This is a genomic window from Enterobacter sp. BIDMC 29 (genome assembly GCF_019378755.1).
In the GTDB taxonomy this organism is placed as follows: Bacteria; Pseudomonadota; Gammaproteobacteria; order Enterobacterales; family Enterobacteriaceae; genus Enterobacter; species Enterobacter ludwigii.
The window spans coordinates 1,776,532-1,833,964 of the sequence record NZ_CP080000.1 but is presented as its reverse complement, the minus strand read 5'-3'; the positions used below and the strand labels follow the sequence as shown (position 1 = coordinate 1,833,964).

At 54.2% G+C, this 57,433-nt stretch carries 52 protein-coding genes and 2 tRNA genes; 32 read left to right on the top strand and 22 right to left on the bottom strand.

The genetic code is table 11. From position 1 onward, the window contains the following. Window positions 1-207 precede the first annotated feature (207 nt). Window positions 208-438, top strand: a complete 231-nt coding sequence (gene chaB, locus JTA15_RS08185; RefSeq protein WP_032680829.1) for a putative cation transport regulator ChaB — start codon at window positions 208-210, stop codon at window positions 436-438. Window positions 439-615: 177 nt separating this feature from the next. Then, window positions 616-1,311 (top strand): gamma-glutamylcyclotransferase, encoded by a 696-nt coding sequence (locus JTA15_RS08180; protein WP_020882351.1) that lies wholly within the window; start codon window positions 616-618, stop codon window positions 1,309-1,311. Between the two features lie 40 nt (window positions 1,312-1,351). On the opposite strand, the gene JTA15_RS08175 is transcribed toward JTA15_RS08180, so the two are convergent. From JTA15_RS08175 to JTA15_RS08165, 3 genes are all read right to left on the bottom strand, one after another. Then, window positions 1,352-1,591, bottom strand: coding sequence for a DUF1883 domain-containing protein (locus JTA15_RS08175; RefSeq protein ID WP_014170489.1), 240 nt, complete (start codon window positions 1,589-1,591; stop codon window positions 1,352-1,354). Between the two features lie 211 nt (window positions 1,592-1,802). Continuing rightward, on the bottom strand, window positions 1,803-3,587 hold the full coding sequence (locus tag JTA15_RS08170; protein ID WP_014170487.1) for a methyl-accepting chemotaxis protein: 1,785 nt from the start codon (window positions 3,585-3,587) through the stop codon (window positions 1,803-1,805). A 106-nt stretch (window positions 3,588-3,693) separates the two neighbouring features. Beyond that, window positions 3,694-4,047 (bottom strand): DsrE/DsrF/TusD sulfur relay family protein, encoded by a 354-nt coding sequence (locus JTA15_RS08165; RefSeq protein WP_160890445.1) that lies wholly within the window; start codon window positions 4,045-4,047, stop codon window positions 3,694-3,696. 72 nt (window positions 4,048-4,119) lie between these two features. Between JTA15_RS08165 and nasR the strand changes: the two genes are divergently transcribed. From nasR to JTA15_RS08130, 7 genes are all read left to right on the top strand, one after another. Next, entirely contained in the window at window positions 4,120-5,304 is a 1,185-nt protein-coding gene (gene nasR, locus JTA15_RS08160) for a nitrate regulatory protein NasR (protein WP_149376404.1), read from the top strand. A gap of 228 nt (window positions 5,305-5,532) precedes the next feature. Beyond that, complete coding sequence (locus JTA15_RS08155) at window positions 5,533-6,780, top strand: CmpA/NrtA family ABC transporter substrate-binding protein (RefSeq protein ID WP_181240466.1); 1,248 nt, start codon at window positions 5,533-5,535, stop codon at window positions 6,778-6,780. Between the two features lie 2 nt (window positions 6,781-6,782). Continuing rightward, window positions 6,783-7,664: a nitrate ABC transporter permease gene (gene ntrB, locus JTA15_RS08150; RefSeq protein ID WP_014170482.1), complete on the top strand. Its 882-nt coding sequence runs from the start codon at window positions 6,783-6,785 to the stop codon at window positions 7,662-7,664. A gap of 9 nt (window positions 7,665-7,673) precedes the next feature. After that, a complete protein-coding gene (locus JTA15_RS08145; protein WP_014170481.1) occupies window positions 7,674-8,462 on the top strand; it encodes an ABC transporter ATP-binding protein in 789 nt (262 codons plus the stop codon). 11 nt (window positions 8,463-8,473) lie between these two features. After that, entirely contained in the window at window positions 8,474-12,460 is a 3,987-nt protein-coding gene (gene nirB, locus JTA15_RS08140) for a nitrite reductase large subunit NirB (protein ID WP_219373093.1), read from the top strand. Then, entirely contained in the window at window positions 12,457-14,955 is a 2,499-nt protein-coding gene (locus tag JTA15_RS08135) for a nitrate reductase (RefSeq protein WP_219373092.1), read from the top strand. Before nirB ends, JTA15_RS08135 begins: the two co-directional genes overlap by 4 nt. Window positions 14,956-15,030: 75 nt before the next feature. Further along, window positions 15,031-16,437, top strand: coding sequence for a YchO/YchP family invasin (locus JTA15_RS08130; RefSeq protein WP_219373091.1), 1,407 nt, complete (start codon window positions 15,031-15,033; stop codon window positions 16,435-16,437). 3 nt (window positions 16,438-16,440) lie between these two features. Here JTA15_RS08130 and narL read toward each other — a convergent pair whose 3' ends face one another. Beyond that, a complete protein-coding gene (gene narL, locus JTA15_RS08125; protein ID WP_003856701.1) occupies window positions 16,441-17,091 on the bottom strand; it encodes a two-component system response regulator NarL in 651 nt (216 codons plus the stop codon). Beyond that, the gene (narX, locus tag JTA15_RS08120) at window positions 17,084-18,880 is read right to left on the bottom strand and encodes a nitrate/nitrite two-component system sensor histidine kinase NarX (RefSeq protein WP_025203922.1); all 1,797 of its coding nucleotides are present in this window, start codon (window positions 18,878-18,880) and stop codon (window positions 17,084-17,086) included. The genes narL and narX overlap by 8 nt, the downstream gene beginning before the upstream one ends. 309 nt (window positions 18,881-19,189) lie before the next feature. Here narX and JTA15_RS08115 point away from each other — a divergent pair, with 309 nt between their 5' ends. The 5 genes from JTA15_RS08115 to narI all read left to right on the top strand — a co-directional run bounded on the left by JTA15_RS08115 (window position 19,190) and on the right by narI (window position 27,628). After that, window positions 19,190-20,587 (top strand): NarK family nitrate/nitrite MFS transporter, encoded by a 1,398-nt coding sequence (locus JTA15_RS08115; protein WP_020882361.1) that lies wholly within the window; start codon window positions 19,190-19,192, stop codon window positions 20,585-20,587. Window positions 20,588-20,968: 381 nt separating this feature from the next. Then, window positions 20,969-24,712, top strand: a complete 3,744-nt coding sequence (locus tag JTA15_RS08110; protein WP_020882362.1) for a nitrate reductase subunit alpha — start codon at window positions 20,969-20,971, stop codon at window positions 24,710-24,712. Continuing rightward, window positions 24,709-26,244 (top strand): nitrate reductase subunit beta, encoded by a 1,536-nt coding sequence (narH, locus tag JTA15_RS08105; protein WP_014170471.1) that lies wholly within the window; start codon window positions 24,709-24,711, stop codon window positions 26,242-26,244. Before JTA15_RS08110 ends, narH begins: the two co-directional genes overlap by 4 nt. After that, a complete protein-coding gene (gene narJ, locus JTA15_RS08100; RefSeq protein WP_040017698.1) occupies window positions 26,241-26,951 on the top strand; it encodes a nitrate reductase molybdenum cofactor assembly chaperone in 711 nt (236 codons plus the stop codon). The genes narH and narJ overlap by 4 nt, the downstream gene beginning before the upstream one ends. Further along, window positions 26,951-27,628: a respiratory nitrate reductase subunit gamma gene (gene narI / locus JTA15_RS08095; protein ID WP_014170469.1), complete on the top strand. Its 678-nt coding sequence runs from the start codon at window positions 26,951-26,953 to the stop codon at window positions 27,626-27,628. The genes narJ and narI overlap by 1 nt, the downstream gene beginning before the upstream one ends. Here the strand turns inward: narI and JTA15_RS08090 are convergent. After that, entirely contained in the window at window positions 27,625-28,521 is an 897-nt protein-coding gene (locus JTA15_RS08090) for a DMT family transporter (protein ID WP_219373090.1), read from the bottom strand. The two genes, narI and JTA15_RS08090, sit on opposite strands and share 4 nt — an antisense overlap. 107 nt (window positions 28,522-28,628) lie before the next feature. Here JTA15_RS08090 and JTA15_RS08085 point away from each other — a divergent pair, with 107 nt between their 5' ends. After that, window positions 28,629-29,072 carry an Lrp/AsnC family transcriptional regulator gene (locus tag JTA15_RS08085; protein WP_014170457.1) on the top strand — a complete coding sequence of 148 codons (444 nt, stop codon included), beginning with the start codon at window positions 28,629-28,631 and terminating at the stop codon, window positions 29,070-29,072. A gap of 61 nt (window positions 29,073-29,133) precedes the next feature. Here JTA15_RS08085 and JTA15_RS08080 read toward each other — a convergent pair. The 4 genes from JTA15_RS08080 to JTA15_RS08065 all read right to left on the bottom strand — a co-directional run bounded on the left by JTA15_RS08080 (window position 29,134) and on the right by JTA15_RS08065 (window position 30,845). After that, a tRNA-Tyr gene (locus JTA15_RS08080) sits at window positions 29,134-29,218 on the bottom strand. Between the two features lie 35 nt (window positions 29,219-29,253). Next, window positions 29,254-29,338, bottom strand: a tRNA-Tyr gene (locus JTA15_RS08075). 157 nt (window positions 29,339-29,495) lie between these two features. Further along, window positions 29,496-30,338 (bottom strand): formyltetrahydrofolate deformylase, encoded by an 843-nt coding sequence (purU, locus tag JTA15_RS08070; RefSeq protein ID WP_219373089.1) that lies wholly within the window; start codon window positions 30,336-30,338, stop codon window positions 29,496-29,498. Window positions 30,339-30,386: 48 nt separating this feature from the next. Next, window positions 30,387-30,845: a YchJ family protein gene (locus JTA15_RS08065; RefSeq protein ID WP_219373088.1), complete on the bottom strand. Its 459-nt coding sequence runs from the start codon at window positions 30,843-30,845 to the stop codon at window positions 30,387-30,389. 114 nt (window positions 30,846-30,959) lie between these two features. On the opposite strand from JTA15_RS08065, the gene rssA reads away from it, so the two are divergent. The 3 genes from rssA to galU all read left to right on the top strand — a co-directional run bounded on the left by rssA (window position 30,960) and on the right by galU (window position 34,076). Next, window positions 30,960-31,862, top strand: a complete 903-nt coding sequence (gene rssA, locus JTA15_RS08060; protein WP_032669742.1) for a patatin-like phospholipase RssA — start codon at window positions 30,960-30,962, stop codon at window positions 31,860-31,862. A gap of 91 nt (window positions 31,863-31,953) precedes the next feature. After that, window positions 31,954-32,967: a two-component system response regulator RssB gene (gene rssB / locus JTA15_RS08055; protein WP_014170453.1), complete on the top strand. Its 1,014-nt coding sequence runs from the start codon at window positions 31,954-31,956 to the stop codon at window positions 32,965-32,967. A gap of 200 nt (window positions 32,968-33,167) precedes the next feature. Beyond that, window positions 33,168-34,076 carry a UTP--glucose-1-phosphate uridylyltransferase GalU gene (galU, locus tag JTA15_RS08050; RefSeq protein WP_014170452.1) on the top strand — a complete coding sequence of 303 codons (909 nt, stop codon included), beginning with the start codon at window positions 33,168-33,170 and terminating at the stop codon, window positions 34,074-34,076. Between the two features lie 199 nt (window positions 34,077-34,275). Here galU and hns read toward each other — a convergent pair whose 3' ends face one another. Next, complete coding sequence (gene hns / locus JTA15_RS08045) at window positions 34,276-34,689, bottom strand: histone-like nucleoid-structuring protein H-NS (RefSeq protein ID WP_008502781.1); 414 nt, start codon at window positions 34,687-34,689, stop codon at window positions 34,276-34,278. Window positions 34,690-35,238: 549 nt separating this feature from the next. Here hns and tdk point away from each other — a divergent pair. Next, window positions 35,239-35,853 (top strand): thymidine kinase, encoded by a 615-nt coding sequence (gene tdk / locus JTA15_RS08040; RefSeq protein ID WP_032669745.1) that lies wholly within the window; start codon window positions 35,239-35,241, stop codon window positions 35,851-35,853. 65 nt (window positions 35,854-35,918) lie between these two features. Here tdk and adhE read toward each other — a convergent pair whose 3' ends face one another. Beyond that, window positions 35,919-38,597, bottom strand: coding sequence for a bifunctional acetaldehyde-CoA/alcohol dehydrogenase (gene adhE, locus JTA15_RS08035; RefSeq protein WP_219373087.1), 2,679 nt, complete (start codon window positions 38,595-38,597; stop codon window positions 35,919-35,921). 479 nt (window positions 38,598-39,076) lie between these two features. Between adhE and JTA15_RS08030 the strand changes: the two genes are divergently transcribed. The 7 genes from JTA15_RS08030 to JTA15_RS08000 all read left to right on the top strand — a co-directional run bounded on the left by JTA15_RS08030 (window position 39,077) and on the right by JTA15_RS08000 (window position 46,965). Continuing rightward, window positions 39,077-39,724 (top strand): YchE family NAAT transporter, encoded by a 648-nt coding sequence (locus tag JTA15_RS08030; RefSeq protein ID WP_014170449.1) that lies wholly within the window; start codon window positions 39,077-39,079, stop codon window positions 39,722-39,724. Between the two features lie 772 nt (window positions 39,725-40,496). Further along, window positions 40,497-42,128: an oligopeptide ABC transporter substrate-binding protein OppA gene (oppA, locus tag JTA15_RS08025; protein ID WP_020882381.1), complete on the top strand. Its 1,632-nt coding sequence runs from the start codon at window positions 40,497-40,499 to the stop codon at window positions 42,126-42,128. An 83-nt stretch (window positions 42,129-42,211) separates the two neighbouring features. Beyond that, window positions 42,212-43,132 (top strand): oligopeptide ABC transporter permease OppB, encoded by a 921-nt coding sequence (gene oppB / locus JTA15_RS08020; protein WP_014170447.1) that lies wholly within the window; start codon window positions 42,212-42,214, stop codon window positions 43,130-43,132. A 14-nt stretch (window positions 43,133-43,146) separates the two neighbouring features. After that, entirely contained in the window at window positions 43,147-44,055 is a 909-nt protein-coding gene (gene oppC / locus JTA15_RS08015; RefSeq protein ID WP_014170446.1) for an oligopeptide ABC transporter permease OppC, read from the top strand. 11 nt (window positions 44,056-44,066) lie between these two features. Beyond that, complete coding sequence (locus JTA15_RS08010) at window positions 44,067-45,080, top strand: ABC transporter ATP-binding protein (RefSeq protein ID WP_014170445.1); 1,014 nt, start codon at window positions 44,067-44,069, stop codon at window positions 45,078-45,080. Beyond that, window positions 45,077-46,081, top strand: coding sequence for a murein tripeptide/oligopeptide ABC transporter ATP-binding protein OppF (gene oppF, locus JTA15_RS08005; RefSeq protein ID WP_014170444.1), 1,005 nt, complete (start codon window positions 45,077-45,079; stop codon window positions 46,079-46,081). The genes JTA15_RS08010 and oppF overlap by 4 nt, the downstream gene beginning before the upstream one ends. 14 nt (window positions 46,082-46,095) lie before the next feature. Continuing rightward, window positions 46,096-46,965, top strand: a complete 870-nt coding sequence (locus tag JTA15_RS08000) for an ion transporter (protein ID WP_219373086.1) — start codon at window positions 46,096-46,098, stop codon at window positions 46,963-46,965. A 31-nt stretch (window positions 46,966-46,996) separates the two neighbouring features. On the opposite strand, the gene JTA15_RS07995 is transcribed toward JTA15_RS08000, so the two are convergent. Beyond that, window positions 46,997-47,326 carry an HI1450 family dsDNA-mimic protein gene (locus JTA15_RS07995; protein ID WP_006810881.1) on the bottom strand — a complete coding sequence of 110 codons (330 nt, stop codon included), beginning with the start codon at window positions 47,324-47,326 and terminating at the stop codon, window positions 46,997-46,999. A 33-nt stretch (window positions 47,327-47,359) separates the two neighbouring features. After that, window positions 47,360-48,820 carry a cardiolipin synthase gene (gene cls / locus JTA15_RS07990; protein ID WP_014170441.1) on the bottom strand — a complete coding sequence of 487 codons (1,461 nt, stop codon included), beginning with the start codon at window positions 48,818-48,820 and terminating at the stop codon, window positions 47,360-47,362. Between the two features lie 144 nt (window positions 48,821-48,964). Here cls and JTA15_RS07985 point away from each other — a divergent pair, with 144 nt between their 5' ends. The 4 genes from JTA15_RS07985 to leuE all read left to right on the top strand — a co-directional run bounded on the left by JTA15_RS07985 (window position 48,965) and on the right by leuE (window position 50,509). Further along, complete coding sequence (locus JTA15_RS07985; protein ID WP_086463573.1) at window positions 48,965-49,138, top strand: YciY family protein; 174 nt, start codon at window positions 48,965-48,967, stop codon at window positions 49,136-49,138. A gap of 116 nt (window positions 49,139-49,254) precedes the next feature. Next, window positions 49,255-49,383 (top strand): hypothetical protein, encoded by a 129-nt coding sequence (locus tag JTA15_RS21905; RefSeq protein ID WP_014170440.1) that lies wholly within the window; start codon window positions 49,255-49,257, stop codon window positions 49,381-49,383. A 12-nt stretch (window positions 49,384-49,395) separates the two neighbouring features. After that, a complete protein-coding gene (locus JTA15_RS07975; RefSeq protein WP_044857496.1) occupies window positions 49,396-49,806 on the top strand; it encodes an Exc2 family lipoprotein in 411 nt (136 codons plus the stop codon). Between the two features lie 67 nt (window positions 49,807-49,873). Beyond that, window positions 49,874-50,509, top strand: a complete 636-nt coding sequence (leuE, locus tag JTA15_RS07970) for a leucine efflux protein LeuE (RefSeq protein ID WP_014170438.1) — start codon at window positions 49,874-49,876, stop codon at window positions 50,507-50,509. A 35-nt stretch (window positions 50,510-50,544) separates the two neighbouring features. On the opposite strand, the gene JTA15_RS07965 is transcribed toward leuE, so the two are convergent. Continuing rightward, the gene (locus tag JTA15_RS07965; protein ID WP_047744771.1) at window positions 50,545-50,841 is read right to left on the bottom strand and encodes a YciI family protein; all 297 of its coding nucleotides are present in this window, start codon (window positions 50,839-50,841) and stop codon (window positions 50,545-50,547) included. 221 nt (window positions 50,842-51,062) lie between these two features. Between JTA15_RS07965 and tonB the strand changes: the two genes are divergently transcribed. Next, window positions 51,063-51,785, top strand: coding sequence for a TonB system transport protein TonB (gene tonB, locus JTA15_RS07960; protein WP_025203933.1), 723 nt, complete (start codon window positions 51,063-51,065; stop codon window positions 51,783-51,785). A 37-nt stretch (window positions 51,786-51,822) separates the two neighbouring features. Here the strand turns inward: tonB and yciA are convergent, their stop codons facing one another. The 4 genes from yciA to JTA15_RS07940 all read right to left on the bottom strand — a co-directional run bounded on the left by yciA (window position 51,823) and on the right by JTA15_RS07940 (window position 54,088). Then, window positions 51,823-52,218: an acyl-CoA thioester hydrolase YciA gene (gene yciA / locus JTA15_RS07955; RefSeq protein ID WP_014170435.1), complete on the bottom strand. Its 396-nt coding sequence runs from the start codon at window positions 52,216-52,218 to the stop codon at window positions 51,823-51,825. A gap of 104 nt (window positions 52,219-52,322) precedes the next feature. Next, complete coding sequence (locus JTA15_RS07950) at window positions 52,323-52,862, bottom strand: septation protein A (RefSeq protein ID WP_020882387.1); 540 nt, start codon at window positions 52,860-52,862, stop codon at window positions 52,323-52,325. 52 nt (window positions 52,863-52,914) lie between these two features. Continuing rightward, entirely contained in the window at window positions 52,915-53,658 is a 744-nt protein-coding gene (locus JTA15_RS07945) for a YciC family protein (protein WP_020882388.1), read from the bottom strand. Window positions 53,659-53,683: 25 nt separating this feature from the next. Then, window positions 53,684-54,088 (bottom strand): YkgJ family cysteine cluster protein, encoded by a 405-nt coding sequence (locus JTA15_RS07940; RefSeq protein WP_032678333.1) that lies wholly within the window; start codon window positions 54,086-54,088, stop codon window positions 53,684-53,686. A 282-nt stretch (window positions 54,089-54,370) separates the two neighbouring features. On the opposite strand from JTA15_RS07940, the gene ompW reads away from it, so the two are divergent. Next, complete coding sequence (ompW, locus tag JTA15_RS07935; protein WP_014170432.1) at window positions 54,371-55,003, top strand: outer membrane protein OmpW; 633 nt, start codon at window positions 54,371-54,373, stop codon at window positions 55,001-55,003. 334 nt (window positions 55,004-55,337) lie between these two features. Here the strand turns inward: ompW and uspF are convergent, their stop codons facing one another. From uspF to yedE, 3 genes are all read right to left on the bottom strand, one after another. Continuing rightward, window positions 55,338-55,772, bottom strand: a complete 435-nt coding sequence (gene uspF / locus JTA15_RS07930; protein ID WP_025203936.1) for a universal stress protein UspF — start codon at window positions 55,770-55,772, stop codon at window positions 55,338-55,340. Window positions 55,773-55,914: 142 nt separating this feature from the next. Beyond that, window positions 55,915-56,148, bottom strand: coding sequence for a sulfurtransferase-like selenium metabolism protein YedF (yedF, locus tag JTA15_RS07925; protein WP_014170428.1), 234 nt, complete (start codon window positions 56,146-56,148; stop codon window positions 55,915-55,917). Continuing rightward, window positions 56,145-57,356 (bottom strand): selenium metabolism membrane protein YedE/FdhT, encoded by a 1,212-nt coding sequence (gene yedE / locus JTA15_RS07920; protein ID WP_014170427.1) that lies wholly within the window; start codon window positions 57,354-57,356, stop codon window positions 56,145-56,147. The genes yedF and yedE overlap by 4 nt, the downstream gene beginning before the upstream one ends. Window positions 57,357-57,433: the final 77 nt, after the last annotated feature.

Here is a 57,433-nt window from a genome sequence, read left to right as displayed (position 1 = left end):
AGATCTCTGTTAAATACCCTTGATTTTTTACTCAATTTTACTGTTTGTAGTGTTTTTGGTTTGGGGTGTCGATAATGGCGCGTGTTCTGTAATTAATCCTTTAATAACATAATATTAAACTTATCATTTACGCATAATTCTTAATTGACTGGCACCATGCCGTATCGTCGTCCACACTTATCTTTTTAACCAAAAGAGGGGTTAGCGATGCCATATAAAACGAAACGCGAATTACCAGACAGCGTGCAACACGTATTGCCCGCGCACGCGCAGGATATCTACAAAGAGGCCTTTAACAGCGCCTGGGATCAGTACAAAGATAAAGAAGATCGACGTGATGATGCCAGCCGTGAAGAGACCGCGCATAAAGTCGCCTGGGCCGCAGTAAAACATGAATATGAGAAAGGAGACGACGATAAATGGCATAAAAAGAAATAGCCGTGAAATCATTCGCTGCCTTCGTTTTGACTTTTCAGGCGGTTGAACTTCCGTTGTATTGCAACTGGCCCGTGAATTGCTTATCGTTACTCAACTGCTGGCAAAATGACCAGCACACAATGCCGGGAAGGCGGATTACAGATGTCGCAAGGAAGCATGCAGTGGCGGAGGTGGAAAGTGTTAACGCGTGATTTCTTAATGAAGGCAGATTGTAAGACGGCATTTGGTGCTATTGAGGAATCGCTTCTCTGGTCAGCTGAACAACGTGCGGCGTCGCTTGCTGCCACGCTGGCGTGCCGCCCGGATGATGGCCCGGTATGGATTTTTGGCTACGGTTCGCTGATGTGGAACCCGGCTCTCGAATTTGTCGAATCGGCAACAGGCACACTTCCTGGCTGGCATCGCGCATTTTGTTTGCGCCTGACGGCCGGTCGAGGTAGCGCGTGTCAGCCTGGACGCATGCTTGCACTAAAAGAGGGCGGACGCACCACGGGGGTGGCTTACCGCCTGCCGGATGCAACGCTGGAAGACGAACTGACGCTGCTGTGGAAGCGCGAGATGATCACCGGCTGCTATATGCCGAGCTGGTGCAAGCTGGAACTCGATGACGGACGTACCGTTAACGCGCTGGTGTTTATTATGGATCCGCGCCATCCGCTGTATGAAGCGGATACCCGCACGCAGGTTATTGCCCCGTTGATCGCTGCCGCCAGTGGGCCGCTGGGCACCAACGCGCAGTATCTCTTTTCGCTCGACCAGGAGCTGACCCGCCTCGGCATGAAGGACGATTGTCTGAATGAGCTGGTGGTGAAGGTGAAAGCGCTGCTGGAAGGGAACCCGCTGAATAATACGCTGCGTCCCGGTTTTGCCTGAGAATGCGCCCGGCTGCGTGAGCAGACCGGGCGTTTGTCTCTTATGCAGCAACGTAGCTTACGGAATGCTCCAGTGACTGACTATGGCTGTCAATCAGAACATCCCACGTGCCGGTGTACGGCACGGTAAGCCATGCCTTGTCATCCTGCACGGTCAGGATATCCGCCTGCGAGTGTTGTTGTGCTTTCGAACTCATCAAATGAATGCGGCAGCGCTCAGAACACCGCACCACGACCGTATCCCCGCCAAACAATTTCAAACTTGTTTTTACCAGTGCCATTTTTTACCCCGTAGTCTTAAACAACGCTCTCCCTGCTGCCATATCCGAGCGTGATATTGTTCACAATTCACTCATGGCATAACACCAAAGGGGGAGGGTGAGGATGCTGACTTTGATCAAAAAATGGCGTAACGATTAAACAAAAATGACAAAATTCCTGAAAATTTATCCTGGCGCGCGTTTTGCCCGGTGAACGCGCGCCACCCTAACATTAAATGCGGAAATGCCCGGCAGTTTCAGCAAGGTCGCCCGCCTGGCTCTGCAGCGCGCCGGCTGCAGCCGCAGATTGCACCACCAGTTCGGCGTTCTGCTGAACCATTCTGTCCAGATGGGTCACCGCATGGTTAATCTCCTGGATGCCTTTCATCTGCTCGCTGGTGGCGATGGAGATTTCACGCATGATGCCCGACACGCTACCGATGCTGGAGCGGATTTCGTTCATGCTTTCCCCGGCCAGATGAACGTAGCGGGAGCCGGTGGCCACGCTGTTGGTGGTGGAATCGATAAGCGTTTTAATCTCTTTCGCCGCCTGCGCGCTGCGGCTGGCCAGATTACGCACCTCGCCGGCCACCACGGCAAACCCACGGCCTTGCTCTCCGGCGCGTGCGGCTTCCACCGAGGCATTCAGCGCCAGGATATTGGTCTGGAAGGCAATCCCGTCAATCACGCTGGTGATGTCGCCAATCTTCGCGGAAGCCACTTCAATGGACTGCATGGTGCTGATGGCCTGAGATACCACCTCGCCGCCGCGAGCCGCCGCCGCAGAGGCCTTACTCGCCTGGTCATTGGCTTCAGCCGCAGACTCGTTCGACTGGGTTACTGACGCGGTGATCTCTTCCACGGCGCTGGCCGTTTCGCGAAGGCTGGAGGCGGCCTGCTCGGTACGCCCTGAGAGGTCTTGGTTACCTGCCGCAATTTCCCGCGCGGCGTTTTTCACCGATGCGCTGGCATCCCGCAGTTGTACCATCACCACCGAGAGCTTGTCGCTGAAGGCGTTAAACGCCTGCGCTATCTGCGCCACTTCGTCATCGCCGCTGTCCGGCAGGCGTTGCGACAGATCGTTAGTGCCGTTCGCAATGTTATGCATCGCATCGCGAATGTCAGACAGGCGCTTCAGCAGACGCGCAATCAGGAAGTGAACAATGGCGCCGCTGAGTAAGGCCAGGATCACCAGCGAGATGGCCGAGGCTTTCAGCAGCGAGCGCATTCCGGAGGTGGCATCGCCTGTGTCCAGGGCAACAACCAGCATCCAGTTCGTACCCGGCACGGCGGTTGCCACGAAGGTTTTTTCGGCGCCATTGAAGGTCCCGTTTACCGGGTTTCCGCTTTTCAGCGCCGCAAAGTCGATGCCTTTGAGGGTTTCGGCGAACGGTTTAAGCGTCAGGGCAGGGTCGCTGGCGGCAATGACGGTGCCATCGCTATTCAGCAGCAGCCCGCTGCTTGCCGGGGTTGGGTGGATCCCGCGCACGTTAGCTACCACGCTGTCCATCGCCACATCGCCAGCCACCACGGCTTTCAGAGTACCGTTTTCTTTCACCGGCACGGCAAACGTCACCACCAGTTTTCCGCTACCGGCGTCAACGTAAGGCGCGGTCACGACCGGGCTATCCTGGCTTACGACCTGCTGATACCAGGGACGGATCGTGGGGTCATAATCCGCCGGTACGCCCGCTGGTTCAGAGAATTTCGCCGTTTTGCTGGCATAGCCAACGTATACGTTAGTGAACCCACCCGCCTGGGCAAGCTGTTTAAAGACCGGAACCGGATCGTCACTGAGCGCAACGGTTTGTGCGGAGGCGATAACCGTCATTTTGCTCTTCACCCAGTCGGCAATCGCCATGTTATGGCTGGCGCTGGTGCTGGTCAGGATGTCGCGCTGTGACTGCTGGTTATCCTGGCGTGTGACCTGAAAATTGATGACAGTATTAAGAAGAAGGGCGACGACCAGACAACCTGTCGTCGCGGCAATGATGCGTGCACGAATGGATCTGAACATAAGTGAAATACCTGCTGTGTTGTTTCCATGCCTATCGGCAACCCTGCAGGTAAACTTGATGCTGAAACCGCGTCCATAAGAAAATAATATTTTTACGGGTTTATTATTAAAAAGTTAATACTTTATCGGCGCGCAGAGTCCACTCGGCCAGTTCAACGAGCGTGCCGATTTCCACACCTTCAATCAGCGGTAATCCGGTGATGCCGCGCCCGTCGGCGCAGGTCTTGCACAGTTTGACCGGAACGTTTTGCGCGGTCAGGATCTCCAGCATCTGCTGGATGTTGTAACCTTCTGCCGGTTTTTGTCCCTTCAGCCCGGCGGTGACCGCATCCGACATTAAAAAGAGCCGTAACTCCAGTTCACTCTCTTTATCACGTAGCGCGATCGCCAGACGCAGGCTGTTAAAAAGGGATTCGCTGCCGTAAGCCGCACCGTTGGCGACGATAACAATCTTCTGCATGTTGACTCCTGTTCTTTTAAAGGCACGAATATTGCTTAGCTATCCAGGGTTTCGCTGTCCGGGAGAGTAAGCATGACATTAATGGCTGGCATTTCGCCAGGTGCGACCGAATGGCTCCAGCGTGCAAGGTCGATGCGCCGGGAGCAACTGAGCAGGCTGGCACAGCTTGGCGTGCTGGTTAATGCCATCAGCCTGCTGGTGCATATGCTGCAGTGCGAGCGTGGAGCCTCTAACGTCTGGCTCTGCTCACAGGGTAAGCTGTACGCTGCCGAATGCAAAGCGAGCCGGGCGCTGGTGAATGAGAACCTCACTGCGCTTTATGACGTTCTGGATAATCACTCCCCGTTCCAGGGCAGCGGCGTGTGCGAACGTATAGCCGCCGCGCTGCTCAGTCTGGATAACCTGTCAGCCCTTCGTGACGGCGTTATTCAGCAAACCATTACGGCCCCGCAGGCGATGGATCACTATTGTCGCATCCTGCGTCATCTGCTCAGTATCGTACCGCAGCTTAATGACAGCATTGACGATCCGCAAATCGCAGGTCGCTTTGTCGCACTTTATAGCCTGATGCAGGGTAAAGAGCTGGCGGGACAAGAGCGGGCGCTGGGCGCCATTGGCTTTACGCAGGGCTATTTTGACGATGGCATCCGTCAGCGGCTGGTGGACCGGATTGACGGACAGCAGGCCTGCTTCGAGATTTTCATGACCCACAGCACGGCGGATGTGCAAACCACCTTTTCCCAGAATTGCCAGCCTGACCGTGAGACGGAGCAACTGAGGCGCGTGGCCTGTACCCGCCAGCCAGCCGCTGACAATGGCCATACCGCACTGGCCTGGTTTGCTCTGCAAACGGCACGCCTTGAGCATCTGCGCACCCTGGAGGAGATGGTTATCGCCGATCTGATGATCGCGGTGGACGAACGTATCCATCGACAGGAGGACTACACGCTCCCGGCTGAGGAGCAGGACGATCCGCTGGCCTCTTATCCGGATAAGCCCTTGTTAACCCTGGTTCGCCAACAGGCGCGCGAGATAGAACAGCTTTCCCGTCAGCTTGCGTCACTGCGCGATACGCTCGAAGAGCGCAAAACCATCGATAAAGCGAAAAGTGTACTGATGACCCATCAAAAGATGAGTGAGGAACAGGCATGGACGGCGCTGCGTAAAATGGCGATGGACAAAAATCAGCGCATGGTGGATATCGCCCGCGCGCTGCTCACCGTGAAGAGCTTGTGGCAGGTAACCCCTAAGGAGTAGCTGCACAATCAGTGGGCATTTAGTGCCTGATTGAGGTGCGCAGTCGTGGGGAATTCCCGGTAAACGCCCGGAAAACAGGGCAGTAAAACCTGGCATTCCCTTTGCATTATCTGATTAACCATTTTTGACGGTGCGCCAACGGCGGTGCATCTGTCTTCGGGATAAAGGCGTCCAGCGGTGCTTCGGCACGGGTGGGCGCTTTTTTTTGTCTTTTTTTCAGGAGTGGTCATGGCGGATTTGTCGAGACGGCGGTTTTTACAGGCCAGCATGCTGGCGAGCGGCGCCATGTTGTTACCGGGCGTCATGCAGGCCGCGTGGGCGGCAGGCTCGGATAAACCGGAGCAGGAGACGGTGCGCATCGGGTTTATACCGTTAACCGACTGCGCGCCGGTGGTTATCGCGGCGCTGAAGGGGTTTGATAAAAAATATGGCATCACCATCGTGCCAACCAAAGAGGCAAGCTGGGCAGCCGTGCGCGATAAGCTGGTGGCCGGCGAACTGGACGCCGCCCACGTTCTTTACGGCCTGCTGTACGGGCTGGAGCTGGGGCTTGCCGGTAAGCCACAGCAGATGGCAAACCTGATGACCCTGAATCAGAACGGTCAGGCCATCACGCTCTCCAGCGATCTGGCAGAGAAGGGCGTTCGCGATCTCGACGGGCTGAAAACGCTGATTGGGCAGCAGGCACCCGGCACTTATACCTTCGCACATACCTTCCCGACCGGTACGCATGCGATGTGGTTGTACTACTGGCTGGCCAGCGCGGGCATTAATCCGTTCGATGACGTTCGGACCGTGGTTGTGCCGCCGCCGCAAATGGTGATGAACATGCGGATTGGCAACATGGTCGGCTTTTGCGTTGGTGAGCCGTGGAATGCGCGCGCCATTAACGACCGCATCGGGTTTACCGCCGCAACGTCCCAGTCGATCTGGGCCGATCATCCGGAAAAAATTCTTGGCACACGCCGCGACTGGGTGGAGAAAAACCCGAACACCGCGCGGGCGCTGGTGAGTGCGGTACTGGAAGCCGCACGCTGGATCGATGCATCACCAGACAACAAACGTGAGACCGCCCAAATCCTCTCTCGCCGGGCGTGGCTGAACACCAAAGAGCAGTATCTCACCGGACGGATGCTGGGAGAGTACGACAACGGGCTTGGCCAGCGCTGGCAGGATGCGCATCCGATCCGTTTCTTCAACGAGGGTGCCGTCAGCTATCCGTACCTCTCCGACGGGATGTGGTTTTTAACCCAGTTCCGCCGCTGGGGCTTGCTCAAATCGGCGCCGGATTATGCCGCCATCGCGCAGCGCATTAACCAGACCTCGGTCTGGCAGGATGCCGCCACGGCGGTGGGAGGCATATCCACCCCGTCATCACCGTATCGCAGCAGCACCCTGATGGACGGTACCGTCTGGAACGGTACCGATCCGGACGGTTACGCCAACCGCTTCGCTATTCACCGTAAAGGGGCCTGATTATGCAGCATCTGCACAGCACGAAATCGAAAGACGAGACGCCGGCGAGCGGGGAAGTGATTACCCTCCCTCCGGTACAGGTTCGCCGCCGCGCACCGACGTTCACGCGACGGATGAATGACCTTCTGCAGCGCGTGATCCCGGCGCTGCTGGGGCTCGGGTTACTGGTGTTGCTCTGGCAGCTGGCCGCGATCAACAGCAAAGGGTTCCCGACGCCGCTCAGCACGCTGGATTCCGCATTAACGCTCTTCGCTGACCCGTTTTACCGCGACGGGCCAAACGATATGGGTATCGGCTGGAACGTGCTCGCTTCGCTGCAGCGCGTGGCGGTGGGCTTTGGTCTGGCGGCGCTCGCGGGGATCCCGCTCGGTTTCCTGATCGGTCGCTTCACCTTTTGCTCGCGCATGTTCAGCCCGTTGATTGCACTGTTACGCCCGGTCAGTCCTTTAGCCTGGCTGCCTATCGGCCTGCTGCTGTTCCAGAAAGCGGAACCCGCCTCCAGCTGGACCATTTTTATCTGTTCAATATGGCCAATGGTGATTAACACCGCCGAAGGGGTACGTCGTATTCCGCAGGATTACCTCAACGTTGCCCGCGTGCTGCAGCTCTCCGAGTGGACCATCATGCGGCGGATCCTCTTCCCGGCCGTGCTGCCCGCGGTGCTGACCGGGGTTCGCCTCTCGATTGGCATCGCCTGGCTGGTCATTGTCGCCGCCGAGATGCTCACCGGTGGGCTGGGGATCGGCTTCTGGATCTGGAATGAGTGGAACAACCTCAACGTCGAAAACATTCTCATCGCCATCGTCATCATTGGCGTGGTCGGGTTGCTGCTGGAGCAGGGGCTGATGCTGATCGCCCGTCGCTTTAGCTGGCAGGAAAAATAAGGAGCGAAGATGAAACCATTAATTCAGGTCCAGGCTGTGAGCCAGCGTTTTTCTACCGCCAGCGGCGAGTTTCTGGCGCTACAGAACGTCTCTTTTGATATTCACGAAGGCGAAACCGTCAGCCTGATTGGCCACTCCGGGTGCGGCAAATCGACGTTGCTCAATCTGATTGCCGGGATCACCCTGCCGACCGAAGGTGGGCTGATTTGCGATAACCGCGAAATCGCCGGGCCAGGACCGGAGCGTGCGGTGGTGTTTCAGAACCATTCTCTGCTGCCGTGGCTCACCTGCTTCGACAACGTTGCGCTGGCGGTGGATCAGGTCTTTCGCCGCACCATGAGCAAGGCGGAGCGCAAGGAGTGGATTGAACACAACCTCGATCGCGTCCAGATGGGGCATGCCCTGCATAAACGGCCTTCGGAAATCTCCGGCGGCATGAAACAGCGCGTTGGCATTGCCCGTGCGCTGGCGATGAAGCCGAAGGTCCTGCTGATGGATGAACCGTTTGGCGCGCTGGATGCGCTCACACGCGCGCATCTGCAAGACTCGGTGATGCAAATCCAGCAGGCGCTGAACACCACCATCGTGCTTATCACCCACGATGTGGACGAGGCTGTGCTGCTTTCTGACCGGGTACTGATGATGACTAACGGCCCGGCGGCCACCGTCGGCGAGGTGCTGCACGTTGACCTGCCTCGCCCGCGCAATCGGGTTCAACTGGCGGACGATAGCCGCTATCACCATATGCGTCAGCAGATCCTCCATTTCCTCTATGAAAAACAGCCTAAAGCGGCGTAACGGAGGCGGTGATGCGACTGATCGTTATCGGTAATGGGATGGCCGCAACACGGCTGATTGCCTCGCTGACCGAGCGTGCGCCCGGTCGCTTCACGATCACCGTGTTTGGCGAGGAGTCGGAACACGCTTACAACCGCATCATGCTCTCGCCGGTACTGGGCGGGGAAAAACAGGCGCAGCAGATCCGCCTGCAGGACGACGCCTGGTATCACGCACGGGGTGTGACGGTACGACGGGGCGAAAAGGTGCTCTCCGTGGATGTTGAGAAACGCGAGGTTCGTACCACAGCAACCACGCTGGCCTGGGACGAACTGGTCTTTGCCACCGGGTCGACGCCTTTTGTACCCCCCATTCCGGGCGGTGACGCTCCGCATGTCTTCACCTTTCGTACGCTGGCCGATATCCGCGCGATTCAGGAGAACCCGGGGCCAGCTGTAGTGCTGGGCGGTGGGGTGCTCGGCGTCGAAGTCGCTGCGGCACTGGCCCGGTCTTGTGACAACGTCACGCTGGTGCATCGTGGTGCGTGGCTGATGGAACAGCAGCTTGATCGGCAGGCAGGCGTTTTGCTTGAAGAGGCGCTGGCGGAGCGCGGCGTTCGCTGCGAACTGTCATCGGGAATGACCGCCATTGCGGCGGATGCCGTGACGTTACACAACGGACGCAAGATTAACGCCTCTCGCGTGGTGCTGGCGACCGGCGTGCAGCCCAATGTCGCACTGGCAAAAGGCAGCGGCATTCACTGTGCCCGCGGCATTGTGGTTAACCACCAGATGCAGACCTCAGTCCCGGCGATCAGCGCCATTGGTGAGTGCTGTGAAATCGACGGCCAGACGTTCGGCCTGGTTGCACCTTGCCTGGCGCAGGCGGATATCCTCGCCGCCCGGCTGGCTGGGGAGGCTAGCACGCCATTTGCCCTGACCGACAGCGGCATGCGCCTCAAAGTGCCCGGTGTGGAGCTGTTCAGCGCCGGGCGAGCAGAGGTTCTGCCGGACGATGTGGTCTGGAGCGCCTGGGATCCGCTGACCCGTCACTATCGCCGTTTGTTACTGCATCGCGGTGCGCTTGCTGGCGTGCTGCTGATGGGGGATTGCCGCAACGCGGCAACATTCACCGATTTACTGGCAACGGCTGCGCCCGCCCACGCGGACTGGCTGTTCAATCGATTCACTACGCAACCGCAGGTTGCAGGACAAAACGCTATGACAAAACCTACGCTGGTGGTGGTTGGACACGGTATGGTCGGCCATCATTTTCTCGAAGACTGTGTGAAGCGCAATTTGCACCGGCAGTACCAGATTATCGTTTTTGGCGAAGAGCGCTATGCCGCCTACGATCGTGTGCATTTGTCAGAGTATTTTGGCGGACGAAGCGCAGAATCGCTCTCGCTGGTGGACGGTGATTTCTTTGCTGAACACGGCATTGAGCTTCGCCTCTCGCAGCAAATTGTGAGTATCGATCGCGACGCACACGTCGTGCGTACCGCCAGTGGGCATGAAACCCACTGGGACAAACTGGTGCTGGCGACCGGCTCGTACCCGTTTGTGCCTCCGGTACCGGGCAGCACGCTGCCGGGCTGCTTTGTTTACCGTACGCTGGACGACCTGGATAACATCGCCGCGCAGGCAAAGCAATCCCGTCGCGGGGTGGTCATTGGCGGTGGCCTGCTGGGACTGGAAGCCGCGAATGCCCTGAAACAGCTGGGCCTGGAAACGCACGTCGTGGAGTTTGCGCCACACCTGATGGCGGTACAACTCGACAACGACGGCGCGGCCATGCTGCGCAAAAAGATCGAAGCGCTTGGCGTGGGCGTTCACACCAGCAAAGCCACCACCGACATCGTCTCTGCGAACGGCGGGCTGGTGATGCGCTTTGCGGACGGTGAACAGCTGGAAACTGATATCGTGGTCTTCTCTGCAGGTATTCGCCCGCAGGATGCACTGGGGCGCAGCAGTGGCCTGGCGACCGGAGAGCGCGGCGGGATTTGCATTGATAACCAGTGCCAGACTTCCGATAAAGACGTGTTCGCTATCGGCGAATGTGCACTGTGGGAGGGTAAAATTTTTGGCCTGGTCGCCCCGGGTTATCAGATGGCGCGGGTGGCATCGGCCACGCTGGCGGGAGAGGCGAGCGCCTTTACCGGGGCTGACATGAGCACCAAACTGAAGCTGCTGGGGGTAGATGTGGCCTCGTTTGGCGATGCCCATGGAAGAACACCCGGCGCGCTAAGCTATCAATGGACGCATGGTCCGCAGCAAATCTATAAAAAGATCGTGGTCAGTGAGGACAATAAAACCCTGTTGGGCGGCGTACTGGTGGGGGATGCCAGCGAATATGCGACCCTGGTGCAGATGATGCTCAACGGCATAGCGCTACCCAAAGAGCCTGAAACGCTGATTTTACCTTCCTTCGCCGGGAGCGCGCCAAAAGCCCTCGGCGTGGCGGCACTGCCTGACAGTGCGCAGATCTGCTCCTGCCATAACGTCAGCAAAGGTGATATCTGTCAGGCGGTAAGTGCCGGTGCCGCGGATATTGGAGCCATAAAACAGTGCACCAAAGCCGCGACCGGTTGCGGAGGATGCAGCGCGCTGGTGAAACAGGTGATGGAGTACCAGCTTGCGGAGCAGGGCGTGGAGGTGAAAAAGGACATCTGCGAACACTTTCCGTGGTCGCGTCAGGAAATCTATCACCTGGTGCGCGTCAATCATATTCGTACCTTCGACCAGCTTATCAGCCGTTACGGGCAGGGGCACGGTTGCGAAATCTGTAAACCGCTGGTGGGGTCAGTGCTCGCCTCCTGCTGGAATGAGTACCTGCTGAAACCGGCACATCTGCCGCTGCAGGACACCAACGACCGTTACTTTGCCAATATTCAGAAAGACGGGACGTACTCCATTGTGCCCCGGATGCCTGCAGGGGAAGTGTCGGCCGACGGCTTGATAGCTATCGGCCAGATCGCCAAACGCTACCAGCTGTACAGCAAAATCACGGGTGGGCAGCGTATCGACCTCTTTGGCGCCACGCTCGACCAGCTGCCGGCGATCTGGCAGGCGCTGGTGGAGGCCGGATTTGAGACCGGTCACGCGTACGGTAAATCCCTGCGCACGGTGAAATCCTGCGTCGGGTCGACCTGGTGCCGCTATGGCGTGCAAGATTCCACGCGTCTCGCGGTCACGCTTGAGCACCGCTATAAAGGCTTACGCGCGCCGCACAAAATTAAAATGGCCGTGTCCGGTTGTACCCGTGAATGTGCGGAGGCTCAGAGCAAGGACGTGGGCGTCATTGCGACCGACAAAGGCTGGAACCTTTATCTCTGCGGTAACGGCGGCATGAAACCGCGCCATGCGGATCTCTTTGCCAGCGATCTGGATGACGAGACGCTGATCCGTACCGTCGACCGCTTCCTGATGTTCTACATCCGCACGGCGGATCGCCTGCAGCGTACCAGTACGTGGATGGACAATCTGGAAGGGGGGATCGACTACCTGCGCGAGGTGATTCTTCACGACAGCCTGGGCATTGCGCACGAGCTGGAACAGGAGATGGCCCGCGTGGTGGAAACCTACCAGTGTGAATGGCAGACCACGCTTAACGATCCGAGCCGTCTGGCGTTGTTCCGTACCGAAGTGAACCGTCAGCCGGTAGAAGAGAATAAACGCTGGCAAGCGGTCTGCGCTATCGATGAGATCCCTGAGCAGGCGGGGATCGGCGCCCGGCTGGGGCGAAAACCGATTGCGCTTTTCCGCTTTGGTCAATCTGTCTATGCCCTCGACGACCTCGAGCCGGGCAGCACAGCAAACGTGCTTTCACGCGGCATTCTCGGCGATGCTGCCGGCGAGCCGGTGGTCATCTCTCCGCTCTATAAGCAGCGTATCCGTCTGCGCGACGGCTGTCAGGCCGATAACGGGGAACCTGCGGTGCGCGCCTGGCCGGTGAAAATAGAAAACGGTCAGGTGTGGGTCGGGAACGACGCGCAGATCATGCGTGCGGAGGCGTCATGAATGAAACCCGAACGACGTGCCCCTACTGCGGGGTGGGCTGCGGCGTGATCGCAACGGTAGAGGGCGAGAAGGTCACCGTGCGCGGAGATGAACGCCATCCCGCCAGTTTTGGACGCCTGTGCGTTAAAGGCTCGGCATTAGGCGAAACGACCGGTCTGCAGGGGCGACTGCTGCACCCGGTGGTCGACGGGCAGGCGGTGGAATGGTCCCGGGCGCTGGCGGCGGCAGGTGAACGGCTGCAGACCATCATCGACACCTGGGGACCACAGGCGGTGGCGTTTTACGCCTCCGGCCAGCTGTTGACTGAGGACTATTACGCCGCCAATAAGCTGATGAAAGGGTTTATCGGTGCGGCAAACATAGATACCAACTCGCGGCTCTGTATGTCGTCCGCGGTGGCAGGCTACAAGCGCGCGTTTGGTGAAGATGTGGTGCCGTGCAGCTATGAGGATGTGGAAAACAGCGATCTGGTGGTGCTGGTCGGGTCGAATGCGGCATGGACCCATCCGGTGCTGTATCAGCGGCTGGTACAGGCGCGCCAGAACAACCCTGCGATGAAAGTTGTGGTTATCGACCCACGCAAAACGGCCACCTGCGATATTGCTGACCTGCATCTGGCGCTTACGCCCGGCAGTGACGCCGGGCTGTTTGTCGGTTTACTCAATCTGATTCAGGGAACCGACGCGTGGCCCATCGCCCGGGTGGCTGAGTTTTGTGGGCTCTCAACCGAGGACGTGGGGACCTTCTACGACTGGTTTGTGACTGCGCCGCGGGCCATCACGCTCTACACCATGGGCATTAATCAGTCCTCAAGCGGCAGCGACAAGTGTAATGCCATCATCAACGTTCATCTGGCCAGCGGAAAATTCGCCCGTCAGGGTTGCGGACCGTTTTCGCTGACCGGACAGCCTAACGCGATGGGGGGGCGGGAGGTGGGTGGGCTGGCGAACCAGCTTGCCGCTCACATGAATTTCGAGCCGGAGTCTCTTTCGCGGGTGGCGCGTTTTTGGGGTACAGAAAGACTGGCCCAGACGCCGGGCCTGATGGCGGTGGAGTTGTTTGATGCGATCGCCCGCGGCGAAGTGAAAGCGGTGTGGATCATGGGCACCAATCCTGCCGTCTCGCTGCCGGACAGCCACGCGGTGTGTCAGGCGCTGGAACATTGCCCGCTGGTGATTGTCTCCGAGGTGATGCAGGAGACCGACACCAGCCGCTATGCCCATATCCGTTTCCCGGTACAGGCGTGGGGGGAGAAAGACGGTACGGTAACCAATTCCGAGCGGCGTATTTCGCGCCAGCGCGCCTTTCTGCCGGCACCGGGCGAGACCAAACCGGACTGGTGGGTCATCGCCCGGGTGGCACAGGCGCTGGGCTATGGTGAAGCCTTCGCCTGGGAACATCCGCAGCAAATTTTTTGTGAGCATGCAGCGCTCTCGGCCTTTGAAAATGACGGCGCGCGGGCGTTTAACCTTCATGAACTGGCGTCACTTACCCGTGAGGAATGGAACCGGCTTAAGCCTTATCAGTGGCCAGCGGGGTCCTTTGCGCGCCGGGAAATTGTGCCGGTAGAGCCTCAGCCACACGGTGCGGCAATAAACGCGCTATACCCGCTGATTCTCAATACCGGGCGTATCCGCGATCAGTGGCACACCATGACCCGGACGGGGTACGTCCCGAAACTGATGCAGCATAGTGCTGAGCCGTGTGTTGAGATCGGCGCCGCAGATGCCATGCGCTTCTCACTGTGCGACGGACAGCTGGCGCGCATCAGTTCTCCGCGTGGGGTGATGCTGGCAAGAGTGCGTATCACTGACGGGCAGCGAGAAGGTGAGCTGTTTGTGCCAATGCACTGGAATGCCCAGTTTGCCCGCCAGGGGAAGGTGAATGCGCTGGTGGAGGGGCGTTGTGACCCGCTGTCCGGTCAGCCCGAGAGTAAACAGACGGCCGTCAGGATTATGCCCTGGCAGCCGGGCTGGCAGGGTGAGCTTTATGCCCGTGAACTGCCGGAGCTCCCACCCTCTGTCTGCTGGTGGCGTAAAGTCTCACGTCTGACGGTGGCGGGGGATAAGCCGTTGCTGGCGTGGGTTATGCAGTATGCCAGTGAACGGGGCTGGCAGCTGCAGGTCGCGCAGACCAGCGAGCGCAGCAGCGTGCTGGCCTGGCATGACGGACAACTGATGCTCGGGTTCTGGGAAGGCACTGCGTTACCGACACTGGCGCACGCGGTAATTGAAGCCGCGTTCCGTTCACCTCCCGTGACGCTTGCTGAGCGCCACGTATTGTTGAATGGACAGGGAACAGGGGACAGTGTCGATCCGGGCCGGATCATCTGCAGCTGTTTCAGCGTGGGGGAAAACGTCATACGCGAGGCGATTGGGGGAGGGTGTGGTTCCGTCGCGGCGCTGGGTGCCAGGCTGCGCTGCGGAACGAACTGCGGCTCCTGTGTGCCTGAACTAAAAACAATGTTTCAGGATATTCCGGAAAATTCCTCTTAAGGCTGCAAAACGTGAGGAATAACGGTAAGGTACCCGGTGTTCTCACGTAAGCATCGGGTATTTCTTACGACGTTAATGGCTGTTTCATCTCATCTTCGTTTGCTTGCTTTACTCCCCCTCATTCCGGTCGGAGCCGTTCACGGTGCGCCGAATTCCTTTGTGCAACAGGCACAGAACCCCTTTGATAACAACGGGGATAATCTGCCCGATCTCGGCATGGCGGCGCCCACGACCGAGGGCGAAAAACATCTGGCAGAAATGGCGAAAGCGTTTGGCGAAGCCAGTATGACCGATAACGGCCTGACGACAGGCGAGCAGGCGCGTCAGTTTGCCTTTGGCAAGGTGCGTGACGCGGTGAGCGGCGAAGTGAACCAGCATATTGAATCCTGGCTTTCGCCGTGGGGGAACGCCAGCGTGAACTTGCTGGTGGATGACGACGGCAAATTTAACGGCAGCAGCGGCAGCTGGTTTATTCCGTGGAACGATAACAACCGTTATCTGAGCTGGAGCCAGTTTGGCCTGACGCAGCAGACTGACGGTCTGGTGAGCAATGCCGGCATTGGGCAGCGCTGGGTTGCCGGAAAATGGTTGCTCGGCTACAACACCTTTTACGACAACCTGCTGGATGAAAACCTGCAGCGTGCCGGGTTAGGTGCGGAAGTATGGGGCGAGAACCTGCGTCTGTCTGCGAACTATTATCAGCCCTTTGCCGGCTGGCGCGATCGCTCTGACATTCAGGAGCAGCGCATGGCCCGGGGGTACGACGTGACCGCTAAAGCGTGGCTGCCGTGGTTCCATCACCTGAATACCAGCGTCAGTTTTGAGCAATATTTTGGTGATAACGTTGACCTGTTCAACAGCGGTACCGGTTATCACAACCCGGTGGCGGTCAATCTGGGGCTGAATTATACCCCCGTTCCGCTGGTAACCCTCACCGCCGGGCATAAGCAAGGGGAGAGTGGGGTGAGCCAGAATAATCTTGGCCTCAAGCTCAACTACCGCTTTGGCGTGCCGCTGGTGAAGCAACTTTCTGCCAGTGAAGTCGCCGCCACCCGTTCTCTGCGCGGCAGTCGCTATGATTCGCCAGAGCGGGATAACCTGCCGGTGATGGAGTTCCGCCAGAGCAAAACGTTGTCCGTCTACCTGGCGACACCGCCGTGGGATCTTAAAGGGGGCGAAACTGTGATGCTTAAGCTGCAGATCCGCAGTAAGCACGGGATTCGCCAGCTTCACTGGCAGGGAGATACGCAGGCGCTGAGTCTGACATCGCCGGCCAACAATACCAGTGAAGACGGCTGGAGCGTGATTATGCCTGCCTGGGATGACAGTGAAGGCGCGAGCAACCGCTGGCGGCTTTCGGTGGTGGTCGAAGATAATGATGGCAAGCGCGTCTCGTCCAATGAGATCACGCTGGCTGTGGCGCAACCGCTTGTGGCATTACCCACCGACGATCCGCGCTGGAAGCTGCTGCCGGATGAGTAATGCTTAAAAAATACGTTCCTGGTGTACCCATACCGCGGCTTCAACCCGCGATTTTAACTTCATTTTCTTCAGCATATGTTTCACATGCACTTTGACCGTGCTTTCGGTGATATCCAGGCGACGCGCAATCATTTTATTCGGCAGGCCCTGGGCAATCAGCTTCAGAATATCGCGCTCACGCGGCGTTAACTGGCTGACATCGCGATCCGAGGTCGCGCGGTTTGCCCGCAGGCTGGCGGCCAGCACCGGCGTTAAGGCTTCGCTCAGTACCATCTCACCTGCGGCGGCCTGTTGCAGGGCCTTGAGCAGATCTTCCGGCTCCATATCTTTCAGCAGGTAGCCGTCCGCGCCACGCTTGAGCGCCGTCACCACATCCTCTTCATGGTTCGAGACGCTAAAGACCACTACGCGTCCGGAGAGCGATTTTTCCCGCAGCTTGTCGAGCGTTTCCAGACCGTTCATGCCCGGCATGTTGAGATCGAGCAGGATCAGATCGGGATCAAGCGATTCGGCAAGCTCAATGCCCTGTTCGCCATTGCTGGCTTCGCCAACGACGGTGATATCGGGTGCCATGCTGACCAGCTGTTTAACGCCAGTACGCAGCATCGGATGGTCGTCGATCAACAGGATGGATGCCGGTTCCTGATTAGTCATGGGTTTCTCCTTGAGCAGTTGTGAGCGGTTTTTCGGGAATAAAGGTGACCACGACTTCCGTGCCACCTGTCTCTCGCCGGCGAACCTGGCAATCACCGCGCAGGCTTTGGGCGCGGTCTCGCATGATAATTAAACCATAATGGTTAGTTCTTTCGGCATTTTCCGGCACGCCGCAGCCGTTGTCATGAACCGTGAGCCTGACCTGATTATCGTGCTGGCTGACGGTAACGGTGACCGCCGTCGCGTCAGCATGTTTGAGCACGTTGCTCAGGGCTTCACGGGCGATCTGCAGTAAATGAATCGCCTGATGGGAGGGGACAAACCGCGGCGGCAGCTGATAATCAAGCTTCACCGGGAACCCCAGTCGGGCGCTAAATTCATGGCAGCTGGACTCCAGCGCGGGGCGCAGGCCAGGCTCGGTCAGCTGCAGGCGGAAGGTGGTTAATAGCTCGCGAAGCTGAATCCATGAGGTATTGAGTTCGTTGCGGATCTGGCTCAGCAGCTGTTTGTTGCTTTCCGGCATCTCCGCATCCTGCATCTGCAGACAGCTGACCTGCATTTTCATACAGGAGAGCGACTGGGCGATGGAGTCATGCAGTTCGCGCGCGATAGTCGCACGCTCTTCCATGACGATCAGCTGCTGTTGCTTTTCCTGATGGCGGTCGAGCGCCAGCGTAGCGGTCAGCTGCTCGACCAGCGTATCGACCAGCTGCTGCTGATCGTGGCTCAGATGCCGCCCGGCGGGCAGCGTGGCCAGCAGGATACCGTACTGGGTATGGCTGTCCGTCAGTCGCCACTTCAGCGTCGTACCGCCGGAGGTCAGGGGCGGCAAGCCTCGCGGGCAAAGATGACAGCCTTTGTCATCGCAGGACATGTCGGACTGACAGGTAAATTCCTGATGATTATCTTCATCTTCCACATCGTAGACCCGCAGCTCCAGGTCATGCAGCAAGGTCAGATTTTGCAGGCCATTCAGCACCGGCGAGAGGCGTTCACATAACGGCACCTGCATATGCAGACGACGATTGGCCTGCCACAGGAAGGAGAGGATTTCATTTTTCTGCTCCAGCCCTGCTGTTTTCTCCTGCACGCGTTTTTCCAGCACGGCGTAGCTTTCGGAGAGTTCTTCCGACATGGTATTGAGCGCCTGGCCCAGCATCGCCATTTCATTACGCCCGCTGATATGCGTGCGCTGAGTAAAATCGCGTGCGGTTACCGCGCGGGCCATCGCCAGCAGCTGTTTCCAGGGATTCAACAGCCGGGCGCGCAGCCAGAGGATGGTGAAAATCAGCAGCAGCCCCATAAACAACGCCATGGCGCGGTGAACCATCAGCACCCGGTCGATACGCAATTCGGTGGTCTGATCGAAAGAGGAGACCAGCGCGTCAATGCGCGACACAAAGCCCGCGACGTCCCGTGCCACGGTCTCAGTATTGCGCGCCTGTTTCAGACCAGGCTGAAGCTGGGTGTGCCAGTAGTTTTGCAGGGATTTAAGCTGTGATTCCTGCCCGTCACGGATGGCGGCACGTTCCAGCTCCGGGCTGAACGCGGTACGCTCCATTTCGTCGATCAAAGGCTGATCGTCTTCCGTCAGCGGTACCGACGCCAGCAGGCGATAACTCTGCATGCGTAGAGAGCCTGCCTCGTTGATGGCATGCGCATTACCCTGTACGCCCTGTACCAGCCAGCCAGAAATCGCCATACCGGTCACACCGAGGGCGGTGGACAGCATAACGATCAGTGCCAACTGGTTAACCAGTGTTAGCGGAGATAAACATCTTTTTAACATAGAGTTGCCGGGCTCCTGACGTGGCCTGCTTGCAGGAATGGCGCTATTCTGTTGCATACCCAGGAGTATACCCATACCAATAAAGGATTACCCCTAAATTGCCAACGGAGTAAGCGGCAGGAGGAGGCGGTATCGGGGACGCTTCAGTGCCGTGAAAAACCACGTCTTTTTTACTGAAATAGCCTACTCACTAAGGATAAGGGCTTTTTTCGCGCTGTAAAACCTCCCACTTTTCCTTTGATTTATATCAACTTACCGCCGCCCTAAAACCCTAATGTTTGCAGCATCATTCGAGAATCAGAGGTGTCTATGAGTCACTCATCCGCTCCCGAAAGGGAAAATGGTGCCGTTATTACTGAATGGCGTCCAGAGGATCCGGCGTTCTGGCAACAGCGCGGCCATCGTATAGCGAGCCGGAATCTGTGGATTTCCGTTCCGTGTTTGCTGTTAGCGTTTTGCGTATGGATGTTGTTTAGTGCAGTGGCAGTCAATCTGCCAAAAGTGGGTTTTACCTTTACGACCGATCAGCTGTTTATGCTGACCGCGTTGCCGTCGCTGTCCGGTGCGCTGCTGCGCGTCCCTTACGCGTTTATGGTGCCGGTGTTTGGTGGTCGTCGCTGGACGGCGTTCAGTACGGGCATCATGATCGTACCTTGCGTGTGGCTGGGTTTTGCGGTGCAGGATACCTCCACGCCTTTCAGCGTGTTCGTGATTATCTCCCTGCTGTGCGGTTTTGCTGGCGCTAACTTCGCCTCCAGTATGGCGAACATCAGCTTCTTCTTCCCGAAAGCGAAGCAGGGCGGTGCGCTGGGTATTAACGGCGGTCTGGGAAACATGGGCGTAAGCGTGATGCAGTTAATTGCACCGCTGGCAATCTCTGTCTCCATTTTTGCAGCCTTTGGTGGCGGTGGTGTCGAGCAGGCGGATGGTTCTTCCCTGTACCTGCAGAATGCGGCGTGGATTTGGGTTCCGTTCCTGGTGGTCTTCACCCTGGCGGCATGGTTCTTTATGAACGATCTGTCGGCATCTAAGGCTTCGCTGAGCGAGCAGTTGCCGGTGCTGAAACGCGGGCACCTGTGGGTCATGGCGCTGCTTTATCTGGCAACCTTCGGGTCGTTTATCGGTTTCTCCGCAGGCTTTGCCATGCTGTCCAAAACACAGTTCCCGGAAGTGCAGATCCTGCAGTTTGCCTTCTTTGGTCCGTTCATCGGTGCCCTGGCGCGTTCACTGGGCGGGATGGTGTCTGACCGTCTGGGCGGAACACGCGTGACGCTGGTGAACTTTGTGATCATGGCTGTTTTCTGTGCGCTGCTGTTCCTGACGCTGCCAGCCAATGGTCAGGGTGGGAACTTTACCGCCTTCTTCGGCGTGTTTATGGTGCTGTTCCTGACGGCCGGTCTGGGTAGCGCATCGACCTTCCAGATGATTTCCGTTATCTTCCGCAAACTGACGATGGATCGCGTTAAAGCGCAGGGCGGAAGCGAAGAGCAGGCCATGCGTGAAGCCGCGACGGATACGGCTGCTGCACTGGGCTTTATCTCTGCCATCGGCGCAATTGGCGGCTTCTTTATTCCGAAAGCGTTCGGTATCTCTCTGGACCTGACCGGCTCTCCGGCAGGGGCAATGAAAGTCTTCCTCGTTTTCTATATCGCCTGCGTAGTGATTACGTGGCTGGTATATGGCCGTAATACCAAAAAAAATAAGTAAGTGTGATTATCCGTTTGCGCGGCCTTCGGGCCGCGTTTTTTTATCACTACAGTAGTTACAACATACTGATGGCGTTTAAGGAACAATGCCTGCGGGTAACACTGTGATCGCCATCGCTTTACAGGGCGTTCTACCCCTTAATACCTGAGATGTTAAATTTAGCCCTGCTTTTTGTACGATAAATTATAAATATCATTATAAATTAATGGCTTATAAAAATTAAAAATCTACCGCTTTGGTGGTATCCGATCTAATACCCCACCTGAAACTCCCTCTCCGCCTTGATCGTTATCAATTCTCGCCATCTATCAGAGCGTTACCTTCGCTGCAAATCAGCAATGTCGATTTAGAGAGCCACAGGCTCCACACAGGAGATACCCGATGAGCAAATTTTTGGACCGGTTTCGCTACTTCAAACAGAAGGGTGAAACTTTTGCCGATGGGCACGGCCAGGTTCTGGAGACCAACCGGGACTGGGAAGACGGTTACCGTCAGCGCTGGCAGCATGACAAAGTCGTCCGTTCGACCCACGGCGTGAACTGCACTGGCTCATGTAGCTGGAAGATTTTCGTTAAAAACGGCCTGGTGACATGGGAAATGCAGCAGACCGACTATCCACGTACCCGTCCGGATATGCCAAACCACGAACCTCGTGGCTGCCCGCGTGGTGCAAGCTACTCCTGGTATCTGTACAGCGCCAACCGTCTGAAATACCCTCTGATGCGCAAACGCCTGATGAAAATGTGGCGTGAAGCGAAAGTGCTGCACAGCGATCCGGTTGATGCCTGGGCATCCATTATCGAAGATGCCGACAAAGCAAAAAGCTTTAAGCAGGCGCGTGGGCGCGGTGGTTTTGTTCGTTCTTCCTGGAAAGAGGTCAACGAACTGATTGCTGCCTCTAACGTTTATACCGTCAAAACCTACGGACCGGACCGCGTTGCAGGCTTCTCGCCTATCCCGGCGATGTCGATGGTCTCTTACGCCTCAGGTGCTCGTTATCTGTCGCTTATCGGCGGAACCTGTCTGAGCTTCTACGACTGGTACTGCGACCTGCCGCCAGCCTCTCCGCAGACTTGGGGCGAGCAGACCGACGTGCCGGAATCCGCTGACTGGTACAACTCCAGCTACATTATTGCCTGGGGCTCTAACGTTCCACAGACCCGTACGCCGGATGCCCACTTCTTCACGGAAGTACGTTACAAAGGCACCAAAACTGTTGCGGTAACCCCGGACTATGCGGAAATTGCCAAGCTGTGCGACCTGTGGCTGGCCCCTAAACAGGGTACCGACTCCGCGATGGCGCTGGCAATGGGCCACGTGATGCTGCGTGAGTTCCACCTCGATAAACCCAGCCAGTACTTTACTGACTATGTCCGTCGCTATACCGACATGCCGATGCTGGTCATGCTGGAAGAGCGTGATGGCTACTATGCAGCGGGCCGCACGCTGCGTGCCGCCGATCTGGTGGATGCGCTGGGTCAGGAAAACAATCCTGAGTGGAAAACGGTCGCCTATAACAATAACGGCGAGCTGGTGGCACCCAACGGCTCTATCGGTTTCCGCTGGGGCGAGAAGGGCAAGTGGAACCTCGAGCAGCGTAACGGTACCACCGGTGAAGAGACTGAACTGCGTCTGAGCATGTTGGGTAGCCAGGACGAAATTGCTGATGTGGGCTTCCCGTACTTCGGCGGCGAAGGGTCCGAGCATTTCAACAAAGTTGAGCTGCAGAACATCCTGATGCATAAGCTGCCGGTCAAACGTCTGCAGCTGGCGGATGGGTCGACGGCGCTGGTGACCACCGTATATGACCTGACGCTGGCCAACTACGGCCTGGAGCGCGGCCTGAATGATGAAAACTGCGCAACCAGCTACGACGACATCAAAGCGTATACTCCGGCCTGGGCAGAGCAGATCACCGGCGTGCCGCGTGGACACATCACCCGTATCGCCCGTGAATTCGCTGAAAATGCTGACAAGACGCATGGCCGTTCAATGATCATTGTTGGTGCCGGTCTGAACCACTGGTATCACCTTGATATGAACTATCGTGGCCTGATCAACATGCTTATCTTCTGCGGTTGTGTGGGTCAAAGCGGCGGTGGCTGGGCGCACTATGTCGGCCAGGAAAAACTGCGTCCGCAGACGGGCTGGCAGCCACTGGCGTTTGCCCTCGACTGGCAGCGTCCGGCGCGTCATATGAACAGTACGTCTTACTTCTACAACCACTCCAGCCAGTGGCGCTATGAGACGGTAACGGCCCAGGAATTGCTGTCGCCAATGGCGGATAAATCCCGCTACAGCGGCCATCTGATCGACTTCAACGTCCGCGCTGAACGCATGGGCTGGCTGCCGTCTGCACCTCAGTTAGGGACTAACCCGCTGCGCATTGCTGACGAGGCGAAGAAAGCGGGCATGACCCCGGCGGATTACACCGTCAAGGCACTGAAAGAAGGCACCATTCGCTTTGCGGCCGAGCAGCCTGAAAACGGCAAAAACCATCCGCGTAACCTGTTTATCTGGCGCTCTAACCTGCTGGGCTCCTCCGGTAAAGGCCACGAGTACATGCTGAAATATCTGCTGGGTACTGAAAACGGTATTCAGGGGAAAGATCTGGGCAAGCAGGGCGGCGTGAAACCAGAAGAAGTGGAGTGGAAAGACAACGGTCTGGACGGCAAGCTGGATCTGGTTGTGACGCTGGACTTCCGTCTGTCCAGTACCTGCCTGTATTCCGATATCGTGCTGCCAACCGCCACCTGGTATGAAAAAGACGACATGAATACCTCGGATATGCATCCGTTTATTCATCCGCTGTCTGCAGCCGTTGACCCGGCGTGGGAATCCAAAAGCGACTGGGATATCTACAAAGATATCGCGAAGAAATTCTCCGAAGTGTGCGTAGGACATCTGGGCAAAGAGACCGATGTGGTGACCCTGCCGATTCAGCACGACTCTGCAGCCGAACTGGCGCAGCCGCTGGACGTGAAGGACTGGAAAAAAGGCGAGTGTGACCTGATCCCGGGCGTGACAGCGCCGCACATTATTCCCGTTGAACGTGACTACCCGGCAACGTACGAACGCTTTACCTCTATCGGCCCGCTGATGGAAAAAATCGGTAACGGGGGTAAAGGGATTGCGTGGAATACCCAGAGCGAAATGGACCTGCTGCGTAAGCTCAATTACACCAAAGCGGACGGCCCGGCCAAAGGCCAGCCAATGCTGAACACGGCCATTGATGCTGCAGAAATGATCCTGACTCTGGCACCGGAAACCAACGGTCACGTGGCGGTGAAAGCATGGGCGGCACTGAGTGAGTTTACCGGTCGCGATCATACCCATCTGGCGACGAATAAAGAGGAAGAGAAGATCCGCTTCCGCGATATTCAGGCTCAACCGCGCAAAATTATCTCCAGCCCGACCTGGTCTGGCCTGGAAGATGAACACGTCTCCTACAATGCTGGCTACACCAACGTTCACGAACTGATCCCATGGCGTACCCTGTCCGGTCGTCAGTCCCTGTATCAGGATCACCAGTGGATGCGCGACTTCGGTGAGAGCCTGCTGGTTTATCGTCCGCCAATCGATACCCGCTCCGTGAAAGCGGTAATGGGTACGAAATCGAACGGTAACCCGGAGAAGGCGCTGAACTTCCTGACGCCGCACCAGAAGTGGGGCATTCACTCCACCTACAGCGACAACCTGCTGATGCTGACGTTGTCCCGCGGTGGCCCGATTGTGTGGATGAGCGAGACGGACGCCAAAGATCTGGGCATTGAAGATAACGACTGGATCGAAGTGTTCAACAGCAACGGTGCGCTGACGGCGCGTGCGGTTGTCAGCCAGCGTGTCCCGGCCGGGATGACCATGATGTACCACGCGCAGGAACGTATCGTTAACCTGCCGGGTTCTGAAATCACCGAGCAGCGCGGCGGCATTCACAACTCCGTGACCCGTATTACGCCAAAACCGACGCACATGATCGGCGGCTATGCGCAGCTGGCCTACGGCTTTAACTACTACGGCACGGTAGGTTCTAACCGCGATGAGTTCGTGGTGGTACGTAAGATGAAGAATATTAACTGGTTAGACGGCGAAGGTAATGACCAGGTACAGGAGAGCGTAAAATGAAAATTCGTTCACAAGTCGGCATGGTGCTGAATCTGGATAAATGCATCGGCTGTCATACCTGCTCAGTCACCTGTAAAAACGTCTGGACCAGCCGCGAAGGGATGGAGTACGCGTGGTTCAATAACGTGGAAAGTAAACCCGGCACAGGCTTCCCGACCGACTGGGAAAACCAGGAGAAATGGAAGGGCGGCTGGATCCGTAAAATCAACGGTAAACTGCAGCCGCGCATGGGTAACCGTGCGATGCTGCTCGGTAAAATCTTCGCCAACCCGCATCTGCCGGGCATCGATGATTACTACGAGCCGTTTGATTACGACTACCAGAACCTGCACAACGCGCCGGAAAGCAAACATCAGCCGATCGCACGTCCACGCTCGCTCATTACCGGACAGCGTATGGATAAGATCACCAGCGGTCCAAACTGGGAAGAGATTCTGGGCGGCGAGTTCGAAAAACGCGCCAAAGACCAGAACTTCGAGAACATGCAGAAGGCGATGTACGGCCAGTTCGAAAACACCTTCATGATGTATCTGCCGCGTCTGTGCGAGCACTGCCTTAACCCGGCGTGCGTGGCGACCTGTCCGAGCGGAGCCATCTATAAGCGTGAAGAAGATGGCATTGTGCTGATCGACCAGGACAAATGTCGCGGCTGGCGTATGTGTATTACCGGTTGCCCGTACAAAAAAATCTACTTCAACTGGAAGAGCGGCAAGTCTGAGAAGTGCATCTTCTGCTATCCGCGTATTGAAGCCGGTATGCCAACCGTCTGCTCTGAGAGCTGCGTGGGCCGTATTCGTTACCTCGGCGTGCTGCTGTACGACGCGGACGCGATTGAGAATGCAGCCAGCACCGAGAACGAGAAAGATCTCTATCAGCGTCAGCTGGACGTCTTCCTCGATCCTAACGATCCGAAAGTGATTGAGCAGGCGCTGAAAGACGGCGTTCCACAGAGCGTGATTGACGCGGCGCAGCAGTCTCCGGTGTACAAAATGGCGATGGACTGGAAGCTGGCGCTGCCGCTGCATCCGGAATACCGCACGCTGCCGATGGTCTGGTACGTGCCGCCGCTGTCTCCGATCCAGTCTGCTGCGGATGCGGGTGAGCTGGGCAGCAACGGCATTCTGCCAGACGTGGAAAGCCTGCGTATCCCGGTTCAGTATCTGGCAAACCTGTTAACCGCAGGGGATACCCAGCCGGTCCTGCTGGCGCTGAAACGTATGCTGGCGATGCGCCACTTCAAACGCGCTGAAACCGTTGACGGTGTTAACGATACCCGTGCACTGGAAGCGGTAGGTCTGACCGAAGCCCAGGCGCAGGAGATGTACCGTTACCTGGCGATTGCCAATTACGAAGACCGTTTCGTGGTGCCGAGCAGCCATCGTGAACTGGCTCGCGAAGCCTTCCCGGAGAAAAATGGCTGTGGCTTTACCTTTGGCGACGGTTGCCACGGTTCAGACACGAAATTCAATCTCTTCAACAGCCGCCGCATCGATGCCCTGGATGTGACGAGCAAAACGGAGCCGCACCAATGATTGAACTTGTCATTGTTTCGCGTCTGCTCGAGTACCCGGATGCTGCGCTTGCGCAGCATCAGCAGGAGCTCTTTGATGCACTCGCGTCATCTGAAAATCTTGAGAAAGAGGATGCCCAGACACTGGCCGTTTTCCTCCGGGACCTGTTAGCGCGCGATTTACTGGATGCGCAGGCGGATTACAGCCAGCTGTTTGACCGCGGACGCGCGACGTCGCTGCTGCTGTTCGAACATGTTCACGGTGAGTCACGTGACCGCGGTCAGGCGATGGTTGACCTGATGGGACAGTACGAGCAACACGGCCTGCAGCTCGACAGCCGCGAGCTGCCGGACCACCTGCCGCTCTATCTTGAGTATCTGGCGCAGTTGCCTAAAGAGGAGGCGCTGGGTGGTCTGCAGGACATCGCGCCGATCCTGGCGTTGCTCGGCGCACGACTTCAGCAGCGCGAGAGCCGTTACGCGGTGCTGTTCGACCTGCTGGTGAAACTGGCCAACGCATCGGTCGACAGTGAAAAAGTTGCGGAGAAGATCGCCGATGAAGCCCGCGATGATACGCCACAGGCGCTGGATGCGGTCTGGGAGGAGGAGCAGGTGAAATTCATGGCTGACCAGAACTGCGGTGAGTCTGAAATTTCCGCTCACCAACGTCGTTTTGCCGGAGCCGTTGCCCCGCAATATTTGAATATCTCTAACGGAGGACAGCAATAATGCACTTCCTGAATATGTTCTTCTTTGACATTTACCCGTATATCGCGGGCACCGTGTTCCTGGTGGGAAGCTGGCTGCGTTATGACTACGGCCAGTACACCTGGCGTGCTGCCTCCAGCCAGATGCTCGATCGCAAAGGGATGAACCTGGCTTCTAACCTGTTCCACATCGGGATCCTGGGGATTTTTGCGGGTCACTTCCTCGGAATGCTGACGCCGCACTGGATGTATGAGTCATTCCTGCCGATTGAGGTGAAGCAGAAAATGGCGATGATTGCCGGCGGTGCCTGCGGCGTGATGACGCTGGTGGGCGGTTTACTGCTGCTTAAACGCCGTCTGTTCAGCCCGCGCGTTCGCGCGACCACCACCGGCGCGGACATTCTGATTTTGTCCCTGCTGATGGTGCAGTGTGCGCTGGGTCTGCTGACCATTCCGTTCTCGGCTCAGCATATGGATGGCAGCGAAATGATGAAGCTGGTCGGCTGGGCGCAGTCTGTGGTGACTTTCCACGGTGGTGCGTCTGAGCACCTTGACGGTGTGGCGTTTATCTTCCGCGTGCACCTGGTGCTCGGGATGACGCTGTTTGTGCTGTTCCCGTTCTCTCGTCTGGTGCATATCTGGAGCGCACCGGTGGAGTATCTGACGCGCAAATATCAGATTGTTCGCGCCCGTCGCTAATGTGCTGATTTGATCCTAACCCCGCACTCGCGGGGTTTTTTCTCGCCCCAGCCCAGGTTATTACCTGCCGCCGCAAACAGTATCAATGCACCCCCTGCCAGTTGCGTGATATTCAGCGAGTGTCCGAACACCACGTTATCGACAATTATGGCCACCACGGGATAGATAAAAGACAGAGAACCGGTAACGGGCGTCGGGAGCTTCTGGATCGCGCTATACAGCAACTGATACATGATCCCGGTGTGGACGACACCTAACGTCAGTAAAATCGGCCATGGGAAATCAGCTGATAATGCCGGCTGGTGGGCGAAGGGCAACAGCATGACCACGCCAGTCAGTACCTGAATAAAGGCGATATGCTGGGGCGCAACTGATTTCAGTCTGCGGGCGATTATGGCTGTCAGTGCGTAGAAGAAAGCGGCCCCCATCGCCAGACCGATTCCTGCGAGCCAGCCTTCGCCCTGTGCGCCATTCAGCTCACTGGAGAGCAGGATGACCACGCCGCCAAAGGCGAGAACGAGCCAACCCCATTTCACCAGGCTCACGCGTTCACCTAAAAACATCCCCATCAATACCAGCATAAACGGCTGAGTGTTATAAACCACGGTAGAAAGGCCGATTGAAATACGTTCATAAGCCGCGAACAGCAGCAACCAGTTCACCACTAACGCAACACCGCCCAGAATTGCCAGCAGTAGCGTGAAACGGGTGAGTTGACTAAATGGTTTTCGACTTATTCGGATGAAAATAAAAAGGGCCATCGCCCCGATCAGGCATCGCCAGAAAACCACTTCCGTCACCGGCAGGCCGGAAAGCAGAACAAACGCGCCAATCGAGCCGGAAATTAACATCGCCAGGCTCATCTGCCAGACGCCTTTTTGTACATCACCCATTATTCACCTCCTGATTAATGACGATATTGTCGAATACCGCTGTCGGGAATAACATGGCTGATATAAGGTGAAAGACAGTGATGACTTTTTTAAATTAGGTAAAAACGATGGAAAACCTTCTCGATGACATCGATCGCCAAATCCTGGCCTGTCTGGTTGAGGATGCGCGCATGTCGCTAAAGGTACTCAGCGGACGTATTGGACTGACATCTCCCAGTACAGCAGAGCGTCTGAAAAGACTGGAAGAGCGTGGGGTGATTGAAGGGTATGGCGCGCGCGTCAATCTGACGGCGTTGGGGTATACGTTGCAGGCGCTGGTGCGGGTTCGTCCTTTACCGGGGTTGCTGCAAAAAGTAGATAAGTACATTCAGGCCATGCCGGAATGTATTGAGAGCGATAAAGTCACCGGTGAAGACTGTTTTGTCATCAGGCTGGTCGTGCGGTCGATTGAGCAACTGGATGCGTTGCTTGATGGTCTGGCGGAACATGCTCAGTGTAATACGTCGATCGTAAAAAGTTCACCGGTGAAGCGCCGGTTGCCACCAATGTGATCGTCTGTTGCTATGCATGACACATCGTTTGAAATACATCACTGGATTGGCTTTGAGATGATGGTGGTGGGGGAAGGATTCGAACCTTCGAAGTCGATGACGGCAGATTTACAGTCTGCTCCCTTTGGCCGCTCGGGAACCCCACCAGGGGTAATTCAAATTTTGAGGTAATGCTGAGAGATGGTGGTGGGGGAAGGATTCGAACCTTCGAAGTCGATGACGGCAGATTTACAGTCTGCTCCCTTTGGCCGCTCGGGAACCCCACCACGGGGTAATGCTATTTACTGGCCTGCTTCCTGCTGGAAGCGGGGCGCATCATATCAAATGAGACGCCCCTGTAAAGCGTTACCACAATAAAAATAAACTGGTTGCCTGAATTTTACGCGTTAAGCTGTAAAGCTAACCAGTTCATTTTCTTGTCGATTAAAGAATAATCGTTCTGTTACCGTAAACGAACACACGTTGCGCCAGCACCTGATAGAGCGCACGACTGAGTACGTTCTTCTCTACGTCACGCCCGGCGCGCATCATATCTTCTGCGGTATAGGTGTGATCCACGTGAATCACGTCCTGCATAATGATTGGGCCTTCGTCCAGGTTGTCATTCACGTAGTGCGCGGTGGCGCCGATGATTTTCACACCGCGTTCGTACGCCTGGTGATAAGGACGTGCACCGATAAAGGCTGGCAGGAATGAGTGATGGATGTTGATGATCTTGTTCGGGAAACGCGCCACGAAGGCTGGGGTCAGCACACGCATGTATTTCGCCAGTACCACGTAATCCGGGTTATGCGCTTCGATAGCATTGGCCATCAGGTTGTCATGTTCTTCACGGGTATGGCCTTCATGGCTGACCAGCTCAAACGGAATATCAAAACGTTCAACCAGCGTGCGCAGCGTCTCGTGGTTACCGATAACGGCAGCGATTTCAACATCAAGGCCACCGTAGTTTGCTTTCATCAACAGATCGCCAAGACAGTGGGCTTCTTTCGTCACAAGAATAACCACGCGACGACGGCCAGCGGGGGTCAGTTCACGCACGGAGCCTTCAGGCAGCGCGCTGTCGAGATCGGCAAGCAGGGTGGTGTCGTTGAAAATCCCTTCGAGTTCGGTACGCATAAAGAAGCGTCCGGTACGGTGGTCAACGAACTCGTTGTTCTGCACGATATTCAGTTCATGCTTGTAACAAATGTTGGTAATTCGTGCGATCAGCCCTTTTTGATCGGGACAGATGGTGCGCAGAACTTTACGTTGTAGTGATTGCATCGCCGGGAAATCCTGTTTGAGTATTTGCGAAGTCTGGGTTGTCAGGCATTACTGCCCGCAACACTTTTTAAATTTTTTACCTGAACCACAAGGGCAGGGATCGTTACGACCAAACTGTGGGCGCGTTCCGTCAATATAATACCATTGCCCGCTTTCCTTTAAGAACCGGGAACGTTCGATAATGACACCGGGCTTATTGCGTTCGATAAAGCGGGCAACGAAGCTGACATAACCTTCATCAGCATCACTTCCCGTTGACGATTCATAGACGGTAAGGCCGAGCCATTGGGTATTAGCAAACCCGGCTTCAATATCCTGTCTGAAATCGGCAGCGTGGCAGGACGGGTGCCAGGTTTTAATCAGGTAGTCTGCGTCTTTGATCACAAAAGCAGTATACCGTGAACGCATGAGGTGTGACGGGTCTGGTGCAACCTGATCGCCAGACAGATATCGCTGGCAACATAGGCTATACTCCAGAGCGCTACCACAAGGGCAGAGTTGAGACACGATTCTCTTCCTGGAACAAAAAATAAGGGCGTTAAACGCTTCGGGTAGCACCATGTTAACTGAGCAGTTGCGTTGATGCTATGTCAGGAATCCAGGGGACGTAAAACAGGGCTAATGAGAAAGGTTAAAATTGGACTGGCGCTGGGCTCAGGTGCAGCCCGGGGATGGTCGCACATCGGCGTGATAAATGCCTTAAAGCAGATGGGCATTGACGTTGATATTGTTGCAGGGTGTTCAATCGGATCGCTTGTGGGGTCCGCATACGCGTGCGGAAAGCTTCCGGAACTTGAAACCTGGGTACGCTCCTTCAGTTACTGGGACGTATTGCGCCTGATGGATCTCTCGTGGCAGCGCGGTGGGTTGCTGCGCGGTGAACGGGTCTTTAACCAGTTCCGTCAGATTATGCCTCTCGATGACTTCAGTCATTGTCAGTTACCCTTCGGTGCCGTTGCGACGAACCTCAGTACCGGCCGCGAACTCTGGCTTACCGAAGGGGATATCCATCTTGCCGTTCGCGCGTCCTGCAGCATGCCGGGCTTAATGGCCCCTGTTCCACACAACGGTTACTGGCTTGTCGACGGAGGCGTTGTTAACCCGGTCCCCATTTCCCTGACCCGCGCTATGGGTGCCGATATCGTTATTGCTGTGGATTTACAGCACGACGCTCATCTGATGCAACAAGACCTGATGCCAGTCAATCTTCAGAGTGAAGATGCCGAGGGCGAAAAACTGGCCTGGCATGAGCGTCTGCGCGGACGTCTCGGGCGGATGGCCGCCCGGCGTGCGGTAACGGCACCCACGGCGATTGAAATTATGACGACCTCAATCCAGGTCCTGGAGAACCGCCTCAAGCGCAACCGCATGGCTGGCGACCCGCCGGATATTCTGCTTCAGCCGTATTGTCCGCAAATTTCTACCCTTGATTTCCATCGGGCTGAGGCCGCCATCGCAGCGGGCTCGTTAGCCGTCGAAAAGAAAATAGATGAGTTGCTGCCTTTTGTGCGAACAGCACGTTAAGCACCTTTTTTTGACTACTTCAGCAAAATCTGACAGGCGACAGTGCCGATAGCATGCCACTATGTAGTTACTGTCAGCCAGGGGAGGAACCATGACGAAGCCATTGGCCGGAAAACACATTTTGATTGTTGAAGACGAGCCCGTTTTCCGATCGCTACTGGATTCGTGGTTATCATCACTGGGGGCAAACACTTCACTGGCTGACGATGGCATCGACGCGCTGGAAAAAATGGTCAATATCACGCCTGATCTGATGATTTGTGACCTTGAGATGCCACGGATGAATGGACTGAAGCTGGTCGAACATCTGCGCAATGAAGCCAACCAGATGCCGATACTGGTGATTTCCGCCACAGAGAACATGGCGGATATAGCCAAAGCCTTGCGTCTGGGGGTTCAGGATATTCTGCTTAAACCGGTTAAAGATCTTAACCGACTTCGTGAAACCGTCTTAGCCTGTCTTTATCCCAATATGTTTAATTCCCGGGTTGAGGAAGAGGAACGCCTTTTTCAGGACTGGGACGCCTTAGTGAGTAATCCCCCTGCGGCGGCGAAACTGTTGCAAGAACTTCAACCGCCGGTGCAACAAAATATTTCTCACTGTCGTGTGAATTATCGCCAGTTGGTGGCCGCTGACCAGCCAGGGCTGGTGCTCGATATTGCGCCATTATCGGATTCGGACCTTGCATTTTATTGTCTTGATGTCACCCGGGCAGGGGATAATGGTGTATTAGCCGCGTTATTACTTCGTGCGCTATTTAACGGGTTGCTGCAGGAACAACTCTCCCATCAGGGACAGCGGCTTCCCGAGTTAGGCAGTTTACTAAAACAGGTAAACCAGCTTTTCCGTCAGGCCAATTTACCCGGACAGTTTCCGCTGTTGGTAGGTTATTACCACAGCGGTTTGAAAAATCTTATCCTCGTTTCCGCGGGGCTTAATGCCTCGCTGAATACCGGGGAACATCATATTCAGGTCAGTAACGGTGTCCCGCTTGGAACATTGGGTACGGCTTATCTTAATCAAATTAGCCATCGCTGTTCCTCCTGGCAGTGCCAAATTTGGGGTGCCGGGGGACGGCTACGCTTAATGTTGTCCACGGAATAAGCAGTTGGATCTTAATTTTAAGATTGCTTTACCTGTGATTTACGGGGAGTGCTACTATCGCTGCCCGGAATCATGCGTATTTGTCCTAATTGATCGGCAACGCGTTCTTTTCAGACCCGGACTGCGGGATGAGGCTGATATACTTAACGCGTTATTTATTGCATAAAAGTTCAAAACTTGAACAGCTCAGGAGAATTTGAATGGCTGCCCTAAATTCGAAAGTCAGAAAGGCCGTCATCCCGGTAGCGGGATTGGGGACCAGGATGTTACCAGCAACTAAGGCGATTCCTAAAGAGATGCTGCCTCTGGTTGATAAGCCATTAATTCAGTATGTCGTTAACGAATGTATCGCGGCCGGCATTACTGAAATTGTGCTGGTTACACATTCATCAAAAAACTCTATCGAAAACCATTTCGATACAAGTTTTGAACTCGAAGCCATGCTGGAAAAACGTGTTAAGCGCCAGCTGCTGGAAGAAGTTCAGTCTATTTGCCCGCCACACGTCACCATTATGCAGGTGCGTCAGGGTCTGGCTAAAGGTCTGGGCCACGCAGTCATGTGTGCGCATCCCGTTGTAGGCGATGAGCCTGTTGCGGTGATCCTGCCTGACGTTATTCTGGACGAATATGAATCAGATCTTTCTCAGGACAATCTGGCTGAGATGATCAAACGCTTCGATGAAACAGGCAGCAGCCAGATCATGGTTGAACCTGTGGATGACGTTACCGCTTACGGTGTTGTTGACTGCAAAGGCGTTAACCTTGAACCGGGTGAGAGCGTGCCGATGATTGGCGTGGTTGAGAAGCCTAAAGCCGACGTAGCGCCTTCTAATCTGGCGGTTGTAGGTCGTTATGTCCTGAGTGCTGAAATCTGGCCTCTGCTGGCGAAAACGCCTCCAGGAGCGGGTGATGAAATCCAGCTTACCGATGCCATTGATATGCTGATCGAGAAAGAGACCGTTGAAGCTTACCATATGAAAGGTAAGAGCCATGACTGCGGTAATAAGCTCGGTTATATGCAGGCGTTTGTAGAATATGGCATTCGCCACAATACGCTCGGTGAAGAATTTAAAGCCTGGCTCAAAGAGAGCGCGGGTATTAAGAAATAACTCAGGCTTCATTTGATCTGAACCGGTGAGGCTCTGCCCACCGGTTTTTTTATGCCCATAACACACCGTCATCACGTCCGATTGTAAGGCAAGCTAAATAGCCAAATAACGCTTTATGACAGAGTGTAAGGGGATGTTTGCGGTAAATTGCGGGTAAAAAAATCCCGCATTACGCGGGATTTTTCTGGAAGCGAGATGATTAATCCTTGATCAGGAAGTCATCCAGCTGTTTACCTTGCTCGTCCATTGCTTTCTTGATAACAGCAGGAGTACGACCCTGGCCGGTCCAGGTTTTAGTTTCGCCGTTCTCGTCAACATAGCTATATTTAGCAGGACGAGCAGCGCGTTTTGCTTTGGTACCGGTTTTAGCTGCAGCCATGCTGTTCAGCAATTCATTTGGATCGATACCATCAGCAATCAGCATTTCACGATATTGCTGCAGTTTACGAGTACGCTCTTCGATTTCAGCAGCAGCAGCGCTTTCTTCTTCGCGACGTTCATTAACTACAACTTCTAATTTTTCCAGCATTTCTTCAAGCGTTTCGAGGGTACATTCTCTTGCCTGCGCACGAAGAGTACGGATGTTGTTCAGAATTTTAAGTGCTTCGCTCATTGTAGTAATCTCAAACTTATAATGGGGGGTGGTTTGTTGTCCTAATAATAGAGCGATAAATTCAGTTGTGCAATAGCTGGGAATGTAAGGAATTCAAAAAATAGTGAATATTGCCGCTATTATTAATTACGCTAACTTAAATTTCATAACCCGCCAGTCTCGCTTGTTATCACGTAAAGTGGCTTAACGCAGTCGATTGCATCTTTTTTTTGTGACATTTGCCTCAGGAATTATAGTTGCGGCGGATAAATATCAGCCTTTTGTATTAGTTTACACCGGGTATGCTAAGGCAGAAATAGTTAATAAATAGTGAATTTTAATGAACGATGATTCCACTATAAAATGAAGTGTTATGTTTGGCTGGCCCTATAACATATTGGCCGGGGTGGATGCGTTTACTTCATGTTTTAACGCAGTATTTTTGCAAAATGCCGGCGGTAAACCTCGCGCTGAACCGCATAGTCTGTGCGTCGTATCGCTGATAACCAGACAAAATATGGTACAATGAATCATCGGTAATATTACACATTGATTAGGGTTTTACGGCCAATGGCACAACTTTATTTCTACTATTCGGCAATGAATGCCGGGAAATCGACAGCGCTACTGCAATCCTCATACAATTACCAGGAACGTGGGATGCGTACCGTTGTTTATACGGCTGAAATTGACGACCGCTTTGGTGCAGGGAAGGTGAGTTCCAGAATAGGCCTCTCATCGCCTGCAAGGCTATTTAACCCGCAAACCGACCTGCTGGAGGATATCCGCGCAGCACATGCTTCACAGCCCATCCATTGTGTTCTGGTTGATGAAAGCCAGTTTCTGACGCGTGAGCAAGTTCATGCGCTTTCAGAGGTTGTCGATGAGCTTGATATTCCCGTTCTGTGCTATGGGTTGCGCACTGACTTTCGTGGTGAGCTATTTGCCGGCAGCCAGTATTTACTTGCGTGGTCGGATAAACTCGTTGAACTTAAAACCATCTGTTTTTGCGGCCGTAAAGCCAGCATGGTGCTTCGCCTCGACCAGGCCGGAAAACCCTATGCTGATGGCGAGCAGGTGGTGATAGGTGGCAATGAGCGCTACGTATCAGTGTGCCGTAAGCATTATAAGGAAGCGTTGATTGTCGGCTCACTGACGGCGCTTCAGCCTGACAACCGCAAATAATCCTTCACAGTAAAATGCAGACATAAAAAAACCCGCCAGAGGCGGGTTTTTTATCAGGCTGTCAGTTACGCGTTTTTCTTCGCTTTCTTGTCAGCTTTAATGACAGGTGCGTCGGCTTTCACAGAAACAGTGTCATTTTCTTTGAACTCGCGGCCGTAGAAGGTATCCAGCAGGATCTGTTTCAGCTCAGAGATCAGTGGGTAGCGCGGGTTAGCACCGGTACACTGGTCATCGAATGCATCTTCAGACAGCTTATCAACATGCGCGAGGAAGTCAGCTTCCTGAACGCCCGCTTCACGGATAGATTTAGGAATACCCAGCTCAGCTTTAAGACTTTCCAGCCATGCCAGCAGTTTCTCAATCTTCGCCGCAGTACGGTCGCCCGGTGCGCTCAGACCCAGGTGGTCTGCGATTTCAGCGTAACGACGACGTGCCTGTGGACGGTCGTACTGGCTGAAAGCAGTCTGCTTGGTTGGGTTGTCGTTCGCGTTATAACGGATAACGTTGCTGATCAACAGGGCGTTCGCCAGACCGTGAGGAATGTGGAACTGTGAACCCAGTTTGTGTGCCATTGAGTGGCAAACACCCAGGAAGGCGTTAGCAAACGCGATACCGGCGATGGTTGCTGCACTGTGAACACGTTCACGGGCAACCGGGTTTTTAGACCCTTCATTATAAGACGCTGGCAGATTTTCTTTCAGCAGTTTCAGAGCTTGCAGAGCCTGACCGTCAGAGAACTCAGAAGCCAGGACGGAAACGTAAGCTTCCAGGGCGTGAGTCACTGCATCCAGACCACCGAACGCACAGAGTGATTTCGGCATTTCCATGACCAGGTTGGCATCAACGATAGCCATATCTGGCGTCAGCGCGTAGTCAGCCAGTGGGTATTTCTGACCGGTTGCATCGTCGGTTACAACAGCAAACGGCGTGACTTCTGAACCTGTACCGGAAGTGGTGGTAACGGCGATCATTTTCGCTTTTACGCCCATTTTCGGGAACTTGTAGATACGTTTACGGATGTCCATAAAGCGCAGCGCCAGTTCTTCGAAGTGTGTTTCTGGGTGCTCGTACATAACCCACATGATTTTCGCGGCGTCCATTGGGGAACCACCACCCAGTGCGATGATCACATCGGGTTTGAAGGAGTTCGCCAGTTCAGCACCTTTACGTACTACGGTCAGGGTTGGGTCAGCTTCAACTTCAAAGAACACTTCAGTTTCAACGCCAGCCGCTTTCAGAACAGAAGTGATCTGGTCTGCGTAGCCGTTGTTGAACAGGAAACGGTCAGTCACGATGAGCGCACGTTTGTGGCCATCAGTAATCACTTCATCCAGCGCGATTGGCAGAGAGCCACGGCGGAAGTAGATAGATTTCGGAAGTTTGTGCCACAACATGTTTTCAGCTCGCTTAGCAACGGTTTTCTTGTTGATCAGGTGTTTTGGACCAACGTTTTCAGAGATGGAGTTACCACCCCAGGAACCACAACCCAGAGTCAGGGAAGGTGCGAGTTTGAAGTTGTACAGGTCACCGATACCACCCTGAGAAGCCGGGGTGTTAATCAGGATGCGCGCAGTTTTCATCATCTGACCGAAGTGAGCAACGCGCTCTGGCTGGTTATCCTGGTCGGTGTACAGGCAAGAGGTATGACCGATACCCCCCATTGCAACCAGTTTCTCCGCTTTTACTACCGCGTCTTCGAAATCTTTCGCACGGTACATAGCAAGCGTAGGCGAGAGTTTTTCGTGAGCGAACGGTTCGCTTTCGTCGACAACTTTAACTTCGCCGATCAGAATCTTGGTGGTTGCCGGAACGGTAAAGCCGGCGAGTTCAGCGATTTTATAGGCTGGCTGACCAACGATGGCGGCGTTCAGCGCGCCGTTTTTCAGAATGATATCCTGAACGGCTTTCAGCTCTTTGCCCTGCAGCATGTAGCCGCCGTGGCTGGCGAAACGTTCGCGAACTGCATCATAGACGGAATCAACAACAACAACGGACTGTTCAGACGCACAGATAACACCGTTGTCGAAGGTTTTAGACATCAGTACAGATGCAACAGCACGTTTAATATCGGCCGTTTCGTCGATAACAACAGGCGTGTTACCCGCACCTACACCGATAGCCGGTTTACCGGAGCTGTATGCTGCTTTAACCATGCCAGGACCACCGGTTGCCAGGATCAGGTTAATGTCCGGGTGGTGCATCAGGGCGTTAGACAGTTCAACAGACGGTTGGTCGATCCAGCCGATCAGATCTTTTGGCGCACCCGCAGCGATAGCAGCCTGCAGCACGATATCCGCTGCTTTGTTGGTGGCATCTTTAGCACGTGGGTGAGGGGAGAAGATGATTGCGTTACGGGTCTTCAGGCTGATCAGCGATTTGAAGATGGCAGTAGACGTTGGGTTAGTCGTTGGAACGATACCGCAAATAATACCGATAGGTTCAGCAATGGTGATGGTACCGAAGGTATGATCTTCAGCCAGGACGCCGCAAGTCTTCTCATCTTTATAGGCGTTATAGATATACTCTGAAGCAAAGTGGTTTTTGATCACTTTATCTTCAACGATACCCATGCCGGATTCAGCAACGGCCATTTTAGCGAGAGGGATTCGAGCATCTGCAGCAGCCAGAGCGGCCGCGCGGAAGATTTTATCAACCTGTTCTTGGGTGAAATTGGCGTATTCACGCTGGGCTTTTTTCACGCGCTCGACGAGTGCGTTCAGTTCAGCGATATTAGTAACAGCCATAATGCTCTCCTGATAATGTTTAAACTCTTTTAGTAAACCAGCGCTCGATACGTCTGACAGTATAGACAGAGCCACTACGACTTGCGTTAGATAAAGTAAAACAAAGAGTTACTTTATGCTCTGGCGCGCTAACTTACTAAAAGAGCCTTACCTTAACATCATCCCTTTGTGACAAGTGACCTTCCTGGGGGGCGTAATCAAGATTACTCACTTCTGAGTACGAAAATCATGATCTGCGTCAATTTTTCCCCAAGCTGATACCTTTCAGCAGGGTTATTTATTGTAGATATTTCCAGTGTTAAATAATTAAGTAACTATTGGAAGTGATGCTATCACTGATTCTACATCTGTTTAACATCCTGAAAGGATAACGTTTAGGCACAGATTTCTGGTGAAGTATGCTCATAAAAAGCGTATCTTCAGCGCGATTTTTCATGACAAAGTGTCAGTCCCGGGCATGTGCATAAGCGGAGCAAAACGTGATCCAAACGCTCTTTGATTTTCCAACGTATTTTAAATTTTTTATTGGTCTGTTTGCCCTGGTCAACCCGGTAGGGATCATCCCTGTCTTCATTAGTATGACCAGTTACCAGACGGCGGCGGCCAGGAACAAAACCAACCTCACCGCTAACCTGTCAGTGGCCATTATCTTGCTCACCTCGCTTTTCCTGGGTGATGCCATTCTTCAGCTGTTCGGCATTTCAATTGATTCTTTCCGCATCGCGGGTGGCATCCTGGTGGTGACCATTGCCATGTCGATGATCAGCGGTAAGCTGGGTGAGGATAAGCAGAACAAACAGGAGAAATCAGAAACCGCCATTCGCGAAAGTATCGGCGTGGTTCCGCTTGCGTTGCCTTTAATGGCAGGGCCTGGTGCGATCAGTTCCACCATTGTCTGGGGGACACGTTACCATAGCCTGATGCACCTGATTGGCTTTTCTGTCGCCATCGCTATCTTCGCACTGTGTTGTTGGGGTGTTTTCCGCATGGCACCCTGGCTGGTGCGCTGGCTGGGGCAAACGGGCATCAACGTCATTACGCGTATCATGGGGCTGTTGTTGATGGCGTTAGGCATCGAATTTATTGTCACCGGTATTAAAAGCATTTTCCCCGGCTTACTGCACTAATATTTCAAATGAAAGAACGGGGCCTGAGGCTCCGTTTTTTTACGTGATTATCAGCAAATCATATAACTAAAGTTGAAATGCTCACATATCATAATAAATTCTACTAATAATCCGCTTTTCTTATATTTCAATAAGTTATCAATTTGCCGCGTGCCTCTCTGCGCATAAAACCTTCAATCGATCTGTTATTTTACTCACATGATACTCTGGGGCTTGCTGAGTCATAACCGAAATGATATTAGTAATTTCAACGTTCCCCTAGAGGAATGTGCTAAATAATAATCAGTTGTTAAATTTTTGTACAAAACCACTCGATGATAGCGCAGCGACGCGCTTGTAGAGAATGTTTTCTCTATCATATTGAATAACAATGTTTTTATGCGGTATTTGATGTCAGGCAGGGCTGCCCCCCGAGATACGGTACTCACCGTAAAAGAGAATTGCTTAACAAATTTGCAAAATGTATTGGCGCGCGTTTACGCCATTTGATACTTTCCGGCCTAATATTTTGCAGCATAAAACAAGCAGATGAGAATTATTTTCATATAGTCCTCTTCTCAGATATCCAGCGCAGGCCTCAGACAGGGGAGACCTGTGAAGAATCGACGCAAGACGGCCATACGAGCGGTCAGTAATAAAAAAGTCGGTGATAGCAAGAAGTAAAAAGAAGAACCTGACAGCAGCAAAAAAAACTCCTGCGCTGTACAGGCCCCAACAGGGGATTACACAGCTGGCGAAGGCCAGTAATTATAATGAGTGGAGTACCAACACAATGTCCATCATCACAAAAAAAAATCTGGTAGCGGCGGGGATTTTAACTGCGCTAATCGCGGGCAACGCTGCAATGGCTGCGGACGTTCCTGCAGGCGTTCAACTGGCTGAGAAACAGACGCTGGTTCGTAACAACGGTGCGGAAGTGCAGTCTCTTGACCCGCACAAAATTGAAGGTGTTCCGGAGTCTAACGTCAACCGCGACCTGTTCGAAGGCTTGCTGGTGACCGACGTAGACGGCCACCCGGCACCGGGTGTGGCGGAAAAATGGGAAAATAAAGATTTCAAAGTCTGGACCTTCCATCTGCGTAAAGATGCGAAATGGTCCGACGGTACGCCGGTTACCGCCGAAGATTTCGTATATAGCTGGCAGCGTCTGGCGAATCCAACCACCGCCTCTCCGTATGCGAGCTACCTGCAATATGGCCACATCGCCAATATTGATGACATCATCGCCGGTAAAAAACCGGTCACCGACCTGGGTGTGAAAGCGATTGATGCCAATACCTTTGAAGTGACGTTGAGCGAGCCTGTTCCGTACTTCTACAAATTACTGGTTCACCCGTCCGTTTCCCCGGTACCAAAATCCGCGGTGGAAAAATTTGGTGAAAAATGGACCCAGCCTGCCAATATCGTGACCAACGGTGCTTATAAACTGAAAGACTGGGTGGTCAACGAACGTATGGTTCTGGAGCGTAACCCGCAGTACTGGGATAACGCGAAAACCGTCATTAATCAGGTAACCTACCTGCCAATCTCTTCTGAAGTCACTGACGTTAACCGTTACCGCAGCGGCGAAATCGACATGACCTATAACAACATGCCGATTGAACTGTTCCAGAAGCTGAAAAAAGAGATCCCGAAAGAAGTGCATGTTGATCCGTATCTCTGCACTTACTACTACGAAATCAACAACCAGAAAGCACCATTCACTGATGTGCGCGTGCGTACAGCGCTGAAGCTGGCACTGGATCGCGATATTATCGTGAACAAAGTGAAAAACCAGGGCGACCTGCCGGCATACAGCTATACCCCTCCTTATACCGACGGTATGAAACTGGTTGAGCCTGAGTGGTTCAAGTGGTCACAGGAAAAACGTAACGAAGAAGCGAAAAAACTGCTGGCTGAAGCCGGTTATACCGCTGACAAGCCGCTGACGTTTAACCTGCTGTACAACACGTCTGACCTGCATAAAAAACTGGCTATCGCCGTCGCGTCTATCTGGAAGAAAAACCTGGGCGTGAACGTGAAGCTGGAAAACCAGGAGTGGAAAACCTTCCTGGATACCCGTCATCAGGGGACGTTCGACGTGGCGCGTGCTGGCTGGTGTGCGGACTATAACGAACCAACATCCTTCCTGAACACCATGCTGAGTGACAGTTCGAATAACACCGCGCACTATAAGAGCCCGGCATTCGATAAGATCATTACTGATACGCTGAAAGTCACAGACGATGCGCAGCGCGCTGATCTGTACGCGAAATCAGAAGAGCAGCTCGATAAAGACTCTGCAATTGTACCGGTCTATTACTACGTTAACGCCCGCCTGGTGAAACCGTGGGTAGGGGGTTATACCGGTAAAGACCCGTTGGATAATATTTCCGTTAAGAATCTTTATATTATCAAGCATTAATGGCAATACGTGGGGCAGGCCTGGCTTGCCCCACTGTGTCTACTTTGTAACATTCATCAGGCACACGCCAGAAGGTACGGGCAATGTTGAAATTTATCCTGCGTCGCTGCTTAGAAGCGATACCAACGTTATTTATTCTAATTACGATTTCCTTCTTTATGATGCGTCTCGCGCCGGGAAGTCCATTTACCGGTGAACGTACGCTGCCACCGGAAGTGATGGCCAATATCGAAGCGAAGTATCATTTAAACGATCCTATCTCCACGCAGTACTTCAACTATCTGAAGCAACTGGCGCACGGTGATTTTGGGCCGTCATTCAAATACAAAGACTATTCCGTTAACGACCTGGTAGCGTCAAGCTTCCCTGTATCGGCGAAACTGGGTGCTGCGGCATTCATCCTTGCCGTCGTTCTCGGCGTCACCGCGGGCGTTATTGCCGCGCTCAAACAAAATACCAAATGGGATTATACCGTAATGGGGGTGGCGATGACCGGGGTGGTTATACCCAGCTTCGTTGTCGCGCCATTACTGGTGATGATATTTGCCATTACGCTGAAATGGCTGCCCGGAGGCGGCTGGAACGGTGGGGCGCTGAAGTTCATGATTTTGCCAATGGTGGCACTTTCCCTGGCCTATATCGCCAGTATCGCGCGTATCACCCGCGGTTCCATGATTGAAGTCCTGCACTCGAACTTCATCCGTACCGCGCGTGCGAAAGGGCTGCCGATGCGCCGGATTATATTCCGCCATGCACTCAAGCCTGCGCTCCTGCCCGTGCTCTCCTACCTGGGGCCGGCATTCGTTGGGATCATCACCGGCTCAATGGTTATCGAAACCATTTACGGTCTGCCGGGCATTGGTCAGCTGTTCGTTAATGGCGCGCTGAACCGCGACTATTCACTGGTACTGAGTCTGACAATCCTTGTCGGCGCACTGACCATTTTGTTTAACGCTATCGTCGATGTGCTGTATGCCGTTATCGACCCGAAAATCCGTTACTGATACTGGAGCACGCCATGATGTTGAGTAAGAAAAACAGCGAGGCGCTGGAAAACTTCAGTGAAAAACTGGAAGTAGAAGGTCGTAGCCTCTGGCAAGACGCCCGTCGTCGCTTTATGCATAACCGCGCCGCGGTCGCCAGTCTGGTTGTTCTGGTGCTCATCGCGCTGTTTGTCACCCTGGCGCCGATTCTGTCGCAATTTACCTATTTCGACACCGACTGGGGCATGATGTCCAGCGCACCCGATATGACGTCCGGGCACTATTTTGGTACGGATTCCTCAGGGCGCGACCTGCTGGTGCGTGTCGCTATCGGTGGCCGCATTTCGCTGATGGTCGGTATTGCGGCCGCCCTGGTGGCGGTGATCGTGGGTACGCTTTACGGCTCACTCTCAGGCTACCTTGGCGGTAAAGTGGACTCCGTCATGATGCGTATGCTGGAAATCTTAAACTCCTTCCCGTTCATGTTCTTCGTTATCCTGCTGGTGACCTTCTTTGGCCAGAATATCCTGTTGATCTTCGTGGCAATCGGGATGGTATCCTGGCTGGATATGGCGCGAATCGTTCGTGGTCAGACGCTGAGTCTTAAGCGTAAAGAGTTTATCGAAGCGGCGCAGGTGGGCGGTGTCTCCACCGGTAATATTGTGGTTCGCCATATCGTTCCTAACGTGCTCGGCGTGGTGGTGGTGTATGCCTCGCTGCTGGTACCAAGCATGATCCTGTTTGAATCTTTCCTGAGCTTCCTGGGTCTGGGTACACAAGAGCCACTGAGCAGCTGGGGCGCGCTTCTGAGTGATGGTGCAAACTCAATGGAAGTCTCACCGTGGTTGCTTCTGTACCCGGCGGGCTTCCTGGTCGTCACCCTGTTTTGTTTCAACTTTATCGGCGATGGCCTGCGTGATGCCCTCGACCCGAAAGACCGTTAAGGAGCGCCGTCATGACGATTATTGAAACGGCCACTGCGCCACAGGCGCAACAGCAGGGTAACCTTCTGCTGGACGTAAAAGACCTCCGCGTGACCTTTAAAACGCCGGATGGCGATGTGACCGCCGTGAACGATCTCAACTTCAACCTGCGTGCGGGTGAAACGCTGGGGATCGTGGGCGAGTCAGGTTCCGGAAAATCCCAAACCGCCTTTGCGTTGATGGGGCTGCTGGCGTCTAACGGTGTCATTGGCGGTTCCGCCAAATTCAACGGGCGTGAGATCCTCAACCTGCCGGAATACGAGCTGAACAAGCTGCGCGCTGAGCAGATTTCGATGATATTCCAGGACCCGATGACCTCGCTGAACCCGTATATGCGTGTCGGCGAGCAACTGATGGAAGTGCTGATGCTGCACAAAGGCCTGGGCAAAGCGGAAGCCTTTGAGGAGTCCGTCAAAATGCTCGACGCGGTGAAAATGCCGGAAGCGCGCAAGCGTATGCGCATGTTCCCGCATGAGTTCTCCGGCGGTATGCGTCAGCGTGTCATGATTGCGATGGCGCTGATGTGCCGGCCAAAACTGCTGATTGCCGATGAACCGACCACCGCGCTTGATGTGACCGTCCAGGCACAGATCATGACGCTGCTGAACGAGCTTAAGCGTGAGTTCAACACCGCGATTATCATGATCACTCACGATCTGGGCGTAGTGGCCGGTATCTGTGACAAGGTACTGGTGATGTATGCCGGTCGCACCATGGAATATGGTAAGGCGCGCGACGTGTTCTACCAGCCTGCACACCCTTACTCCATTGGTCTGCTGAATGCGGTGCCGCGCCTCGATGCAGAAGGGGAATCCCTGCTGACCATCCCTGGCAACCCGCCAAACCTGCTGCGTCTGCCGAAAGGCTGTCCGTTCCAGCCACGCTGCCCGCATGCGATGGAAATCTGCAATACCGCGCCGCCGCTGGAAGAGTTTGCACCAGGCCGTCTGCGCGCCTGCTTTAAGCCGCAGGAGGATCTGGTATGAACGCATTAGATGAAAAAAGAAATGTCCTGCTCGAAATTGCTGACCTTAAGGTGCATTTCGACATTAAAGACGGAAAACAGTGGTTCTGGCAGCCGCCGAAAACCCTGAAAGCGGTCGATGGCGTAACGCTTCGTCTGTATGAAGGGGAAACCCTGGGTGTGGTGGGTGAGTCCGGTTGCGGTAAATCCACGTTTGCGCGTGCCATCATTGGCCTCGTGAAAGCCACCGACGGCAAAGTTGCCTGGCTGGGTAAAGATCTGCTGGGCATGAAGCCAGACGAGTGGCGCGATGTGCGTAGCGACATCCAGATGATTTTCCAGGATCCGCTGGCCTCATTGAACCCGCGTATGACCATCGGGGAGATCATTGCTGAGCCACTGCGGACCTATCATCCAAAGATGCCGCGTCAGGAAGTACGCGACCGTGTGAAGGCAATGATGATGAAAGTGGGCTTGTTGCCTAACCTCGTCAACCGTTACCCGCACGAATTCTCCGGTGGTCAGTGCCAGCGTATCGGTATCGCCCGCGCCTTGATCCTTGAGCCGAAGCTGATTATCTGTGATGAGCCCGTCTCGGCGCTGGACGTCTCTATTCAGGCGCAGGTGGTTAACCTGCTGCAGAAACTGCAACGTGAAATGGGGCTGTCGCTGATCTTCATTGCGCATGACCTCGCGGTGGTGAAACACATTTCTGACCGCGTACTGGTGATGTATCTGGGTCATGCGGTGGAATTAGGGACTTACGATGAGGTGTACCATAACCCACTGCACCCCTATACCCGGGCACTGATGTCTGCGGTACCGATTCCCGATCCGGATCTGGAAAAAAATAAAACCATCCAGCTTCTGGAAGGAGAATTACCGTCCCCGATTAACCCGCCGTCCGGTTGTGTATTCCGCACGCGATGCCCAATGGCCGGGCCGGAATGTGCAAAAACACGTCCGGTTCTGGAGGGCAGTTTCCGACATGCGGTTTCCTGCCTGAAAGTAGACCCGTTATAATCGCAAGGGCTGACATGATGTCAGCCCTTATTATTTGCGAGGTTAATGTGTCGCGATTATTCACCTCCGTCCGTCGGCGGCTCTATCATCTTTTATTCGATCCTGAAACGGTAACCGGACGGCGTTTTGAAGCCCTCTGCGCCCTGTTTGCGCTGCTCAGCGTGGTGATCATTTTTATCGAATCGGGCGTCGGAACGCAGTATCACCTGACGCTGGAAGAATGGCATCTCTTTGTCTGGCTGGAGCTGGTCATTACGCTGGTCTTTACCGCTGAATATTTCCTGCGGGTATTCTGTTGGCCTGACCCGGCCAAATATGTCTTCAGCTTCTGGGGATTTATTGATTTAGCCACGATCCTGCCGCTCTATGTCATGTGGCTATGGCCGGAAATCAGTCTGAGTTATGTTTTTGCCTGGCGAGCGATGCGCGTTATTCGGGTGTTACGCATTCTTAAACTGCTGCGGTTTATGCCGTCATTGCGGATATTCTGGAGTGCCATCGTCAGCGCACGGCATCAACTGATCCTGTTCTACTCATTTATTGCCATCGTCATGGTGATATTCGGCGCGTTGATGTATTTGATAGAAGGGCCGAAGAATGGCTTCTCAACGCTGAATGCTTCTGTCTATTGGGCGATTGTGACCGTTACGACCGTTGGCTATGGTGATATAGCCCCTCATACTCCGCTGGGACGGATTGTCGCCTCGGTACTGATTCTGATTGGTTATTCGGTGATTACGGTCCCGACAGGGCTCATTACTACGCACATGAGCAGCGCCTTTCAGAACCGTAAGGCGCAACGAAAATGCCCGAAATGTCACCAGGGTGAACATGAACACAGCGCGCGGTTTTGTAATCAGTGCGGAAGTGAGTTACCGGATTAAATAAAAAAGGCTGCAATCGCAGCCTTTTTTATTATTCGCGCCAGAGAATATGACACAGCTTGTGGTCTTTCTCGCGACACAGCAGGACGCGGGCGAAGATGTCGTTAATTTCGCCGCCATCTTCATCGGCCAGGCCAATCACCACTTCGGCAAAGAAGTCAGGATTAAGGTCGAAATCCACATGTTCAGCCCAGTCTTCAGAAGGGTCGAACAACTCGGCGCCCCCGCGCTCTTCAAACTGGAGATTAAAGAGGATCACGTCTGCGGGATCGAGGTTATCAACCGCCAGTTCGAGAAAAATGTCATAGGCCTGTTCGAGCGTTTCGTCTTCGGTCAGGCGATTATTCAGATCCATTTCCATGATGACTACCTGTTTAACATCGTTGGGCACGTTTTACAGCAACGGACTAAAGAAGTAAAACAGTCGTTCGGTAATTCTCTGCCACAGCGGGCGTTTAACCCACAGTCTGGCATCCAGCAGTCGCGAGCGGGAGATATAATCATCCTGGACCGCTGCCAGATCGCCGCCAAAGCCGGCATCATCGATCACCAGTGTGATTTCAAAGTTCAGCCACAGACTGCGCATATCCAGGTTAACCGTACCCACCAGACTTAACTCGCCGTCGACAAGCACGCTCTTGGTGTGGAGTAATCCGCCTTCAAACTGGTAGATTTTCACCCCCGCAGCCAGCAGTTCACTGAAGAATGCCCGGCTGGCCCAGCCCACCAGAAGCGAGTCATTTTTGCGTGGCAAGATGATACTCACATCGACACCGCGCTGTGCCGCGGTACAGATGGCGTGCAGCAGGTCATCGCTGGGAACAAAGTAGGGGGTGGTCATGATCAAATATTCACGCGCTGCGTATGTGGCCGTTAGCAACGCCTGATGGATCAAGTCCTCCGGGAAGCCCGGTCCGGAAGCGATAGTATGGATGGTGTGCCCGCTGGCCTCTTCAAATGGCATGATATTGCCATCCGGTGGTGGCGGCAGGATACGTTTCCCGGTTTCTATCTCCCAGTCGCAGGAATAAACGATGCCCATCGAGGTGGCAATGGGCCCCTCCATTCTCGCCATCAGGTCTACCCATTGCCCGACACCCGAGTCCTGCTTGAAGAACCGCGGGTCAACCATGTTCATGCTGCCGGTATAGGCAATATAGTTGTCGATCATGATCATTTTACGGTGCTGGCGAAGGTCCATCCGGCGCAGAAACACACGCAAGAGATTGACCTTCAGCGCTTCAACCACTTCAATACCGGCATTACGCATCATGCCCGCCCAGGGGCTACGGAAGAAGGCGACGCTGCCAGCGGAGTCCAGCAACAGGCGGCAATGAATGCCCCGACGCGCAGCGGCCATCAGCGATTCAGCAACCTGATCGGCCATACCGCCAGGCTGCCAGATATAGAACACCATCTCGATATTATGGCGAGCCAGTTGAATATCGCGGATGAGGGCCTGCATGACGTCATCCGAGGAGGTCAGCAACTGGAGCTGGTTGCCCTTAACGCCGCCAATACCCTGACGGAGTTCGCACAGCTTAAACAGCGAGGAGGCAACACTGCTGTTCTCCTCGGCAAAGATATGTTTGCAGGCTTTGAGATCGTTGAGCCATTTGGCGGTTGAAGGCCACATGGCGCGGGCACGCTCGGCACGGCGTTTACCCAGATGAAGCTCACCGAAAGAGAGATAGGCAATAATTCCCACCAGCGGCAGGATGTAGATTATCAGCAGCCAGGCCATGGCAGAGGGTACGGCTCTGCGCTTCATCAGGATGCGCAAAGTCACACCCGCGATTAACAGCCAGTATCCCAGAATGACCAGCCAACTCACCACGGTGTAGAAGGTTGTCATAGGTAAAAAAATCCTTTTGAAAGCGTATTGTTATGAGTGTACGCATCAGGAATCATCTGGCAAATAAAAACGCCAGTTAAAAGCGCTGGTTTGCTGCGGGGTTGGGTTTATAATGGGGTTTCTGTTAGAGAAAGAGTTGTAAACATGAAGCGCAGTAGAACAGAAGTAGGGCGCTGGCGCATGTTGCGACAGGTGAGTCGTCGCAAGGCTCGTTGGCTGGAAGCACAATCCCGCCGCAATATGCGTATACACGCCATCAGAAAATGTGGAATGACCAGACACCGTAACGCGTTGCTGTTCGCTACACAGGTTATCTGAGAACCATCAGGGCACCGTTAAGGTGCCCACTGATTTTCAGGCTATCATTTTTCGCAGTCTCTCCCCCGATTCATTCCGCGATATACTCCGCCCTCTTAATCTTATGCATTTCAAAGATGAATCCTTATCTCTGGGTATTTATTGTGCTGCTTGCGCTGGATGCGATCAGGGAAAACGCAGGATTATCGTCATTATCCGCGTTGATTAATTTACTGCTCAGCGGGATATCGCACTGGATAAACTAAAAAGGAAAAGAGATGAACGGAAAAGTGGTTGCTGCCCTTCTTGGGATTGCCGTGTTGAGCGGTTGTGCCAGCAGTAAAACGTCACCGGAAAGGCATGCTTATTATTTCGTATCGCATAAAACCAATTTTACTGGCGGCAATTTTACGTCAAGTGTATCGCAAAATTATCGTCTGAATGTCCCTCAGTTCCGTGAGCTGTATGAGCAGGGGAAAACCGATCGCGCTGCAGGACGCACACTGTCTGAGGCAAACCAGTACGCCCAAAGCATTCGCGATCAACTGAAGAAACAGGCGAAAACGGAGCATGCTTTCGACGGTAATACCGCGGATAAATGGACGTCTCAAATGGAAGAGAAGGACGCCGTTTTATTTGGTAACGAACTGGCTGCGACTTATCTTGATGGCTATAACGGCGTACAATAGCGTCTGATTTTGGGGATATCGTATTTGCAGCGATATTCCCGTCGTTTTTTAGCAAAAGGAGGGAGAGGTGTTTGCGGAGTTTGGTGTACTTAATTTCTGGACCTATGTTGTAGGGGCATTTTTTATCGTGCTGGTGCCTGGACCGAACACATTGTTTGTACTGAAAACCGGTATTGGGCACGGTGTTAAAAAAGGGTATCTCGCCGCCACTGGCGTGTTTATCGGCGATGCAGTGCTGATGTTTCTGGCCTGGGCGGGCGTCGCAGCATTAATCCAGACGACCCCGGTTCTGTTTAATATTGTGCGCTACCTCGGTGCTTTCTATCTCCTGTGGCTCGGCGGCAAAATGCTCTGGTCAGTCATCACCCGTCAGAAGAATAGCCATGAGAGCGGAACCGAGCCTGCGAGCATGATCATGAAACGCTCGCTGGTGCTGAGCCTGACGAATCCAAAGGCTATTTTGTTCTATGTCTCGTTCTTTGTGCAGTTCATCGATGTGAATGCGAAAAACACGGGCACGTCTTTCCTGATCCTCGCGACCACGCTGGAGCTGATTAGCTTCATGTATATGAGCTTCCTGATCTTCTCTGGTGCGTTTGTCACGCGTTATCTGAAAACCAAAAAGAAACTGGCAAAGCTGGGGAACGGGCTGATTGGGCTGCTGTTTGTCGGATTTGCGGCGCGCTTAGCGTCACTGCACTGAAGAGATGAGTGGCTCCTTTCGGAGCCACTCTTGCATCAAAACACTTTCTTGTACGGGCGAACCGTCACCTTCGCATAGACACCTGCGGCAACGTACGGGTCTGCCTCAGCCCAGGCCTGAGCCGCTTCCAGGGATTCAAACTCGGCAATCACCGTGGAGCCCGCGAAACCGGCAGCGCCAGGGTCATTGCTGTCTACCGCAGGCATTGGACCCGCGGTCAGTAATCGACCTTCATCCTGGAGCAGTTGTAAACGCGCCAGATGGGCAGGGCGAACGGAGTGGCGTTTTTCGAGGGAATCAGCGACATCTTCAGAGTAAATCACGTAAAGCACGGTGAAGCTCCTTAACCATTAAAAGTGTCAGTAACGTTATGTGAAAGGGCAACTGACTGCAATGTAAAGATAAAAACAATGTTAAAACCCTGATCTGAATGCGCCTTTTTTGGCCTCTCTTGCGCTTAAATTGCGCCAGGACAAAGTGTCTTATTGAATATGATTGCTATTTGCATTTAAAATCAGTGTTCGGTTTTTTAACGTTGATGATTATGACTTCGATGACCCTTGATTTACCTCGCCGCTTTCCCTGGCCGACGCTGCTTTCTGTCGTTATTCACGGTGCTGTCGTGGCGGGTTTGCTTTATACCTCGGTTCATCAGGTTGTTGAAATGCCAGCGCCCGCACAGCCTATTTCTGTGACGATGGTATCGCCAGCGGATCTCGAACCGCCGCAGGTTGCGCCTCCGCCGCCACAGCCCGTCGCCGAACCGGAACCCGAACCTGAACCGGTGCCGGAACCGCCAAAAGAAGCTCCGGTGGTGATCCACAAACCCGAGCCGAAGCCGAAACCTAAGCCGAAGCCAAAACCGGTGAAGAAGGTAGAAGAACGTCCAAAACGCGAAACGCGTCCGGTTGAACCCCGCGCCACGCAGACGGTAGAAAACGCAGCACCTTCGCGTCCGGTGATGAATAACACCACGACGACAGCCAAACCGACAGTCACTGCACCCGCGGGACCGCGTGCGGTCAGCCGTAATCAGCCGCAGTATCCGGCTCGTGCTCAGGCATTACGTATTGAGGGCCGTGTACGGGTGAAATTCGATGTTACGCCGGAAGGGCGTGTTGAGAACGTGGAAATACTGTCCGCGCAGCCGTCTAATATGTTCGAGAGAGAAGTGAAAACGGCGATGCGCAGATGGCGTTATGAAGCCGGTAAACCGGGCAACGGACTGATCGTGAATATTGTCTTCCGCCTGAATGGCGGGGCACAGATGGAATAAAAAAAGCCTCCGCAAGGAGGCTTTTTTTAGCGGGCAATCAGGCCTGAGGAAGCGGTCGGGGTTTACCTTCGTTGTCCACGGCCACATAAATAAACAGCGCTTCTGTCGCTTTATAACGCTGTCCAATGGGTTCGGACGAGACCTTTTTCACCCACACTTCGATGTTAATGGAGATGGAGGTATTGCCACGTTTTACGCAACGCGCGTAACAGCAAACCACATCACCCACTGCAACCGGGCGCAGGAAGGTCATGCCATCCACTCTCACCGTCACTACCCGGCCATGTGCAATCTCTTTTGCCAGAATAGCGCCGCCCATATCCATTTGCGACATCAGCCAGCCGCCAAAAATATCGCCATTGGCATTGGTGTCAGCGGGCATTGCCAGTGTGCGTAAAACCAGTTCGCCCTGAGGGGCGTTATTTGTTGTCATTGTTTTAACTCGTAACTGAAGACTTCAGGCGGGATGCTACTATGATTTCAGGCTGGAGAGAATAGACCAGAACGCCTGCTGCACACGTTCTGGTCGGTGAACGATCAGTGCTGGTCGTCCTGTGGCATGTGGCGATAGATATAAACGCCACTTAACAGCGTGAAGATGAGCGTCAGAGCCGTCAGGCCAAAGACCTTGAAGTTGACCCAGATATTCTGCGGCAGCCAGAAAGCAATATAGATATTGGCAAGACCACAGAGAATAAAGAATATCGCCCAGGCGATATTCAGTCGGGACCACACTTCCTGAGGCAGCGTCAGCTCTTTGCCCAGCATGCGCTGGATCAGCGGCTTCTTCATCACCCACTGGCTAATCAGTAACGCACCCGCAAACAGAGCGTAAATCACCGTGACTTTCCATTTGATGAATTCATCGTTGTGGAAGAACAGAGTGAGTCCACCAAACACCGCGACCAGGACGAAGGTCACCAGCGCCATTTTTTCAACTTTACGGTAGCGAACCCAGCTATAGATCAGCACAACCGCTGTGGCCACGATCAGTGCAGTCGTGGCGGCATAAATGTCATACAGCTTGTAGAAAGCGAAAAAGACCACGAGCGGTAAAAAATCAAGAAACTGCTTCATTCTGTGATTCCATCTTCTGTGTAGGGCCGGGCTGACGTTCCCGGCCACAGGATTACTGACGAATTAACATATACAGGCGGAACAGATAGACCAGCAGTACCGCTGAAATGAGGTTGCTCAGCGTATTTGCCACCACCGCGCCAACATTTGGCGTGAGTACCGCAAAATTCGGGGCAAACAGCAGCAGGAGCGTTTTCGCCAACAGCCAGCCGATAACAGCTGGTGCCACCAGGCGTATATTTGCCCAGGCGAGCCGGATGCTGCTGCGCATCGCGGTAAAGATCCCCAGTTTATCCTGCACGACCATTACCGGCGCGAAAGAGAGCACGATAGCCAGTAATACACCCGGCACGACGACCAGCATAATTCCCATCTGCACCAGCATGGTGGTTAAAAAGATGAGGATAAACAGCTTCGGTAATACCGGCGCGCTGGCACCAATCGCCCGCAGGGCGCTGACGCGCTGACCGGCGGAAACCAGCTGAATCATCAGCAGAACGCCACCTGCCAGAATCGCATTGCCGATAAGACCAGAGAATGTCGAAGCAGCGGAAGCCCGCAGCAGGATTTGTTGCTGCTCCGGCGTCATGTTTTGTACCAGTTCAAACAACCCCACGCTATCTGCAAGGTTGTCGCCCTGGCTCAGGCTGGCAATCTGTTCGTCACTTGGCGAGAACGCATGACCAAGCACCACTGTAATGAAGGCGCATAGCAACGCGATCAGTAAAAAGGTTAAGAACTGATTGCGGAAAAAGTTTCCCGTGTCACGGTAGACAGACTTCGCCGTGATAGACATGCACTCTCCTTGAGTATTGCAGGTGTTAATTAGCCGGCAATTGTACACCGGATAACACTGTCGTGGCAGCATCAAGGCTTGTATGGAAAAGCATATCTTTGTAAAGCGGCGGTAATCCAAAGCGCGCACGGGCACGATTACAGGCTTCATTGACCTGCCCATCCTCACCTGACATGGAAAATTCCCGGCACGGGCTGGGGCGGTGCTCGTAGATAGAGCACCGGGTGGACACCCCAGGTTCACCTTGCAGCGCAGCGCATCGGCACGGTTTTTGGTTGGTGCCGCTCATGCAGCGCAGAAAAGGCGTTAACGGTTCAGTGAGATGAACCGGAACGGTACCGCCGCCATCGCTGGCTTCGGCCCAGTAGAAAGAGACTCGAAAATACGCACAACAGGCTCCGCACGTCATGCACGGGTTAAAATCACTCATGGCACACCTGCAAAAGAAGAACGCATCAAATCAACTTGTGAGAGCGCTAAATTATCCAGCCGCGAGAGGAAGAGCAAGAGGGTGAAAAGAGAAAATTTTGTAACGCCGAAATGCCAGAAATTGACCTGACGACAACTTATCGCTTTACGGTGTGTCACCAAAAATTAACCCAGATCAATGAATGTTAACTTACTGGTTTTAATGTGATCTGTAGCAGATCACTTATTACTCATTTGTGAGTATATTCTCCTCCGCGACTAAAACCACAACGATGGAGCGGATATGAAAAAATTAGCGGTGGCAGCCCTTGTATTAAGCAGTCTCTCTGGCGGCGCGTATGCGCATGAAGCAGGTGAATTCTTTATTCGTGCCGGTTCGGCAACGGTGCGTCCAACAGAAGGCTCTGATAGCGTACTGGGTATGGGCGGTTTTAACGTCAGCAACAATACCCAGCTCGGTTTGACCTTTACGTATATGGCGACGGAGAACATTGGTGTTGAGCTTCTGGCAGCAACGCCATTCCGTCATCGCGTCGGTTTAGGGCCAACCGGGGATATCGCGACGGTGCACCATTTACCGCCAACACTGATGGCGCAGTGGTACTTTGGTGATGCTAACAGTAAGGTGCGTCCGTATATTGGCGCAGGGGTGAACTACACCACCTTCTTCGACGAGAAATTTAACGATACCGGTAAAGAAGCCGGGCTTACCGATCTCAGCCTGAAAGACTCGTGGGGTGTTGCGGGGCAGGTGGGGCTGGACTATCTCATTAACCGTGACTGGTTAATTAACGCCTCGGTCTGGTACATGGACATTGATACCGACGTTCGCTTTAAAGCGGGCGGTGAACAGCAAAGTATCAGCACTCGCCTCGATCCGTGGGTGTTTATGTTCTCCGCGGGTTATCGTTTCTGATTTATCCCTTGAGACTGGCCTGGTTATGGCCAGTCTTGCTTCGGGGGGCGATTAAGGTTGCCCCTCCATATTCCAGCGTGCTGAACTCATCTCATCAAATACATGCTGAACCGTAAACGGCGGAAATACTGCCCGTTTAGCCCCGTCAGCCAACGCCTGAACATAACCTATTCACACCATTCCTAAAGTCGAGGTGCAGGTTGCACCGATTACCGCTTCATGCGTGAGGCTCGGTCAATGCGGCGTCCAGTGATTGCTCAATGGCGCAGGCCTGTAGCCCTGGATNNNNTAATAAGCCCCGATAGCACGGGGCTTATCTTTCCTCGCAGGCACGCTAACGCACCACCAGCACCGGGCATTTTGCGTGGCGCACGACGACCGCAGCGTTAGAGCCTAACAGATAGGTCGAAATATCAGGTCGATGAGACGCAATAATTATCAGGTCTGCATTGATACTCTCAGCCAGTTTCAGGATCTGATCTTTAGGCGTGCCAGAAATGGCGTGGGTCTGAATGCGGTCGGCCGGTAAATTGAACTGCTTAACGATCTCATTCAATTTCGCCAGCGCCTCCTGCTGCATTTCTTCCAGTTTTGGCATCTCAACGGAATAGGCCAGCCCAAGAGAGGAATAGTAAGGGAAAGAAGGAACGACAGTCAGAAAATGCACTTTGCCGTTACTGATTGCTGCGTTCGCCTGAACATAGGGAATCACCTGTTCGGTCAGGCGACGCTCTGAAATATCGACAGGAACGAGAATTGACGCAAACATGCCACACCTCCTGTTTGTTTTTTATCCACTTTAAGTGTAGTTCCGGGGGAGAACAGGGGGCTGCATTTACCGCCAAAGTGGGACGTAAGGCGGATTTTTGGGGCAGGAAAGACGCCCCGGTTAAGGAGCGTCTGTGGCGGGATTATTTCTGTATCAAATAACGAATGGTTGGCCCATCCTGTTGAATGTCCAGCACGGTGTAACCGTGGTTTTTAGCATCCAGAGGAATGTTGTTGATAGACTGCGGGCAGTCGCTCACCACCTCCAGAATTTCCCCTTTCCTGAGCTGAGGCAGGGCTTCCAGCGTAGCGACAGCGGGATAAGGGCAGGGTTCGCCCACCATATCCAGACGATAGTCAGGCACGATCTCTTTCATGCGGCATTCTCCTGCGTTTCATTTTTGACAGCGGCACGGCGGAAGAACCGTTTCTCCTGCGCAATCACCAGTAAAAAAGCGACCAGCAGCAGGGCGTACGTCACTAACAGGCCACCGAGCGGGCCGAACGTGCTGAGCAGGTTGACCTTATCCCAGTTTGTCGCGAGGACAGGAGAAAGGGAATCCCAGTAGTACGCAAGGAGAGTTGACCCGAGCACGTTCCCCAGGCCAACCCACCAGTAATGCACTTGACCTTCAACGGCGCGGTACATCCAACCGGTTTCACAACCGCCAGCCAGCACAATCCCGAAGCCAAACAGCAGGCCGCCAATCACCGCATTCGGGCCGGCCCACATGATTTTCGGTTCAACACCTAACTGAACATAGCTGAAGATGCCGATAGCACTCACCGCCATCCCGGCAATAATCGCTTTTGCCATCATTGTTCGCCCGGTGATCCACATATCGCGAAACGCTGAAGTAAAGCAGATCTGCGCGCGTTCAATAAGCAAACCAAAGCCCACGCCAAACAGCATTGCCAGACCCAGTTTAGGTTGATTGAGCGCTGTACACAGTGCCCATGCCACCATGGCGAAAAAGACCAGCATCCCCAGGCGGAAACGACGGTGTGCCTGAGCCGGTTTTTGCGTCAGCGGCGATGCGGCGCTGACTTTAACCATCCTGACGGGAATACGGAACAGCGGCAAAAGGGTAAATTTTGCGCCAAAGTAAGAACCGATGGCGGTAGCGACGGCAAAGAACCAGGCATGTAGCGAAAACTGTGGGATACCGGTAAAGAAGGCGGCAAGGTTACAGCCCATCGCCAGGCGCGCACCGAAACCGGCAATCATGCCGCCGATGACCGCCTGTACGATGCGGATCCGACTTTTTGGCATTCTCAGCTTAACGTTGTTTGCCCACAGCGCGGCGGCAAAACAGCCGCCGAACATGCCGATGATCATCATCCCGTCGATGCGGGTCAGCGGAGTGCCTTCCAGATGAATGAGCTTAAAGTAACCCCACTCTTCAGCATGCACACCGGCAAGCTGCAGCAGCTGTCCACCCCAGCGGGTAAACTCGCCGGTTACAGCCCAGAACGTACCGGTAATGCCGAAATAGTAAGTAGACAGGATCCCCGCTGCGATAACCGCGGGTACAGGTGACCAGAACTTAACCAGGTAAGTCTGTTTGAAGTATTGCCATGACATGAGTAAGCCTCTGAACTCAGAAGGTATATTTGGATTTAACGGGCTGGAATATATAACTTTTTTTCTTTCTCCAAAAC

What these genes read in the sequence shown, in the direction of transcription:
- rssA (WP_032669742.1), top strand. Translation starts at nt 30,960, where the DNA reads ATGAGAAAGGTTAAAATTGGACTGGCGCTGGGCTCAGGTGCAGCCCGG.
- uspF (WP_025203936.1), bottom strand. Translation starts at nt 55,772, where the DNA reads ATGTTTGCGTCAATTCTCGTTCCTGTCGATATTTCAGAGCGTCGCCTG.
- yedF (WP_014170428.1), bottom strand. Translation starts at nt 56,148, where the DNA reads ATGAAAGAGATCGTGCCTGACTATCGTCTGGATATGGTGGGCGAACCC.
- narH (WP_014170471.1), top strand. Translation starts at nt 24,709, where the DNA reads ATGAAAATTCGTTCACAAGTCGGCATGGTGCTGAATCTGGATAAATGC.
- tonB (WP_025203933.1), top strand. Translation starts at nt 51,063, where the DNA reads ATGACCCTTGATTTACCTCGCCGCTTTCCCTGGCCGACGCTGCTTTCT.
- narL (WP_003856701.1), bottom strand. Translation starts at nt 17,091, where the DNA reads ATGACTAATCAGGAACCGGCATCCATCCTGTTGATCGACGACCATCCG.
- JTA15_RS08135 (WP_219373092.1), top strand. Translation starts at nt 12,457, where the DNA reads ATGAATGAAACCCGAACGACGTGCCCCTACTGCGGGGTGGGCTGCGGC.
- nirB (WP_219373093.1), top strand. Translation starts at nt 8,474, where the DNA reads ATGCGACTGATCGTTATCGGTAATGGGATGGCCGCAACACGGCTGATT.
- JTA15_RS08145 (WP_014170481.1), top strand. Translation starts at nt 7,674, where the DNA reads ATGAAACCATTAATTCAGGTCCAGGCTGTGAGCCAGCGTTTTTCTACC.
- JTA15_RS07985 (WP_086463573.1), top strand. Translation starts at nt 48,965, where the DNA reads ATGAAGCGCAGTAGAACAGAAGTAGGGCGCTGGCGCATGTTGCGACAG.
- galU (WP_014170452.1), top strand. Translation starts at nt 33,168, where the DNA reads ATGGCTGCCCTAAATTCGAAAGTCAGAAAGGCCGTCATCCCGGTAGCG.
- JTA15_RS21905 (WP_014170440.1), top strand. Translation starts at nt 49,255, where the DNA reads ATGAATCCTTATCTCTGGGTATTTATTGTGCTGCTTGCGCTGGATGCG.
- JTA15_RS08085 (WP_014170457.1), top strand. Translation starts at nt 28,629, where the DNA reads ATGGAAAACCTTCTCGATGACATCGATCGCCAAATCCTGGCCTGTCTG.
- JTA15_RS08130 (WP_219373091.1), top strand. Translation starts at nt 15,031, where the DNA reads ATGGCTGTTTCATCTCATCTTCGTTTGCTTGCTTTACTCCCCCTCATT.
- oppB (WP_014170447.1), top strand. Translation starts at nt 42,212, where the DNA reads ATGTTGAAATTTATCCTGCGTCGCTGCTTAGAAGCGATACCAACGTTA.
- JTA15_RS07945 (WP_020882388.1), bottom strand. Translation starts at nt 53,658, where the DNA reads ATGTCTATCACGGCGAAGTCTGTCTACCGTGACACGGGAAACTTTTTC.
- yciA (WP_014170435.1), bottom strand. Translation starts at nt 52,218, where the DNA reads ATGACAACAAATAACGCCCCTCAGGGCGAACTGGTTTTACGCACACTG.
- rssB (WP_014170453.1), top strand. Translation starts at nt 31,954, where the DNA reads ATGACGAAGCCATTGGCCGGAAAACACATTTTGATTGTTGAAGACGAG.
- JTA15_RS08155 (WP_181240466.1), top strand. Translation starts at nt 5,533, where the DNA reads ATGGCGGATTTGTCGAGACGGCGGTTTTTACAGGCCAGCATGCTGGCG.
- oppA (WP_020882381.1), top strand. Translation starts at nt 40,497, where the DNA reads ATGTCCATCATCACAAAAAAAAATCTGGTAGCGGCGGGGATTTTAACT.
- JTA15_RS07975 (WP_044857496.1), top strand. Translation starts at nt 49,396, where the DNA reads ATGAACGGAAAAGTGGTTGCTGCCCTTCTTGGGATTGCCGTGTTGAGC.
- ntrB (WP_014170482.1), top strand. Translation starts at nt 6,783, where the DNA reads ATGCAGCATCTGCACAGCACGAAATCGAAAGACGAGACGCCGGCGAGC.
- JTA15_RS08110 (WP_020882362.1), top strand. Translation starts at nt 20,969, where the DNA reads ATGAGCAAATTTTTGGACCGGTTTCGCTACTTCAAACAGAAGGGTGAA.
- chaB (WP_032680829.1), top strand. Translation starts at nt 208, where the DNA reads ATGCCATATAAAACGAAACGCGAATTACCAGACAGCGTGCAACACGTA.
- JTA15_RS08090 (WP_219373090.1), bottom strand. Translation starts at nt 28,521, where the DNA reads ATGGGTGATGTACAAAAAGGCGTCTGGCAGATGAGCCTGGCGATGTTA.
- JTA15_RS07940 (WP_032678333.1), bottom strand. Translation starts at nt 54,088, where the DNA reads ATGAGTGATTTTAACCCGTGCATGACGTGCGGAGCCTGTTGTGCGTAT.
- purU (WP_219373089.1), bottom strand. Translation starts at nt 30,338, where the DNA reads ATGCAATCACTACAACGTAAAGTTCTGCGCACCATCTGTCCCGATCAA.
- narI (WP_014170469.1), top strand. Translation starts at nt 26,951, where the DNA reads ATGCACTTCCTGAATATGTTCTTCTTTGACATTTACCCGTATATCGCG.
- cls (WP_014170441.1), bottom strand. Translation starts at nt 48,820, where the DNA reads ATGACAACCTTCTACACCGTGGTGAGTTGGCTGGTCATTCTGGGATAC.
- oppC (WP_014170446.1), top strand. Translation starts at nt 43,147, where the DNA reads ATGATGTTGAGTAAGAAAAACAGCGAGGCGCTGGAAAACTTCAGTGAA.
- oppF (WP_014170444.1), top strand. Translation starts at nt 45,077, where the DNA reads ATGAACGCATTAGATGAAAAAAGAAATGTCCTGCTCGAAATTGCTGAC.
- JTA15_RS08115 (WP_020882361.1), top strand. Translation starts at nt 19,190, where the DNA reads ATGAGTCACTCATCCGCTCCCGAAAGGGAAAATGGTGCCGTTATTACT.
- JTA15_RS08175 (WP_014170489.1), bottom strand. Translation starts at nt 1,591, where the DNA reads ATGGCACTGGTAAAAACAAGTTTGAAATTGTTTGGCGGGGATACGGTC.
- JTA15_RS08165 (WP_160890445.1), bottom strand. Translation starts at nt 4,047, where the DNA reads ATGCAGAAGATTGTTATCGTCGCCAACGGTGCGGCTTACGGCAGCGAA.
- adhE (WP_219373087.1), bottom strand. Translation starts at nt 38,597, where the DNA reads ATGGCTGTTACTAATATCGCTGAACTGAACGCACTCGTCGAGCGCGTG.
- JTA15_RS08010 (WP_014170445.1), top strand. Translation starts at nt 44,067, where the DNA reads ATGACGATTATTGAAACGGCCACTGCGCCACAGGCGCAACAGCAGGGT.
- JTA15_RS08000 (WP_219373086.1), top strand. Translation starts at nt 46,096, where the DNA reads ATGATGTCAGCCCTTATTATTTGCGAGGTTAATGTGTCGCGATTATTC.
- ompW (WP_014170432.1), top strand. Translation starts at nt 54,371, where the DNA reads ATGAAAAAATTAGCGGTGGCAGCCCTTGTATTAAGCAGTCTCTCTGGC.
- JTA15_RS07995 (WP_006810881.1), bottom strand. Translation starts at nt 47,326, where the DNA reads ATGGAAATGGATCTGAATAATCGCCTGACCGAAGACGAAACGCTCGAA.
- yedE (WP_014170427.1), bottom strand. Translation starts at nt 57,356, where the DNA reads ATGTCATGGCAATACTTCAAACAGACTTACCTGGTTAAGTTCTGGTCA.
- hns (WP_008502781.1), bottom strand. Translation starts at nt 34,689, where the DNA reads ATGAGCGAAGCACTTAAAATTCTGAACAACATCCGTACTCTTCGTGCG.
- narJ (WP_040017698.1), top strand. Translation starts at nt 26,241, where the DNA reads ATGATTGAACTTGTCATTGTTTCGCGTCTGCTCGAGTACCCGGATGCT.
- nasR (WP_149376404.1), top strand. Translation starts at nt 4,120, where the DNA reads ATGACATTAATGGCTGGCATTTCGCCAGGTGCGACCGAATGGCTCCAG.
- tdk (WP_032669745.1), top strand. Translation starts at nt 35,239, where the DNA reads ATGGCACAACTTTATTTCTACTATTCGGCAATGAATGCCGGGAAATCG.
- narX (WP_025203922.1), bottom strand. Translation starts at nt 18,880, where the DNA reads ATGTTAAAAAGATGTTTATCTCCGCTAACACTGGTTAACCAGTTGGCA.
- JTA15_RS08170 (WP_014170487.1), bottom strand. Translation starts at nt 3,587, where the DNA reads ATGTTCAGATCCATTCGTGCACGCATCATTGCCGCGACGACAGGTTGT.
- JTA15_RS07950 (WP_020882387.1), bottom strand. Translation starts at nt 52,862, where the DNA reads ATGAAGCAGTTTCTTGATTTTTTACCGCTCGTGGTCTTTTTCGCTTTC.